The sequence below is a fragment of the Humitalea rosea genome, from assembly GCF_003253705.1.
Classification (GTDB): Bacteria; Pseudomonadota; Alphaproteobacteria; order Acetobacterales; family Acetobacteraceae; genus Humitalea; species Humitalea rosea.
In genome coordinates, this window is the sequence record NZ_QKYU01000018.1 from 1 (window position 1) to 54,403 (window position 54,403).

Here is a 54,403-nt window from a genome sequence, read left to right on the forward strand (position 1 = left end):
AAAACCATCCCGACACCGCCGCCGCGCCGTGATCCTGGCATGCCAGGATCACGGCGTCAGGCACTGCAGAAGCAGCATCTGAACGGTAGGGCAGCATGACCGCGATCAGCACAGGTGCGGAGGGTTTCCTGGGGCGCTACGCGGGCCTGACCGGCCGGTTGCCTGGTGCGACGCTCCCGGCGGTCGCTGCACTACGTGAAGCCGCGGCGGCAACCTTCCGTCGCACCGGCTTCCCGACGCGGCGGGCCGAGGCCTGGAAGTACACCGACCTCAACCCGGTCGCCCAATCGGCGTTTCATGAGCCGCTGACCGCGGTTGATGGCGCCGTGGCCCTGCCGCCGGAAACCGGCGCGATCCGCGCGGTCTTCGTCGATGGACGCTTCCGCGACGATCTCTCGGCCTTGCCCGCCTATGCCATGCCGCTGGCGCTGGACCCCGCCGCCGCGACCCGTGGGATCGCCGATGCGGTGCTGCCGATGGTCGCGCTGAACACCATGCTGTTCGAGGACGGGCTGGTCGTCGATCTCGCCGAAGGCGTCGATGGCGGCACGCTCGACCTGGTTTCGGCCAGCGACGCGCATCCCACGGCCTTCCATCCGCGCCATGTCATCCGGCTCGGTGCCGGCGCCTCGCTGCTGCTGATCGAGCGGAATGTCTCGGCTGCCGGCATCGCCTCGCTGCACAACCCGGTGTTCGAGATCGACCTCGGCGCCGGCGCGAAGCTCACGCATCTGCGGCTGAACACCGAGGCGCCGGAGGCCTTCCATGTCGCGACCATCGCCGTGCGCTGCGCCGCCGATGCGGTCTATGACAGCTTCGCCCTGAACCTCGGCGCCCGCATCACGCGGAACGAGATGCATGTGGCCCTGAACGGCACCGGCGCCGCCGCGCATCTGAACGGCGCGCAGCTTCTGGACGGCACGCGGGTTTGCGACACCTCGACCTACCTCGACCACGCCGCCCCGGGCTGCGCCAGCCGCCAGACCTACAAGTCGGTGCTGGCCGGCCGCTCCCGGGGCGTGTTCCAGGGCAAGATTTTGGTCCGCCAGATCGCCCAGAAGACCGATGGCTACCAGATGAACCAGGCCTTGCTGCTGAGCGACGAGGCGGAGATGGACGCCAAGCCGCAGCTCGAAATCTACGCCGATGACGTGAAATGCAGCCATGGCGCCACCATCGGCGCGCTGGATGAGGAAGCAATGTTCTTCCTCCGCTCGCGCGGCATTCCGATGACCGAGGCGCGTGCGCTGCTCGTGGAGGCTTTCGTGCAGGACGCCATCGCCCAGATGCCCGAAGAAGCGGCGCGCGACGCCGTGCGTGCCGTGCTCACCCGCGCCTGGAAGGTGGCCGCGTAATGGACGGCGTGCTTCGCCCCGGCTTCGATGTGACGCGCATCCGGCAGGATTTCCCGATCCTTTCGGCGCCCACGCCGCGTGGCAAGCCGCTGGTCTTCCTCGACTCCGGTGCCAGCGCCCAAAAACCGCGGCAGGTGATCGCGGCGATGACGCGCTGCATGGAGACCGCCTACGCGAACGTCCATCGCGGCGCCTATAATCTGTCGGAAGTCGCGACAGAATCCTTCGAGGCCGCGCGCGGCGCCGTCGCGAAATTCCTCAATGTCGCCGACAGCCGCGAGATCGTCTTCACCCGCAACAGCACCGAGGCCATCAACATGGTCGCCCATGGCCATGGCCGTGGCGTCATGCGCGCGGGCCAGGCGGTGGTGGTGTCGGAGATGGAGCATCATGCCAACCTCGTGCCCTGGCAGATGCTGCGGGATGCGGGGCGGGGGATCGAACTCCGCGTCTGCCGCGTCACCGATGCCGGTGAGCTGGACCTCGCGCATCTGGAAGACCTGCTGGCCGATGGCCGCGTCGGCCTCGTCGCGGTGACGCAGATGTCCAACGTGCTCGGCACGGTGGTTCCCGCCGAACGGGTGGTGGCACTGGCCCATGCCAAGGGTGCCTTGGTGCTGTTCGACGGCAGCCAGGCCGCGGTCCATCGCCGCCAGGATCTGACGGCGCTCGGTTGCGATTTCTATGTGTTCACCGGCCACAAGCTCTACGGGCCGACCGGCATCGGCGTGCTCTGGGGCCGGCTGGCGCTGCTGGAGGCGATGCCCCCACTCTACGGCGGCGGCGACATGATTTCCGAAGTCACGCTGGAACGCAGCCTCTGGGCCCCGGTTCCCGCCAAGCATGAGGCGGGAACCCCCGCGATCATCGAGGCTGTCGGCCTGCACGCCGCCATCGACTACGTGAACGCCATCGGCTTCGACGCGATCGAGGCGCATGAGCGCGAACTGACCGAACACGCCATGGCCAAGCTCTCGGCGGTTGAAGGCCTGTCCATCCTCGGCGCGGCACAGGATCGTGGCGGGGTCTTCGCCTTCAGCCTCGACAACGCCCATGCCCATGACCTCTCGACATTGCTGGACCGCGCCGGCATCGCGGTCCGCGCCGGCCGCCATTGCGCCGAGCCCCTGCACACCCGATTTGGATTGGACGGCACGTGCCGCGCTTCCTTCGGCATCTACACGACCATCGAGGAAGTGGATTTTCTGGCCGATGCCCTCGGCCATGCTCGAAAGTTTTTCGCCTGATGTTCGACGATCTGCGCGACCTGTACCAGGAAGTCATCCTCGACCACGGCCGCAAGCCGCGGAATTTCCGCCGGCTTGAGAACGCGACCCATCATGCCCGCGGCGATAATCCGCTCTGCGGCGACCGCATGGAGCTGTTCCTGGCGATGGAGGAGGATGGCAAGATCGCCGATGCCGCCTTTCAGGGCCGCGGCTGTGCCATCAGCATGGCCAGCGCCAGCCTGATGACGGAGACGGTGCGCGGCAAGACGCCGGCTCAGGCCCGCGCCCTCGGCAATGCCTTCCGCGGCCTGGCGATGACCGGCACCTGCCCGGACTGCGGCGCCGAACTCGCTGATGACATGGAGCGTCTCAGCCCCCTGTCCGGCGTGCATGAATTTCCGAGCCGGGTGAAATGCGCGACCCTGGCCTGGCATACGCTGAACAATGCGCTCGACGACAATCAGGAGGACGCGCGCAGTGAGTGAACAAGCCCCTGTCCACGGCGCCTGGACCCCCCAGGGCGAGGACCAGCCCAAGGTCTCCGAGGTCGCGATCATCGACATGATCAAGACCGTCTTCGACCCGGAGATCCCGGTCGACATCTACGAACTCGGCCTGATCTACGCGATCGAGATCGAGGATTCGGGCAATGTGAAGGTCGAGATGACCCTCACGACTCCCTCCTGCCCCTCTGCGCAGGAACTGCCGCAGCAGGTCGAGGAAGCCATCCGCATGGTCCCCGGCGTCAATGACGTCACCGTCGAAGTCGTCTGGGACCCGACCTGGGACCAGTCGCGCATGTCGGAAGACGCGCGCCTCGCCCTGAACATGTTTTGAGGGAGGCCACGTCATGAGCACGACCACCCAACCCCCCGTCCGCGTGAAGCGCGAACTCCCGCCCCTGATGCGGATCAGCGACGCCGCGGCCGAACGGCTGCGCGGCCTTTACAGCGGCGGCCAGTCCGGCAGGCTGCTGCGGATCGCGGTGAAGACCAAGGGCTGCTCTGGCCTGTCCTATGATCTCGGTTGGGTCGATGCGGCCCGCCCAGGTGACGAAGTTGTCACGGACCAGGGGCTGACCGTGCTGGTCGACAGCAAGGCGACGCTTTTCCTCATCGGGACCGTCATGGACTATGAAACCAAGGCCATGAGCGCAGGTTTCACCTTCGTAAACCCGAATGAAAAGGGCCGCTGCGGCTGCGGCGAGAGTTTCCACGTCTGACGGCTGGGGGCATTATCCCGGGGCCGGTCAACGATAGGGAAAATGTCCGATGTCTCTCTACACAGGCACCACCACCGCCGTCGGCGGCCGCAACGGGCACGTCGAGTCCAGCGATGGCGTGCTGAGCTTCGACCTCTCGATCCCCAAGGGCATGGGCGGCCCCGGCCGTGACGGCGGCGTTTCCATCGACAAGACCGATGCGGGCTTCCGACGTTCCACCACGCTGACCACCAGCCTTCCGGCGCTCGACCGCGCGGTGGCCGAGGCGCTGATGGCCGGGGCGCATCAGGTCTGCCCCTATTCGAAAGCGATCCGTGGCAACATGCCCGTCACCCTGGAGGTGGCGTAGCCTAGATGGCAGAGGGCGAAGCGGGGCTCGTCCCGCGCGCCGTATTCTTCCGGCTCTTCCCGTCGATCGCCTTGCCGATGTTCCTGGCGGCGATCGACCAGACCATCGTTGCCACCGCCCTGCCGGCCATCGCCGCCGATCTGGGGAATGTCGAACATGTCTCCTGGGTCGTCGTCGCCTATCTGATGGCGACCACCATCGCCGCCCCGATCTACGGGCGACTGGGCGATGCCTATGGCCGGCGCTCGATGCTGCTGGGGGCGCTCGGCGTTTTCCTGACCGGGTCGATCTGCTGCGCCATGGCGCCGAGCGTGGAGGCGCTGGCGGCCGCCCGCCTGTTGCAGGGCTTCGGCGGTGGCGGGCTGATGACGCTCTCCCAGGCGCTGGTGGGCGAGACGGTGCCGCCACGGCAGCGGGGGCGCTTCCAGGGCTACCTTGCGACCGTGTTTCTCTGCTCCTCCACCATGGGGCCGCTGCTGGGCGGGCTGCTGGCGCAGCACTTCGGCTGGCGCTCGGTCTTCCTGGTGAACCTGCCGCTGGTCGGGCTCGCGGCGCTGCTCGCGCTACGTCTCGCCAAACCCACCGCCCCTGGCGGGCGGCTCGGTGCGGTGCTCGACATGCCGGGGGTCGTGATCTTCGCCATGGCCGCGCCCTGCGTGCTGCTTGGCCTGGATGCTCTGCGCCAGCCGACCTCGGCCCATCTGGTGGCCGCGGCCATTCTGCTGCCGGCGGGCGCCCTCCTGGTCTGGCTGCTGTTGAAATGGGAGGCGCGGGCGGCGGCCCCCCTGCTGCCCATCGCCTTCATTCGCCGCCCGGAGATCTGGCGGGCGGATGCCATGGCGCTGTGCCATGGGGCGACCCTGATTTCCCTGGTGTCGTTCCTGCCGTTCTACCTGCAGGTGGTGCGCGGGGTGTCGCCGGCTGAATCCGGGTTGATCCTGCTGCCGCTGACCGGCGGCATCGCGATCGGCTCGGTCATCACCGGCCAGATCATGAGCCGGACCGGCGTCACCATGATGCTCTCCGGCATCGGCATGACCTTGCTGGCGGCGGGCCTGTTCTTGCTGGCGATCATGCTGCCGAATATCCCGACGCATTGGCTGCCGCTTTGGTTCGGCCTGCTTTCGCCCTTGCTCGGCACCGTGATGCCGGTGGTGCAGATCACCGTGCAATCGGCGGCCGGCAGGACGCAGCTTGGGGCGGCGTCCTCCTCGGTGCAGTTGTCACGTTCGCTGGGGGCGGCCTCGGGCGCCGCCATCACCGGCACGCTGCTCTTTGCCGCCGCCGCGGCGTTCGCGGGGCAGGGCGGGTTGGCAGCCGTGGTCACGCTGCTGGAATCCGGCTCGGCCGGGGCCGCGAGCATGAGCGAGTCCGCCGCGGCCCTGGCCCGCCTCGACCTGGGGATCGCCTTTCGCGTCGTGCTCGGGGTGATTGGGCTCTATGCGGCGACCTCGGCGCTCCTGGCCTGGAGCAATCCGCAACGCCGGGTCGTGTAGCGCGTTGTTGCGCTGCGCCCGCGCACGCGGGTGTGATCGGGTGGCGCGTGACGCGGCGTGTCACGCCACCGTTTGTCAGCGCATGATGTGGCCATTGGCAGCGGAGGAACGCATGAGTGATGCTGAGCGAGACCAAAAGATCGCTGAGCTGGAGCGTCTCCTGAACGACCCGTCTGTCCGCATGGACCCGGAGCGGATATGGGCTCTTCTGGCCGAGGTATCCGGCGGGCTCGGCGGGCCGAAGCAGGCGCCCGCCCCGCGTTAGGCGGCCCCTGACGCCCCCGGTAACCACAGCGCTTCACCCACGTTATCCTGTCCGAGACAGAGGTAATGTGCCGTGAAGAAAGCTTTTTTGGCCGTGGTAACGCTGCTCCTGCTGGGCGGCGCGGGCTTCACGCTTTTCGCTTGCAGCGAGAATGCGACGCTCCCCCTATCGGCGGGGATTGGCCCGGAGCCGCGGCTTCCGCCGCCGAACCCGACCTTGATCCCCACCGTGAACATTGCCCCCGCGGTAGGCTGGTCCGCAGGTGCGCATCCCATTGCGGCGCCGGGGCTGGGCGTCGTGGCCTTCGCCAGTGGGCTCGACCATCCCCGCAACGTCTATCCCCTGCCCAATGGCGACGTGCTGGTGGCCGAGAGCAACGCCCCGCCCAAGCCTGAGGACAGCCCCGGGCTGCGGGGCTTCATCATGCGCCGCATCATGGCGCGGGCCGGGGCCGGCGTGCCCAGTGCCGACCGCATCTCCCTCCTGCGGGATGCGGATGGCGATGGGGTGGCCGAGACGCGGACCGTCTTCTTGCAAGGACTGCATTCCCCCTTCGGCATGGCCCTGATCGGCGACGAGATCTTTGTCGCGGATACCGATGCGGTGCGCCGCTACCCCTACCAGACCGGCCAGACCAGCATCACCGATCCCGGCACGGTGCTGACCGACCTGCCGGCGGGACCGATCAACCATCACTGGACCAAGAACCTGGTGGCGAGCCCGGATGGGCGGTTCCTCTATGTGAGCATCGGCTCCAACAGCAACGTCGGCGAAAACGGGCTGCCCGCCGAGGAAGGTCGCGCCCAGATATGGGAAGTCGATGCCCGGACCGGCGAGCACCGCAGCTATGCCACCGGCTTGCGCAACCCCAATGGCCTGTCCTTCGCGCCGGGCCCAACGCCGGTGCTCTGGACCGCGGTCAACGAGCGGGATGAGATCGGCAGCGACTTGGTGCCCGATTTCATGACCTCGGTGCGCGATGGCGGCTTCTATGGCTGGCCGTTCAGCTACTACGGCCAGCATGTGGATGAGCGGGTCGCCCCCCAGCAGCCGGAGATGGTCGCGCGGGCGATCGTGCCGGATTACGCCTTGGGGGCGCATACCGCCTCCCTCGGGCTTGCGATCACGGCGCGCAGCGGGCTGCCCGCGCCCTTCGCCGCCGGGGCCTTTGTCGGGCAGCACGGGTCGTGGAACCGGCGGCCGCCGAGCGGCTACCGCGTCATCTTCATCCCCTTCGCCGAAGGGCGCCCGAACGGCGAGCCGATCGAGGTGCTGACAGGCTTCCTGAATGATCAGGGTCAGGCGCGGGGCCGCCCGGTCGGGGTGGCGCTGGATGGGCATGGCGGGCTGCTTGTCGCCGATGACGTCGGCAACATCATCTGGCGGGTTACCGAAGGGGCGCGGTGATCCTCACGCCTCGGCCCGGCGGGCGGCGATCAGGAATTCACGGTTGCCCTCCGGGCCCAGGATCGGGCTCGGTTCGATCCCCAGCACCGTCCAGCCAGGCAGGGCGCTCCACCAGTCGCGGACTCGCTGGCACACCTCCTCATGCACGGCGGGGTCGCGCACCACGCCCCCCTTGCCGACCTGGGAGGGGCCAGCCTCGAACTGCGGCTTGATCAGCGCGACCGCCCAGGCCCCTGGGCCGCAGAGGGCGAGCGGCGCCGCCAGCACTGTGCGTAGCCCGATGAAGCTGGCGTCGCAGACCAGCACCCCCGCCGGTTCCGGCACCTGCGTGGCATCGAGATAGCGGGCATTGACCCGTTCCATCACCGTGACCCGCGGGTCCTGCCGCAAGGTCCAGGCCAATTGCCCGTGCCCCACATCCACGGCCACCACATGCGCCGCCCCACGGGTCAACAACACATCGGTGAAGCCGCCGGTGGAGGCGCCGATGTCCAGGCAGGTCCGTCCGGTCGGGTCCAGCCCGAAATGGCTCAGCGCATGGTCGAGCTTCAGCCCGCCTCGGCTGACCCAAGGGTGGTCCTGCCCGCGTAGTTCAAGTGGCTGGTCGGCACGGAGCAGGTCGCCGGGCTTGTTGACCCGCGCCTCGCCGGAAAACACCTTGCCGGCGAGGATATAGGCCTGGGCGCGGGTGCGGCTTTCGGCGAGGCCGCGCTCCACAAGCGCCAGATCGGCCCGCAGACGGGCTGCGCTGGCCATGATGCTGAAACTCCTTCAGGCGCGGGCGGGACGGGCCTGGGCGTCGGACCCAAGGGCCGCAAGCCCCGCCGCGACGATCTGCGGGGCATTCAGCCCCGCCTCGTCATACTGCTTTCGCGGGCTGTCGTGGTCGATCAAACGATCGGGCAGGCACAGCGTGCGGATACGCAAGCCACGGTCCAGCAGCCCGGTCTTGGCCAGATGCTGCAACACCATGGCGCCGAAGCCGCCGGGGGCACCTTCCTCCAGGGTGATGAGCACCGCGTGTTCGCGCGCGAGGCGCTCGATCAGCGCGGTATCCAGCGGCTTGGCGAAGCGCGCATCGGCGACGGTGCAGGACAGGCCGCGCGCGGCGAAATCATCCGCCGCCAGCAGCGCTTCCGCGAGGCGGGTGCCGTAGGAGAGCAGGCAGATCGTGGTTCCCTCCCGCAAAATCCGGCCGCGGCCGATCTCCAGCGGCGTGCCGCGTTCGGGCAGGGCGAGGCCGGTGCTGTCCCCGCGCGGAAAACGCAGCCCGATCGGGCCCTCGTCGAAGGCGGCGGCGGTCGCGACCATATGGGTCAGCTCCACCTCATCCGCCGCGGCCATGAGCGTCATGCCCGGCAGGCAGCCGAGGAAGGCGATGTCATAGGCGCCGGCATGGGTCGCGCCATCGGCCCCCACCAGCCCGGCACGGTCCATGGCGAAGCGCACCGGCAGGGATTGCAGCGCCACGTCATGCACCACCTGGTCATAGGCGCGTTGGAGGAAGGTCGAGTAGATCGCGACGAAGGGCTTCATGCCCTCGGTCGCCATGCCGGCGGCGAAGGTCACCGCATGCTGCTCGGCGATGCCGACGTCGAAGCAGCGGGTCGGGAAGGCCTTGGCGAAGGCGTCGAGCCCGGTGCCGCCCGGCATCGCGGCGGTGATGGCGACAATGCGGTCATCGGCCGAGGCCTCGGTGATCAGCGCCTTGGCGAAGACCTTGGTATAGGCGGGCGGGCCCGGCGGGGCCTTTTGCTGCTCGCCGGTGATGACGTTGAATTTCTGGACGCCATGGTATTTGTCGGCGGAGGCCTCGGCCGGGGCATAGCCGCGGCCCTTCTGCGTCACCGCATGCAGCAGGATCGGCCGGGCATCCTCGGCATCCCGCAGGTTGCGCAGGATCGGCAGCAGATGGTCGAGTTCGTGCCCATCCACCGGGCCGACGTAATAGAAGCCGAGTTCCTCGAACAGCGTCCCGCCGGTCAGCAGCCCACGGGCATATTCATCGGCCCGCCGAGCGGCGCGCTCAAGCGGGGCTGGGAAGCGGCGGGCGACCTTGGCCATCACCTCACGTAGCGACAGGAAGGGGCGGGAGGAGATCAGCCGCGACAGATAGGCCGAGAGCGCGCCCACCGGGGGGGCGATGCTCATGTCATTGTCGTTGAGGATGACGATCAGCCGCGACTTCTGCGCCCCGGCATTGTTCATCGCCTCATAGGCCATGCCCGCGCTCATCGCGCCGTCGCCGATGACGGCGATGACATGGCGGTCGTCGCCCTTCAGGTCGCGGGCGACCGCCATGCCGAGGCCGGCCGAGATGCTGGTGCTGGAATGCGCGGCGCCGAAGGGGTCGTATTCGCTCTCCGACCGCCGGGTGAAGCCCGAGAGCCCACCGCCCTGGCGCAGGGTGCGGATGCGGTCGCGCCGCCCGGTCAGAATCTTGTGAGGATAGGCTTGGTGGCCGACATCCCAGATCAGGCGGTCATGCGGCGTGTCGAAGACGGCATGGATCGCGACCGTCAACTCGACCACGCCGAGCGAGGCGCCGAGGTGGCCACCGGTGGTGGAGACAACGTGGATGGTCTCCGCGCGCAGCTCATCGGCCAATTGCTTGAGCTGTTCGGCCGAGAAATTGCGAAGATCGGCTGGGACGTTCACGCGATCCAGCAGCGGGGTTACCGGGCGGGCGGTCATGACCGACGGCCAAGCACATATTGGGCTAGCATGCGTAAAATGTTGGCACGATCACCGAAACTGTCCAGATGCCGGGTGGCCTGCTCGATCAATCGTTCCGCCTGCGACCGCGCCCGTTCCGGCCCAAGAAGGGCCACCAAGGTCGCTTTTCCGGCCGCGGCATCCTTGGCGGTGCGCTTGCCGGTCTCCTCAGGCGTCGAGGTCAGGTCCAGCAGGTCGTCGGCGATCTGGAAGGCGGCGCCGACCTCGCGGCCATACAGCGCCAGGGCATGCCGCTGGGCGGCCGGGGCCTTGCCGAGGATGGCGCCCGCCTCGGCCGAGAATTCGATGAGGCGCCCGGTCTTCATCATCTGCAAACGCCCGACCTCGGCTTCGGTATGCGCCTGGGTCGCGGATTCCGAGAGAATATCCAGCATCTGCCCGCCGCACATGCCGCGCGCACCGGCGGCACGGGCGAGGCAGCGGACCAGTTCGCAGCGGACGGCGGGGTCGGCGTGGGTGTCTTCCTCGGAGAGGATCTGGAAGGCGAGGGCCTGGAGCGCATCGCCCGCCAGGATCGCCGTCGCCTCGTCGAAGGCGATGTGGCAGGTCGGCTTGCCGCGGCGCAAATCATCGTCATCCATCGCCGGCAGGTCGTCGTGGATCAGGGAATAGGCGTGCAGCATCTCGATCGCCGCCGCGACCCGCAGGGCGGATTCCCGCGCGACGGTGAATTGCCCGGCCCCTTCCAGCACCAGGAACCCGCGCATCCGCTTGCCGCCGCCGAGTGCGGCATGGCGCATGGCGGCAAAGAGGCGGGCCTCGTCGCCCTCCTCGATCGGCAGGAGCATGTCGAGCGCTCCCTCGATCTCCGCCCGTGCCAGGGCCAGCGCCGCATGCAGCTCCACCGGCTCCGCCTGGCCGCTCATTCCATGGGCCTCGTGCCCGCCGCCTGGCCATCGGGGCCGAGGGTGATGGCGAGCACCTTGGCCTCGGCTTCGGCCAGCAGCCGCTCGCAATGCCGGCGCAGCGCGTCGCCGCGCTCATAGGCGCCGATCGCCTCGGCCAAGGCGCCCTGGCCGGTTTCCAGGCGTTTCACGATGCCTTCAAGCTCGGCCAGGGCCGCTTCGAAGGACAGGTCGGCGATCTCGGCGGCATCGGCCATGCCAGGCGGCTCCCATCGGTCAGGCCACCATCAGCGCCCGGACATGGGCGGCGGTGGAGGCGGCTAGTGCGACGAGGTCGTAGCCGCCTTCCAACACGGAAACCACCCGCCCATCCCTGGCCAGGGCGCAGAGCTCGGTTGTGATCCAGGTGTAGTCGGCCTCCCGCAGCCGGCATTGGGCCAGCGGATCGGCGGCATGGGCGTCAAAACCGGCCGAGATGATGAGCAATTCCGGGTCGAACGCCACCAGCGCCGGCAGCAGCCGATCCCGCCAGACCGCGCGGAAATCCGCGCCATTGGCGCCCGGATGCAGCGGGCCATTGCAGATATTCCCCCGCGCGCCGGTCTCGGCCAGGCTGCCGGTGCCGGGATAGAGCGGCATCTGATGGGAGGAGGCGAGGAACAGCCCCTCCGCGTCCCAGAAGGCGGCCTGGGTGCCATTGCCATGATGCACGTCGAAATCCGCGACCGCGACGCGGGACAGCCCATGCGCCACCTGGGCGTGGCGGGCGGCGATGGCTGCGGTGCTGAACAGGCAGAACCCCATGGATTGATTGGGCTCGGCATGGTGCCCCGGCGGGCGGATGGCGCAGAAGGCGCGCAAGACCTCGCCGCGGCAGACGGCATCGACGCCGGCGATGGCGGCACCCGTGGCGCGCAGCGCGGCATCGACGCTGCCGGCGCTCATCATCGTGTCGCCATCCAGCGCGACACGCTCATCCCCCTGCGGCCGGATCGCCAGGATGGCATCCACATGCGCCTCGGGGTGGATGAGGAGCAGCTGCTCCCGGGTCGCCAGCGGCGCGTGGTCGCGCAGCAGGGTCGCGAATTCCTCGCCCTCCAATGCCGCCAGCACGGCGCGCAGCCGGTCCGGGCATTCCGGATGGCCCTCGCCCATGTCATGGCGCAGGCAGGCGTGATGGGTCAGGAGCAGGACGCTCATGGCGCCGCGTCACGCTTGCGCAGGGTGAAGCGCCAGGCGCCCTTATCCTGGCTGACCGAGACCAGCGCATGGCCGGTTTCGGCCGCGTAGGCGTGGAAATCGGCCACCGAGGCAGGGTCGGTCGCGATCACGGTCAGCCTCGCCCCGGCGGGCAGGCCCCGCAGCGCCTTGTTGGCCTTGAGAACCGGCAGCGGGCAGGTCAGGCCGCTGACGTCCAGCATCGTCTCGCTCATGCGGCGACTCCACCACCACGGGCCCGCTTCGGCAAGCTCAGCGAGTCGGGGCTTGCCGCGCGCGCCGCCGTCTTCCACCCTGGGGGGATGCGCATCGGTATCGACCTGGGTGGAACGAAGATAGAAATCGTGGCGCTGGACGCGACGGGCCAGCCCCGCCTGCGCCGGCGCATCCCAACCCCACATGATGACTATGCTGCCATCATCACCAGCGTGGCCGGGCTGGTGGAGGCCGCCGAGGCCGAGGCTGGCGAGACGGCCACCGTCGGCATCGGCATCCCCGGCAGCCCCTCGCCCGAGACCGGGCTGGTGCGCAATGCCAATACCCAGGCGCTGAACGGCCAGCCCTTCGGCGCCGACCTCTGCGCCCGGCTGGGGCGCGAGGTGCGGGTGGCCAATGATGCGAACTGCCTGGCGCTGTCGGAGGCCACGGATGGCGCCGGCGCGGGCTTTCCCACCGTCTTCGCGGTGATCCTTGGCACCGGCGTCGGCGGCGGCATCGTGGTCGGCGGCAAGGTGCTGGAGGGGTTGAACGGCATCGCCGGCGAATGGGGCCATACCCCGCTGCCCTGGATGACGGAGGAGGAATTCCCCGGTCCGATGTGCTGGTGCGGGCGGCGCGGCTGCCTCGAAACCTTCCTCTCCGGCCCGGCGTTGGCGGCGGATTCGGGCGCGACCACGGGCCGCGCGGTGGAGACCAGGGCGGCGGAAGGCGACCCGCGCGCCCAGGCGGCATTGGACCGCCACGCCCACCGCCTGGCCCGGGCGCTGGCGATGATCGCCAATATCCTGGACCCGCATTGCATCGTGCTGGCCGGCGGCGTGTCGAAGCTGCAGCACCTCTATGAGCAGGTGCCGGATCTGATGGCGCCGTGGATGTTCGGGGACCTCAAGCGCGTGGTGCTGCGCGAGGCGCTGCATGGCGACAGCTCCGGGGTGTTCGGTGCCGCCAGGCTCTGGGACTAGCCAGGATAGGGGGCGGGGCGTGACCAGCCTCTGCCGCGATTGTCTGCACCATGCCGAGGCCGCCTTCCGCAGCTGCCCGTCCTGCGGCAGCGGGCGGGTGGTGACCCATGCCGAGCTGCTGGCGCTCAGCATCGCCCATGTCGATTGCGACGCCTTCTTCGCCAGTGTCGAGAAGCGCGACGACCCGTCGCTGCGCGGCAAGCCCGTGCTGATCGGCGGCGGCCGGCGCGGGGTGGTGGCGGCGGCCTGCTATGTCGCGCGGACCCGTGGCGTGCGCTCGGCGATGCCGATGTTCAAGGCGCTGGAGGCCTGCCCGGATGCGGTGGTGATCAAGCCGAACATGGCGAAATACGCGACCTGCGCCCGCCAGCTCCGCGCGATGATGGAGGCGCTGACCCCCTTGGTGCAGCCGCTCTCGATCGATGAGGCGGTGCTGGATCTGTCCGGCACCGAGGCGCTGCACCGCGCCCCCCCGGCCGTGACCCTGGCCCGCTTCGCCCTGGCGGTGGAGCGCGAGGTGGGGGTGACCGTGTCGATCGGCCTGGCCAGCAACCGATTGCTGGCCAAGATCGCCGCGGGGCGGGACAAGCCGCGCGGCTTCGCGGTGATCGGGGCCGAGGCCCGCGCCCTGCTCGCCTCCGAGCCGGTGCGGCTGCTGCCCGGGATCGGGCCGGCCGCGGCCCAGCGGCTGGCGCGGGCGGGCATCGTGACCCTCGGCCAGCTCGGCTCGCTCGATGCCAAAGCGGCGCTGCGGTTCGGCGAGGACGGCCCCGCTTTGGCCGCCCGGGCGCGCGGGGAGGACAACCGCCCCGTGGACCCCGTGCGCGAGACCAAGTCGATCAGTGCCGAGACCACCTTCGACGCCGACCTTGCCACGGCGGAGGCGTTGGAGGCGCCGCTGTGGCGGCTGTGCGAGCGGCTCGCGCGGCGCCTCGCGGAGAAGGGATTTGCCGCCGGCGGGGTGGTGCTGAAACTCAAGACCGCCGATTTCGCGAGCCGTACCCGCGCGGCCCGCCTGCCCACGCCGAGCAGCGTGCCCGAGACCCTGTTCGCCGCCATCCGCCCGCTGCTGGCGCGGGAGGTGGACGGCACGGCCTTCCGGCTGATCGGGATCGGTGCGGCACCTCTGGTGCCGGCCCTCGGCGCCGATGCCGGCGATCTGGCCGACCCGGATGCGCCAAGGCGCGCCGCGCGCTGGAAGGCGGTCGAGGCGCTGCGGGCGAAATTCGGCGAAGGGGTTTTGGGGGCTGGGCGGGGCCTGCGGCCGAAGCGTTAGACCGAGGAGGCGATCGCTGGCAGGAAAGCCGGATCCCTCGCCGCCGGATGCGCCTGGTTGCGGAAGCGCAGCTCCCCGCCCTCGGCGGCGTCGGGCGGGGTCAGGCCGAACATCTCCATCCGGCTGCTACAGGAGATCGCCAGCACCGGCTTTGCCGCGCGGTCGGTCAGGAAGCGGCGGGCCGCACCTTCAAGCTCCAGGGTTTCGCGCAGCGCGCGCCATTCGCTGCGCTGCAGATCCTCCACGAACATCGCGAGGATGCCTGGCCGCAGCCCCGTCAGCCGGGCCGAGGCCGCGGCTGCCATGCGGCGGGCGACGGCCGAGGCGATCGCATTCTCCTGCCCCGCCCGCGCCGCCATGACGAAGACGCTGCCGCCCGAGGCATCGCCGGTCACCGCCAGATGCGCCTCATGCCCGAAACTCGCGCGCAGGGTGGAGGGCAGGCTGGGGTTCAGGCTCGCCTGGGCACCGGCCAGGATCAGCGGATCGAGCTTCATCACCGCATCGCCCGAGGCGTTCTGGCGCTTTTGGGCAGCCAGCATGGCCGATATCTGGGCGTGGAGCGCCGCCGTTCGCGTCGGCCCCTGCAACCCCTCCGGCAAGGTCATCTTCAACAGATACCGGCCGGGATGCGCGGCGAGCCAGGTCCGCAGGTCCGGGTTCACCATATCCACCAGCGCGCACCAGTCGCCACGATGCACCGGACGGCCTTCCTCGGCCGAGACCGTCTCGCAGACCACCTCCGCCTCCTGGCCGTCGCGGCGGATCAGCAGGTCATGCGGGCTGTCATCCGCCAGGCCCGCGAAATGCACCTCGAAGCCCCGGGCGCGCTGCATCGCGGCAACGCGCAGGGTGTGGAACAGGGGGATCAGCGTCGCCTCGCCCTCCAGCCCATCGCGCAGCAGCGCCACCAGACGGGCGCGGGGGGCGGGGGCGAGGTTGCCGGCCAGCCGCGCTGCCTCCCGTGCGAAGGCCAGGATCAGCCTCTCGCCGCGTGAGGCGCTGGCCGCGGCCGCCGGATCGGCCATGCGCGCCAGGGTCAGTTCCAGCGCATGGCGCTGCAAGGTGGCGCGGGCCGCCTGGGAATTGCTTGCGCCCATATCCGTCAGCGCCGCCACCCGGTTCGCCCAGCGCCGCCGCCCGCAGAGCGCCACGAAGGCGTTGATGTCGGTGGCGGCGGCACGCGGCTGGGCGATCGTCATGTCGGCTCCGGGGGGCAGGGAGGGTTCAGCGGCACATCTGAACGGCGATATCGGCGTTTTCCAGCACATGCCTAGTCACCCCGCCGAGGATCAACTGGCGCAGGCGGGAATGACTATAGGCACCCATCACCAGCAGATCGGCACCGAAATCCCGCGACGCGCCCAGCAGCCCGGCGCCCACTTCCCGGGTCTGCGGCGAGAAGGAGATCGTCTCCGCCTCGATCCCATGCCAGCGCAGATAGGTCTGGATGCCGGAGGCCTCGGGGCCACGGCGCTGGTATTCCGGGCCGTGCAGGATGGCGACGGCCTTGGCGCGATGCAGCCAGGGCAGCGCCTCGTTGATGCTGGTCGCACTCTGCGCGGTGCCGTTCCAGGCGACGCAGACGCGGTCCCCGATCACCGGCGGCGTCTCGCGCGGGGCCATCAGCACCGGGCGGCCGCTGTCGAACAGCACGGCATGCAGCGCGTCGGAGGAGGAGACATCCTCGCCCGCTTCGGGGTGCGGGACCACGACAAGGTCATAGAGCCGCGCCTGCTGGGCGACGATGTCCTCCTCGCGCCCGGCAATGGACTGGAAGGAGAGGGTGGCGCCCGGGGCCTTCATCGCGGCTTCGGCGGATTCCGCCAGGGTCACGTCGCGGCCGGCGACGAAGCGGGTCCAGAGGTCCTTCACGCGATCGGCGCGCTGGCCGCTCTCGCGTTCGGTCGCGGCCATCATCTCCTCGATCATCGCGCCGGAGAGGCCCTCGCCAGCCAGGGGCGCCACATCGCGCGCATCGATGCGCACATGGAGGCAATGGACATGGGCGTCGTAGATCTGCGCGACATGCAGGGCGGCGTTCAGCGCGGCCTCACCCGAGGCGGTGCCGGTCAAGGGCAGAAGCAGGCGGCGGTAGGCCATGGTGGCTGTCCCCTCGAATTGGGTGTGTGCGTCCGGCGATGGGATAGTAGCGCAGTATTACCGGCCGTGCGTCGCCCGTAAAATGTCCTGATCAAGCAGGTCCCGCGCCGCTGGCAAGGCATCCCCGCTGGCATCCAGCCGTGCCCATTCGATCGTTCCGGGGTCGGCCGCGGCGGAGCGCTCCAGCACGGCGACCGTGGCGTCCGAGGCATCGCCGTGCCGCCCGGCGACCCGCGCGCGCAGCACGTCGAGCGGCGCCTCCAGCCAGATCCCCCGGAAGCGCGCCGGGCTGGCCGCCGCCCCGACCTCGGCGCGGATCAGGGGGTCGAGGAACATCGCATCCAGGATCACGGCATGGCCCGCTGCGATCGCGGCCGCCAGCAGCGCCAACATCTCGGCATGGACCGCGGCGCTGGCGGCGGGGGTATAGGCGGAGTCGGGCAGGCTGGCCTCGGGCGCCACCCCGTGCAGCCGTTTGCGGATCTCATCGCTGCGCAGGATCACAGCACCCGGAGCGGGGCCGAGGTCCGGGGCCAGGGCACGGGCGAGGCGGGATTTGCCGGTGCCCTGCAGCCCGCCGATCGCCAGCACCGGGGCGGGGGCAGCGTGCAGGAAGGCCTCGGCCACGGCCAGCAGCGGCAGGCCGTCATGCCCTGCCGTGGCCTCGCACTGCGCCCGGATCAGCGCCCGGATCGCGAGCCAGACCGGCAGCGGGCCGAGCAGCCCGGCGTCGCCGCCGCGCCCGACATAGCGGTTCAGCACCCGGTTGGCGGCGGCGCGGCCGCAACGGCGGTCGAGGTCCATCAGCAGGAAGGCGAGGTCGTAGCCGGTGTCGATCTCGGCCAGGGCCTCGTCGAATTCCAGCGCGTCGAAGGGCGTCGGCCGGCCGTGCCAGAGCAGCAGGTTGCCCAGATGCAGATCGCCATGGCAGCGGCGGATATGCCCCTGCCGCGCGGCCAGGCACGGCCTCAGCCCCTGCAGCCGGGAGGTGAGGCTGGCGGCCAGTGCCTCGATGCGCACGGGGGGCAGGCCGGCGCCCAATGCGGCGCGGCGGTTGGAGGCCACCACGCCGAGCAGGCGCTCGATCTGGTCCACCCCAGGTACTTCTGGCAGCGCCGCATGCATGGCCAAGACGGCATCGGCCAGCGCGTCGAGCCGGGTCTCGTCCAACTCGCCACGCGCTGCCACGGCATCGAGGAAATCGCCGGGCGGAACGGGCGCCATCTCCAGCACCCATTCCTCGGCCGGCTCCGCGCCGAGCACCAATGCGCCATCCCGCCGCCCGATCGGCAGCACGCCGCGATAGAGACCGGGGGCGAAGGGCGCGTTCAGCTCGAACTCACGCCGCAGGAAGCGCCGCCGGTCGGCCAGGCCGGAAAAGTCCAGGAAGTCGAGCGCCACCGCCTTCTTCATCTTCAGCACGCGGTCGGGGCCGACATAGACGGCGGAGATATGCGTCTCGATCGGCCGCGCACCCGTCAGCCGCGCCAGCAGGGCGGCGGCCTCGGACTGCGCGGCCGGGATGGTCACGGGTACAGCATCTCGATCGCCCAGCCCGTGCCGGCACGGAAGAACACGCGCCGCTCATGCAGGCGGAAGGGCATGTCGCGCCAGAACTCGATCCGGGAGGGGATGCAGCGGAAGCCGCCCCAATGCGGTGGGCGGGGCACCTCCTCGCCGGGGAAGCGGGCATCGGCGGCCGCGACGCCCGCCTCCAGCTCGGCGCGGGAGCCGAGCGGGGTGGTCTGGCGCGAGGCCCAGGCGCCGATCCGCGAAAGCCGCGGGCGGGAGGCGTAATAGGCATCGGCCTCGGCATCGCTCACGCGTTCGATCGCGCCCTCGATGCGGATCTGGCGGCGCAGGCTCTTCCAGTGGAAGCACAGGGCGGCCCGAGGGTTCGCGGCCATCTCATGGCCCTTGCGGCCATTGTCATGGCTGAAAAAGACGAAGCCGCGCGGGTCGAGCCCCTTCAGCAGCAGGATGCGGACAGCGGGGGCGCCTTCCGGCGTCGCGGTTGCCACCGACATCGCATTTGGATCGTTCACCTCGGCTGCGGTGGCCTCAGCCATCCACTCTTCGAACAGGGCGAAAGGGTCTTCGGTTGTTGTCTGCATGGCGGGTAGCCTGATATTGGGCGGCGACGGGGCGGGGGCAGCTGCCCCTTGCCGCATGGGGTGGCGTGTGCCACCAGGACGCGACCCTCGCAACCGCTGGTATGCCTTTACATGAATGACGCTATTCCTACGCCGCTTTCAGTGGCTCCCGGCCTGGACGCGCCCCTGAAGGGCACGCTGATGGCGGGCAAGCGCGGGCTGGTGATGGGCGTGGCCAACAACCACTCCCTCGCCTGGGGCATCGCCGCCGCCTGCGCCGCGCAAGGCGCCGAAGTCGCCTTCACCTACCAGGGCGAGACGCTGGAGCGGCGCGTGCGCCCGCTCGCGGCCAGCATCGGCAGCGACGTGCTGCTGCCCTGTGACGTGACGGATGAGGCGAGCATGGATGCCGCCTTCGCCACCATCGGCGAGAAATGGGGCAAGCTGGACTTCCTGGTCCATGCCATCGGTTTCGCCGACAAGCAGTTCCTGCGCGGGCGCTACCTGGACACGCCGCGCGAGGCCTTCCTGCAGGCGCTCGACATCTCTTGCTATTCCTTCGTCGCGGTCGCGCAGCGCGCGGTGCCGCTAATGTCGCCCGGCGGGTCGCTGCTCACCCTGTCCTACATCGGGGCCGAGCGGGTCACGCCGCATTACAATGTGATGGGTGTCGCCAAGGCGGCGCTGGAGGCCTCGGTTCGCTACATGGCGGTCGATCTGGGCGGCGCCGGCATCCGGGTGAACGCGATCAGCGCCGGCCCGATCAAGACCCTGGCCGCCAGCGGGATCGGCGATTTCCGCTACATCCTGAAGTGGAACCAGTATAATTCCCCGTTGAAACGAAACGTGACCATCGAGGATGTCGGCGGCGCGGGTCTGTATCTGCTCTCGGATCTGGCCTCGGGCGTCACCGGCGAGGTGCATCATGTGGACAGCGGCTACCACGTCGTCGGCATGAAATCCGTGGACGCTCCGGATATCGCCACGGTCTAGCCGTGAGCCACAACAGCTTCGGCCACCTTTTCCGCGTCACCACCTGGGGCGAGAGCCATGGGCCCGCGATCGGCTGCGTCGTCGATGGCTGCCCGCCGGGGTTGGCACTGACTGAGGATGACATCCAGCCCTTCCTGGATCGCCGCCGTCCCGGACAGTCCAAATTCGTGACCCAGCGGCAGGAGCCGGACCGCGTCCGCATCCTGTCGGGCGTGTTCGGCGGGCTGACGACCGGCACGCCAATCGCCTTGCAGATCGAGAATGAGGACCAGCGCTCGCGCGATTACGGCGATATCGCGGACAGCTTCCGGCCAGGCCATGCCGACCTCACCTACCACCTGAAATACGGCGTGCGGGACCACCGCGGCGGCGGACGCTCCAGCGCGCGGGAAACCGCGATGCGCGTCGCCGCCGGGGCGATCGCGCGCAAGGTTTTGGGCACGGGCGTCTCCATCCGGGGCGCGCTGGTGCAGATCGGCGCCGAGGCGGTGGACCGCGCCGCCTGGGATTGGGCGGTGGTGGAGCAAAACCCCTTCTTCTGCCCCGATCCCGCGACCGCCTCGCGCTGGGAAGCCACGCTGACCGCCGCGCGCAAATCCGGCAGCAGCCTTGGCGCCATCATCGAGGTGCAGGCCACGGGCGTGCCCCCGGGCCTTGGCGCGCCGATCTATGGCAAGCTCGATGCCGAGATCGCGGGCGCGCTGATGTCGATCAATGCCGTGAAGGCGGTCGAGATCGGCGATGGTTTTGCGGCCGCGGCGCTGTCGGGCGAGAGCAATGCCGATGAGATGCGCATGGCGCCCGATGGCACCGTGCAATTCCTCTCCAACCATGCCGGCGGCATTCTGGGCGGCATCAGCACCGGCCAGCCGGTGGTGGCGCGCTTCGCCGTCAAGCCGACCAGCTCGATCCTGACGCCCCGGCTTTCGGTCGATCGGCATGGCCAGGACGTGGAAATCCTGACCAAGGGCCGCCACGACCCTTGCGTCGGCATCCGCGCGGTGCCGGTGGGGGAGGCGATGCTGGCCTGTGTCCTGGCGGATCATGTGCTGCGGCACCGGGCGCAGGTGCCGGATGCCCCGACCACGACGCGGCTGCCGCGGAACTAAACATCACGGCGGTGAATGACGCCGATGCCGGTTTCTGCATCGCAACGCCTGCCTTCGCATCCTATTTCGGCGGCATACCTTTTCTCACAAGGATGTCCGATCATGATTGACGTTCGACCCTTCGGCACACTCGGCGGCGCCGACCACGGCTGGCTCAAGGCCCGCCATCACTTCTCCTTCGCCAATTACAACGACCCCGAGCGCATGGGCTGGGGCCGCCTGCGCGTCTGGAACGATGACGAGATCGCCGCCGGCACCGGCTTCGACGCGCATCCCCACCGCGACATGGAGATCATCACCTTCGTCCGCGATGGCGCGATCACTCATAAGGACAACCTCGGCAACATGGGCCGGACGGCGGCGGGCGATGTGCAGATCATGTCGGCCGGGCGCGGCGTGACCCATGCCGAATACAACCTGGAATCCGAGACGACCCGGATCTTCCAGATCTGGATCACGCCGGACAAGCGCGGCGCCGAGCCTCGCTGGGGCGCCAAGGAATTCCCCAAGGCGACCGGTGATGGCGCGATCACGGTGCTCGCCTCGGGCCGGCCTGGCGATGCGGAGAGCGGCGCGCTGCCGATCAATGCCGATGCGGCGGTGATGGCGACGAAGCTGACCAAGGGGCAGACCGCGACGCTGAAGCTGGCGCCGGGCCGCGCCGCCTATCTGGTGCCGGCCAAGGGCTCGGTCACGGTCAATGGCGTCGCTGTCGCCACCCGCGACGGGGCGGCGATCCGCGACGAGGCCGAGGCCGTGATCACCGCGACCGAGGATGCCGAGGTCGTCATCGTCGAACTCCCCGTCTGACCGAAGGCGGGAGGGGGCGACCCCTCCCGGCCCTCAGGCCTCGGCGAGCGCCGCCACCAGGCGCTCGCCGACTGCGCCCGCCGAGGCGGGGTTCTGGCCGGTGATCAGCGTGCCGTCGCGCACCGCGAAGCTCTTGCCGGGCGCGCCCATCTCGTACCGGGCACCGAGCGACCGCAGGCGGTCCTCCAGCAGGAAGGGGACGACCTTGGTCAGCCCGACGGAGTCTTCCTCGGCATTGGTGAAGCCCGCGACGGTGCGGCCCGCGATCAGCGGCATCCCATCCGCCCGCTTGGCCGAAACCAGCCCGGCCGGCCCGTGGCAGACCGCCGCGACCGGCTTGCCGGCCGCATCGAAATCCGTGAGCAGCCGTGCCAGCGCCGCGTTATCCGCCAGATCCCACATCGGGCCATGCCCGCCGGGCAGGAAGATGGCGGCGAAATCCTCGGCATCGATCCCGTCCAGCGGCACCGAATGCTTCATCCGGTCGAGCAGCGCGTCATCGGCCAGGAAGCGGACGGTCGCCGCATCCTGGTCGGCCAGGCTCTTGGGGTCGAAGGGGATGTTCCCGCCATTGGGGGAGGCGATGGTCGCCTGATGCCCCGCCGCGATGAGGGCGTAATAGGGCTCGGCCAGCTCGCTGATCCACAGCCCGGTGGGTTTGCCGGTATCGCCCAGCCGGTCGTGATTGGTCGTGACGATCAGCACCTGAGCCATGGGGAGCCTCCGGAAACGGGCCGCGTCGCGGCCATCCTGGCAGCAACGCGGCCCGAGGAGACGGGTTGCGACTCAGGCGATGCGCACGACCAGCTTGCCGAAGTTGGCGCCCTTGAGCAGGCCGATGAAGGCCTCGGGGGCTGCGTTCAGCCCATCCACCACGTCTTCCCGCCAGACCAGCCCGGACTTCATATGGTCGAGCATCTCAGCCCGGAATTTCCCGTAGCGCGGCCAGCCGGTATCACTGACGATGAAGCCCTGGATGCGCAGACGCTTGCGGACCACGGCACCCAGGTTGGGCCCCGGCGGCGCTGCCGAGACATCCGCGCCGGGCGCCTCATTGTACTGGCTGATCATCCCGCACATCACCATGCGGCCGAAATCGCGCAGCCGGGGGAAGACCGCGGCCTGCACCGCGCCGCCCACATTCTCCCAATAGACATCCACCCCATCGGGGGCCGCTTCGTCCAGCGCCGCGCCGAGGTCCGGGCCGCGATGGTCGAGGCAGGCATCGAAGCCCAGCGTCTTGGTCACGAAGGCGCATTTCTCAGGCCCCCCCGCGATGCCGATCACCTTGGCGCCGCGCCGCTTGGCGATCTGCCCCACGACCTGGCCGACGGCGCCGGAGGCGGCGCTGACCACCACCGTCTCGCCCGGCTTCGGCTGGCCGATATCCTCAAGCCCGACCCAGGCGGTCAGTCCCGGCATCCCGAGCACGCCGAGGCTGGCCGAAAGGGGGGCCTCATCCTCATTGATCTTGATCAGCCGGCCGGCGGGGACCGAGGAATACTGCTGCCAGCCGAACCCCCCCATCACCGCATCGCCGGGGGCGAAGCGGGAATCGCGGCTTTCCACGACATGGCCGACGCAGGCGCCCTCCATCACCGCGCCGATGGCGACCGGCTTGGCATAGGATTTCGCATCCGACATCCGCCCGCGCATGTAGGGGTCGAGGCTGAGGTAGCGGTGCTGCACCAGCACCTCGCCCAGGCTGGGGGCGGGCATCGACCCGCGTTCGACGGTGAAATCCTCGGCCACGGGCGCCCCATTGGGGCGGCGGGCCAGCAGGACGCGAAGGTTGGTCACGCTCATCGGTGGGGTGTCCTCAGCGAAACAGGAGATTCGGCAGGGTCAGCGCCAAGGCAGGGACATAGGTCACGACCATCAGACAGGCAAAGATCACGGCGATGAAGACCACGAGATAGCGCATCATCTGGTCCACGCCGCAGCCCGCGACCTGGGCCGCGGCGAAGAGGTTCACGCCGAAGGGCGGCGTGATCATGCCCAAGGCCAGGTTGACCACCATGATGGTGCCGAAGTGGACGCCGTCGATGCCGAAGCGCCCGGCGGCATCGGCCAGGATCGGCGCCAGCACGATGATGGAGGCCGAGGTCTCGACGAACATCCCGATCACGAACAGGAACAGGTTCACGCCGAGCAGGAACAGCGCCGGGCTGTCAAAGATCTGCACCATCCAGGCCGCCGCCGCATCGGGCACGCCCTGGCGGTTGAGCAGATAGGCGAACATCGCCGCGCAGGCGATGATGAACATGATCACAGCACTGCTGATCACCGATTTGCGGAAGATCGGGTAGAGGTCGCGCACCCCGATCTCGCGGTGAAAGAACAGCCCGACCAGCAGCGCGTAGAAGACGGCGATGACGCTGGCCTCGGTCGGCGTGGTGACGCCGCCATAGATGCCGCCCAGCACCACCACCGGCATGAACAGCGCGAAGCCCGCCTGCTTCGTCGCGGCGCGGATGGCGAGGCGCCCGTCGCCATCCTGCTTGCCCCAGCCCTTGATACGGCACCAGATCAGCACGGTCGCGACCAGGGCGCCGCCGATGAACAGCCCGGGGCCGAAGCCCGCGAGGAAGAGTTCCGGGATCGAGGTCTGCGTCGTCACGCCGTAGAGGATCATCGGGATCGAGGGCGGGATGATCACCCCAAGCTCGGCCGCGGTCGCCTGCAGGGCCGCGGCAAAGGCCACCGGATAGCCATGGCGCACCAGCGCGGGGATCATGACGGTGCCGACCGCGAAAGTCGTCGCGACCGAACTGCCGCTGATCGCGGCGAAGATCATGCAGGTGACGACGCAGGTCGCGGGCAGCCCCCCCTGCACGCCGCCGACGATGGATTGCGCGAAGGCGACGAGGCGGCGGGAGATCCCGCCGATGTCCATCAGATTCCCGGCCAGGATGAAGAAGGGGATGGCGGCCAAAGGAAACTTGTCGAGCGCGACATAGATCTGCTGTGCGGCAACGATCAGCGGGAAGTTGGTCCAGCCCTGGATGCCGATGACGGCGGCGATGCCGATGGCGATGGCGACCGGGACGCTGGCCGCGAACAGCACCAGCATCACCGTGAGCATGACACCGCTCATACCGCGGCCTCCAGTTCTTCCGAGCGGCTATCGAGGAAATGTCCGAGCACGCCGATGATCGCGAAGCCCGCGCCGACCGGGATCGCGGCGTAGCCCCAGGAGATCGAGACCTCGAGCCCTGCCATTTCCTGGAACTGCACGCGCTGGGCCATGGTCCAGCCGAACCAGAACAGTACTCCCATCAGCGAGGCGCTGGCGGCGAGCGAAGCGGCTTCCAGCCCCGTGCGCAGGCGCGGGCCGGCCAGGCGGCGGGCGACGTCGATCGAGACCAGCGCGCCGGTCCGCAAGGCGACCGACAGCCCCAGCAGCCCCATCCAGATCAGCGCGGTGCGGACCAGCGCCTCGGACCAGATCGAGGGGGTCTCGGTCGCGAAGCGGGCGATCACCTGCCACATCCCGGCGAAGCAGGCGATGCCGAGGGCGGCGCAGGCGAGAAGCGTGGCGATGGTGATGGCAACGCCATCCAGCAGCAGGATCGCCTGCCGCAACCGCGACGCGGCAGGCCCCGGCCCGCGCGCCCAGAATGCGACGAGCACCAGCCCCACCGTTGCCATCCCGATGCCTTGGAGGACCAGCGTATTGCCCATCATCGACCCCTCAAACCGAAGAGGCGCGGGGGGTGGTCCCCCCGCGCCCCGCCTCTCCACCAGCCCTTCGGCCGATGCGGATGCCTACTGGCGGATGCCTACTGGAGGATGCCTACTGGAGGATGCCTACTGGGCGTGCCAGTCGCGGATGCGCCGCAGCAGGGCGCCGTCCAGCTCCCGCTCATAGACCGCGAAGGCCGGCGCGAGCGAGGCCTGGAAGGCCGCGGTGTCCACTTCCGTCGTCACGATCATGCCGCGGCGGCGCAGTTCGGCGACGCCATTGTTCACATCCTCCGTGACGCGGTCACGATTGGCGGTCGCGGCGGCCTTGGCGGCGGTCATGAAATGCGCGCGGTCGGCAGGCGTCATCCGCGCCAGCATCGCCGGGTTGCAGATCAGGATGGCCGGCGAATAGACGTGCCCGGTCAGCGTCAGATAGCGCTGCACCTGGTTCAGGTTGTTGGCGACGATCACCCCGATCGGGTTCTCCTGCCCGTCCACGGTGCCCTGCTGCAAAGCCGGCACCAACTCGGAGAAGGCCATCGGCGTCGGCAGCGCGCCGAGCGTGCTGAAGGCGCGCATATGCACCGGGTTTTCCATGGTGCGGACCTTCAGCCCCTGCACATCGGCGGGCACATGCACCTCGTGCCGGCTGTTGGTCAGGTGGCGGAATCCGTTCTCCATCCAGGCGACGCCGGCAAGGCCGCGCGAGGAGAAGCGGGCGAGCAGCCCCTGGCCGATCTCGCCGTCCAGCACGCCGCGGGCATGGGCGGTGTTGCGGAACAGGAAGGGCACGTCGAGCACGCGGACCTCGGACACGAAATTGCCGACCGGGCCAGTGGAGGTGACGGTGCAGTCGAGCGTGCCGATCTGCACGCTCTCGACCATCTCGCGCTCATTGTCGTTGCGCTGTTCGGTGACGCGGTAGCGGCCGCTGGTGAGGCGCTCGAAATTCTCCTTCAGTGCCGCGGCGCCGGCGCCGTAGTGGCTGTTCAGCGGCAGGGCGTGCTGGACGGTGATCTCGGTCTGCGCCAGCGCCGAGGTGGAGACAAAGGGGGCGGCGGCGAAGAGGGGGGCGCCCAGGGCTGCCACCCAAAGGCGTGACAAAGCGGTGCGGCGGGTCTGCGTCATCTCGTGTTTCCTCCTGGCGGCTTGGGGCCGGCCTTGTGGGCCGGACCCTATCGGCGCGCGGCGCGGGAGGCAAACCCTGGGCTATTCCTTGTCGCGCGCCTTGTCCCGCGCCGCCTCGCGCAGCCAGTCCTCGGTGGTCTTGGTCGGCGGGCGGGCGGGGCCGGCATAGGGATCGACGCCGCCGAGCGTCGCCTCGATGGCGCGGCAATCCTCGCACATCTCCAGCACCGCCATCCGCGCGGGATCGGCGAACATCCAATGCGCGGACAGCTTGGCCCGCACCCGGTCGATGCTGGCGCGGGTGCCGAAGGCCTTCTGGCAGCGCGTGCAGGTCGCCGGCGCTTCGGCCTTGACCACCCGGCGCTGCGCCGCCTCGGGGCGAAGATCGAGGCGGGGGGCCAGGGAAATCACCTTCTCCGGGCAGGTCGCGACGCAGAGCCCGCATTGCACGCAGGCATCCTCCAGGAAGGAGAGTTCCGGCGTCTCGGGATTGGCCGCGAAGGCACCGGTCGGACAGACCATGGTGCAGGCGAGGCAGAGGGTGCAGCCATCGGTCGCGACCTCGGCGCCGCCGAAGCCGGCGAGGGCCGGCAGCGGAATCGCGGCCAGGGGGGCGGCCGAAGCCTCTCGCAGCGCGCGCCATCCGGTCAGCGTCACCTCACGTGGCGCGCCCATCGGCAGGAAGCTCGCGGGGGCGAACCGCCAGGGGGTGCGCGGCATCGCCCGCAGCGCGTCACCGAGCGTGAAGGGGTCGTCGGTCTCGATCGCCGCCGCCCGGTCCTCGGCCAGGCCCAGCCCGGCGAGGATGGCATTGGCGGTGTCGATGTTGCGGAACAGCCCCTCGGTGCCATGCGGTCGCCGCCCCGGCAGCAGCGCCAGCATGCGCGTGGCGCCCCAGGCGAAGCCACCGGCGAAAAGCGAGAGGTCCGCCGCCGTCACCGCATTCATCTGCACCGGCAGGACATTGGCGGGCAGCCCCTGGCCCTGGCGCGCCAGCGCCTCGATCAGCGGGGTGCCGTGCTGCGCGTCATGCAGCAGCACCACGGGGGCCGCGCCGCCCGCCTCGCGATAGGTCAGCAGCAGCGTCCGCAGCCGCTGCGCCAAGGGGGCAGCAGGCGGCAGCGCATAGGTGATCGCACCGGTCGGGCAGACCGCGGCGCAGGCGCCGCAGCCGGCGCAGATCTCGGCGCTGACCAGCACGCTGTCGCGCCCGGGGGTGATGGCGCCGGTCGGGCAGAGGTCCAGGCAGCGGGTGCAGCCGGTGCGCTTGTTGCGCGCATGGGCGCAGATATCCGGGGCGATGCTGACGAAGCGCGGCTTCTCATAGGTGCCGATCAGCCCCGCGGCCTCGGCCACCACGCGCGCCACGGCGGCGGCATCGGCGGGATCGGCGCGGAGATACCCATCGCGTCCGGTGGGGAAGAGGGCAGGCGCTCCGGAAAAATCCACCACCAGGTCGCAGCGGCTGGTCGAGCGCGGGCGCAGCGGGCCCCATTCATAGGCGGCGCGGGAGGAGGCCTTGGGCATCGCCACGCCCTCGACCGCTACTTCGAAGCCGCCGAGCCAGCCGGTCGCACCGCTTGCACGGCCGCGCAGCACGGGGAAGGCGGCCTCACGCGCCGGCTGCACCGGCTCGGCGCCGGTCAGCAGCAAGGTCACGTCCAGCGTCGCGGCAAGCTGGGCCGCGGCGGCCAGGGCGATCTCGTCACGGCCCAGCACCAGCGCGACTCCGGCCGATTCCATCGGCACCAGCGGCACCTCGGGCATCGGCTCGGCGGCGGCGGCGAGCAACGCGGCCATCTTTGGGCCGGATTTGGCGGCTTCATCGGACCAGCCGGCCTGTTCGCGGATGTTGACGAAGCGCAGGCCCTGGGTGTGGCCCGCCGCCTCGGCCTCCTGGGTGAACAGCGGGGCCTCCTGGGTGCAGGCCACCGTCACCTCGCCCGTGCCGAGCACGGCCAGGAACCGGTCGAGCTGGGTGCGGCACAAATGCTCGGCTTCCTTCACCGCCGAACCGCGGCAGCCCCGCGCGATGGTGCGCCCATCCAGCGGCATGCTGTCCTCGCAGGTGCAGATGAAGGTGGTGGCATTGGCCATGCGCGCTATCGATCCCCGGTGGACCCCGTGTTGGAGCGGCGTCCGCCACACAATATACGTTCGCGCACACGGAACGGGGAGGGCGCGCCAGGTGCTGCGCGACGGATTGCCGGAACTGCCGAGCCTCTTCACCCCGATCCCCTTGCGGGAAGCGGGGGATGCGATGGCGCGCGCGATCGCGATGGCGCCCGGCCATGGCGCCGGAACCCTGGCCTGGGTGCGGGCGATGTCGCGGATCGAGGCGGCGGTGGTGCTGGAGCCAGAACAGCCGCTGGGTGCCGCGCGGCTGGTGCTGTTCGCGGCCATCTCGGCCCTGGCCGATGCCGTGGTGGCGCTGGGTCCGCCCGAGATCCCGGTCTCGCTGCGCTGGCCCGCGACCCTGATTGTGAATGGGGGCGAGGTCGGGCTGGCGCGGCTTGCCTCCCCGCCCGGTGCTGCGGCCGATGTGCCGCCGGACTGGCTGGTAGTCGGGGTCGAGGCCCGCTTCGTCAACGCGCCCGGCCTGGAGCCCGGCTTTGCCCCCACCCGCAGCAGCCTGGAGGCCGAGGGCTGGGACGAGACCGATCCCGCCGAGATCACCGCCGCCTGGGCGCGGCATCTGATGGCGGGGCTGGCCGAATGGGAGCGGGACGGGCCGCAGCGGGTCGCCGAGCGCTACCTCGCTCGTTTGGAACACGACCCGGAGACCGAGGGCGCCCGCCGCGCGCTCGACACCGGGACCGCTGAACTGCTCTGGGAGCGGGATGGCGCGCGCCACCGCAGGGCCTGGGTATGAGCCGGCTGCTGCCGCGCACCTTGCGGCTCGACCCCTCCGATTCGGTGGTGTTCGAGCATGCGGCCGCACCCGGCGAATGGGCGGTCGCCGGCGGCTTCGCCTTCTGGGACGAGGACCCGGCGAGCATGACCGGAAAGCGCCGCCAGGCATTCCGCTCCGGGTTTTTGGGATTGGGCAGCTTCGGCTGGTCCACGCTGGTCGAGGTGGCGCCCGTGACCGAGGCCGAGGCCGAGGCGGCCTTGGAGGCGCTGGCCGGGCATATCCTCACCGCCTATGGCGCCCCCGATGCGGCCACGGCGCGTGCCGCGGCGGCGGAGGAGGTCGCCTTCGCCGCCTCCCTTTGCGCCGGCCATGAGCCCGGCACCGTGCTGGCCCTGGCCCGGACCATCGAGGACGGGGCCCAGCGCGAGGCCTTCCGCACCCTGCACAAACGCTCCGCCCCGCGCGGCGACTTCGGCGCGCTGCCGGTCTTCGGCATCGTCGAGGTGACCGAGGATGAAACGCCGCTCGACATGTCGGACCTGATGCCGCGATGAGCCTCACGACCTTCCTGCCCGCGCCCGGCGAGTTCTGGCTCGCCTCCGGCCATGCCCTGTGCGATCGCACGCCGGAGGGGTTGCTGGTCGCGACCCCGGACCTGTGGCGCGCCTTCCTGGCCAGGCCCGAGCTGCTGCCGCCGGAGGAGGCCTGCGACGCGGAACGGGCGCTGCATGCGCGGATGATGGAGGACCCCCTCGGCACGATCGAGACCGGCGCTTTGGCCGACCCGGATGCCGCCGAGAATTGGCAGGTCTTCAGGGGGTTCCGTGACCGGGTGATGGCGCAGCCGACCTTGGAGGCCGCCTGGTGCGCGCTCTATCGCGGGGGTGTCGCGGGGGTGCCACCGCTGTTCCTGCAGATGCTGACCCATCTCGTCACCCGCGCCGCGATGGATGGGGTGGGCGACCCCTATGCGCTGCGCGCCGCCGAATGCCTGTTCCGCCCGCAGCGCGCCGCCATCACCCAGGGCGCGACCTTGCTCGCGGATGAGGAAGTGCTGGCCAGCCGCGCCGCGGATGCCGATCTCGGCCCGCTCGGGCGATTGCTGACCGAGGCGGGGGCGACCCCGCGCGAGGCGGAGTTCGACGTGCTGAACGATGTCGGTGGCCCGCATTACGCGCCGCGGTCGGATGCGCATGATTTCGCGCTGGACATTGCCGAGGACCGCCCCGGCCAGCATGGGCTGGCCCGGGCGCTGGAACGCTTCTGCGCGCATGTTCTTGGCGTGCGGGCAAAAATCCGCCCGGTGCCGGTGATCGAGGACCGCAACTGGTCCTGGCATGTCGGGCTGGATGTCGAGGCGATGGCGATCGCCAATGACCTCTGGCACGGCAAGAAGGTCGCGCAGGCGCGTCTGGCGCGCATCCTGTGGCTGGGCGTGCTGGAATTCGAGGATGCCTCGCAGGCGGTGGCCAGGCTGCGCGGCAAGCCGGTGTATGTGGCGCTGGCCATGGATGCCTCCCAGGTGGTGCGGATGAAGCCCCAGAACCTGCTGACCGGCCTGCCGCTGGCGCCGCCGTCATGATCGACCACCCCGACGCGCTGCGGATTCCCCTGGGCGTGCTGGTCGAGCGCCGGCCGGGCGTCACCAAATGGGCCGATGAGGTCTGGCGCGTGGTCGAGGTGCTGGACGACCCGCCCGACATCCCCGCCTGGACCCTGCTGCGGGAGAACGAGGGCCGCAGCCTGTTCTTCGCCGGGGTGTCCGAGGCGGTGCTGCACCCGACCGACACCGACAATTTCAAGCACAACATCGACGCCGCCTCGCCCAGCGCCTGGGTGGTGCTGCGTGCCGCCCCGACGCCACCGGGGCTGGTCGTGCAACTCGTTACCGTCGATGCCGGGGAGGCCGAGAGCCTGGCCTGCGCCGGTGACGACCTGCTGGAGCAGGTGCCGATGCCGCCCGGGCTGCTGAACGCGGTCCGCGCCTATGTCGTGCAGCACCATCGCGAACGCGGCTTCTGGAAGCGCCGGCGCGATGGCGGCGGCGACTGGCGCCAGAAGCGCGAGGAGGCGGACGAGTGACCTCCGACCCCGAAGGCTTCCTCTCCCGCTGGTCGCGCCGCAAGCGCGGCGGCGCGCTGCCGGCCGAGGATGTGGCGCCGGTGGAGGTCCCGCCGGTGGAGGAGGAGACGCTGCCGTTTCCCGCCACCGTCACGCCGATCGCGGCGGAGGTGGCGTCACCCGAGCCGGAACCGGCCCCGTCGCCCGCCCTGCCTCCGCCGGAGTTGCCGTCCATCGACAGCCTGGTCGCCGAGAGCGACATCTCGGCCTTCCTCCGCCCGGGCGTTCCCTCAGGGCTCAGGCATGCGGCGATGCGGCGGATGTGGTCGCTGGACACCGCGATCCGGGACTTCATCGGCCCGGCGGATTACGCCTGGGACTACAATGCGGTGGACGGCGTGCCCGGCGGCACGACCTCGCTCGTGACCAATGATCTGCGCAGCATGCTGGCCCAGGCGATCGGCCGGACCGAGGTGCAGCTCGATGCCGAGGATGCGGCTGCGCAAGGGGACGACTCGCCACTGGCCGAGCCCTCCCTGCTGCCCCAGGCCCCGGTGGAGTACCTGGCCGGGGCGGTGCAGCCCGAACAGGAGGCGGACATCCCCGCCTTCATCCCGCCCGAGATCATCGCCGAGGCCCGCCCCCAGCTTGCTTTGTTTTCCCCCGCTGCACCCGTGCCGGAGACGCCGAATCCGCGCCGGCGGCATGGCGGCGCGCTGCCCGTGTAGGGGGTACAGTTGCGAGCCGCTCGCAATAAAAGCCTGACATTCCAAGTTCTTGCACTTCGCCAGACAGCATGCACATATCGTTGATCAAACTGTAGATTGACGTAGGGAGAGGCATCGGTCCGACATGGGCGAGTCAGCCAAAAGCAACGGTATGGCCGAGGCGGGGGACGAAGGCCGGGCACGGCTGTTCGCCCTGCTCGGGCGCCTATGCGTCGCTGCCCCGGATGCCGGGTTGCTGACCGCGCTCCGCGGCCTTGAGGGCGATGCCACCCCGATCGGGCAGGCCGTGGCCGCCCTGGCGCGTGCCGCCGCCGCGACCGACCCGGACCGCAGCAGCCGCGAATATTTCGACCTCTTCATCGGCGTCGGCCGCGGCGAGGTCCTGCCCTTCGGCTCCTATTACATCACCGGTTTCCTGCATGACCGGCCGCTGGCCGATCTGCGCGCCGACCTGCGTCGCTTCGGGCTGGAACGCGCCGTCGGCGTCGCCGAACCCGAGGATCATCTGGGCTTCCTCTGCGAAACCTATGCTGGGCTGCTGGCCGGAGAATTCCCCGGGGGCGCGCTTGCCGCCGAACGGATCTTCGCGCGGCACATGGCGCCCTGGGTCGGGCGCTGCTTCGCCGACATCGAACGTGCCGAAGTGGCGCGCTTTTACCGTGCCGTGGGGGCCCTCGGGCGCACGGCGATCGAGATCGAACAGGCAGCGGCAGCGCTGCCGGCATGAGGAACCTTCACCATGGCCGATGACACGACCTCCGAACGGCGCGGCTTCCTCAAGACCCTTGGGATTGGCGCGGCCGCGGCCGCGAGCACTGCCGCGGCGGCCCAGGCCGCCAACCTCCCGGGCTATGATCGCGCCGACGCGGTGTCCGCCGGCGTGCCGGTCGCCAAGGAAAACCGGGACGACCGGCTGAAGGCCCGGTATCGCGAGACCGAGCACGTCGCGACCTATTATCGCACCAACCGCTACTGAGGCCGGACCCATGCTGATCAAACGCTCCGATCGCACCGCTGCCCGGCAGCGCCTCGCGAATGCCTATGAGGGCCTGTCCTCCGGCGGGCTCGATCGCCGCTCCTTCCTCAAGCAGGCCGGCGTCGCCGGCGGCGTGCTGGCCGGCCTCGGCGCCATCCCGCTCTCCACCGTGCGTCAGGCCCATGCCGGGCCGACCAATTTCGCGCTGCCGATCACGCGGGTGAAGAACATCTGCACCCATTGCTCGGTGGGCTGCACGGTGATCGCCGAAGTGCAGAACGGCGTCTGGGTCGGGCAGGAGCCCGCCTACGAAAGCCCGATCAACCGCGGCACCCATTGCGCCAAGGGCGCCTCGGTCCGCGAACTGGTCCATGGCGACCGCCGCATCAAATACCCGATGAAGCTGGTCGGCGGGCAGTGGCAGCGCATGAGCTGGGACGCGGCGCTGGCCGAGGTCGGCGACAAGCTGATGGCGATCCGCCAGAAGAGCGGGCCGGACAGCGTGTTCTGGCTCGGCAGCGCCAAGTTCAGCAATGAGGGTGCCTATCTCTATCGCAAGATGGCGGCGTTCTGGGGGACCAATTCGGTCGATCACCAGGCGCGCATCTGCCATTCGACCACTGTCGCGGGTGTGGCCAACACCTGGGGCTATGGCGCGATGACGAACTCCTACAACGACATCCGCAATGCCAAGACCATGATCATCATGGGCGGCAATCCGGCGGAAGCGCATCCGGTGTCCTTGCAGCATCTGCTCGCGGGCAAGGAGCAGCAGAACGCCAACATGATCGTCATCGACCCGCGGTTCACGCGGACGGCGGCGCATGCGACCGAATTCGTGCGGATCCGGCCGGGCACCGACATCCCCATCATCTGGGGCCTGCTCTACCACATCTTCGCCAATGGCTGGGAAGACAAGGAGTTCATCAACCAGCGGGTCTACGGCATGGATGACATCCGTGCCGAGACCGCCAAATGGACCCCGGCCGAGGTCGAGCGCGTCGCCGGCGTGCCCGAGGCGCAGATGAAGAGTGTCGCGCAGACCTTCGCGACCCAGAAGCCTTCGACGCTCATCTGGTGCATGGGTGCCACGCAGAAGACCGTCGGCACCGCGAATGTGCGCGCCTTCTGCATCCTGCTGCTCGCCACCGGCAATGTCGGCGCGGCGGGGACGGGTGCCAACATCTTCCGCGGCCATTGCAATGTGCAGGGGGCGACAGACTTCGGGCTCGATGTCACTTCGCTGCCCGGCTACTACGGGCTGGACGCCAATGCCTGGCGGCACTGGTCGCGCGTCTGGGATGTGACCTACGAAAGCATGGTCGCGCGCTTCGACAGCCCGGCGATGATGGAGATGCCGGGCATCCCGACCACGCGGTATTTCGATGCGGTGCAGATGCCGGGCCTCGGCGCCCGCCCGGCCGGCAGCGAGAACTATGTGCAGCAGCGGGATTCGCTGAAGGGGATGGTGGTCTTCGGCCATGGCGGCAACACCGTCACGCGCATGCCCGAAGCGGTGAAGGGGCTGGAGGCGCTGGATCTGCTGGTCGTCGCCGACCCGCATCCGACGACCTTCGCCGCCCTCTCGAACCGGCGCGACAACACCTATCTGCTGCCGATCTGCTCGCAGTTCGAAACCTCAGGCAGCCGCACCGCCTCCAACCGTTCGCTCCAATGGGGCGAGAAGGTCGTGGAGCCGGTCTTCGAATCCAAGAGCGACTATGAGGCGATGTACCGCCTCTCCGCCGCCATCGACGCGGCCGCTGAGAAGCGCAGCATGACCTTCCGCATGCAGGCGGAGGTGTTCAAGCTGTTCGAGATCAAGAACAACGCGCCGACCTCCGAAAGCATCCTGCGCGAGATCAACCGCGGCTGCTGGAGCACGGGCTACACTGGCCAGTCGCCGGAGCGCCTGCGCCAGCACATGGCGAACCAGGACAAGTTCGACCTGGTCACCCTGCGCGGCGCCGCAGGCTCCGAGGTCGCGAACGAGGTCTATGGCCTGCCCTGGCCCTGCTGGGGCACGCCCGAGCAGAAGCACCCCGGCACGCATCTGCTCTACAACACCAGCCTGCATGTGAAGGATGGCGGCGGCACCTTCCGCGCCCGCTTCGGCGTCGAACGGAACGGCGAGACGCTGCTGGCCCAGGGCTCCTGGACCAAGGGCTCGGACATCGAGGATGGCTACCCCGAATTCACCACCGCGGTGCTCCAGCGCCTTGGCTGGTTCGATGATCTGACCGCCGAGGAGAAGGCGCAGATCGCGCGCCAGGGCGGCAGCGCCTCCTGGGCGACCGATCTTTCGGGCGGCGTCACCCGCGTCGCGCTGGAACACGGCTGCATCCCCTATGGCAACGGCAAGGCCCGGGCGAATGCCTGGAACCTGCCCGACCCGGTGCCGGTGCATCGCGAGCCGATCTACACCCCGCGCAACGACCTGATCGCGCAATACCCGACGCTGCCCGACCGGCGCGGCTTCCGCCTGCCGCATCTGGGGCAGTCGGTGCAGGCGCGCAGCCCGCAGGTCGCGGCCAACTTCCCGTTGATCCTCACCTCCGGCCGCCTGGTCGAATATGAGGGCGGCGGCGAGGAGACCCGGTCCAACCGCTGGCTGGCCGAGTTGCAGCAGGACATGTTCATCGAGATCAGCACCGCCGACGCCGCATCCCGCAACATCAAGGACGGTGCCTGGGTGCAGGTTGCCGGGCCGGAAATGCCGCAGGGGCGCTGGATCCGCGTGAAGGCGCTGGTCACCGACCGTGTCGGCACCGGGGTCGCCTTCATGCCCTTCCACTTCGCCGGCTACTTCATGGGGGAGGACCAGCGGAGCAAGTATCCGCCGGGCACCGATCCCATCGTGCTCGGCGAAAGTGCGAATACGGTCACGACCTATGGCTATGACCCGGTGACCTTCATGCAGGAAACCAAGGTCACGATCTGCCAAATCCGCGCTGCGGTCTGAGGGAGCTTACCAACATGGCTCGCATGAAATTCCTCTGCGACGCGGATCGCTGCATCGAATGCAACGCCTGCGTCACCGCCTGCAAGAACGAGAACGAGGTGCCCTGGGGCATCAACCGCCGCCGCGTCGTCACCATCAATGATGGCCGGCCGGGGGAGCGTTCGATCTCGATGGCCTGCATGCATTGCACCGACGCGCCCTGTGCGGCGGTCTGCCCGACCTCGTGCTTCTACACGACCGCGGATGCGATCGTGCTGCACGACAAGGATCTGTGCATCGGCTGCGGCTACTGCTTCTACGCCTGCCCATTCGGCGCGCCGCAGTATCCGCGCGTCGGCAACTTCGGTGGCCGTGGCAAGATGGACAAATGCACCTACTGCGCCGGCGGCCCGCAGGCCGACAATAGCCAGGCGGAATACATCCAGTACGGCGCCAACCGTATCGCCGAGGGCAAGCTGCCGCTCTGCGCCGAGATGTGCTCGACCAAGGCGTTGCTCGCCGGCGATGGCGACATCATCGCCAGCATCTACCGCGAACGGGTGCAGAAGCGCGGCTATGGCTCCGGGGCCTGGGGGTGGCGCACCGCCTACCGCCAGGATGTGAGCGTCTGATGCGCGCGCCCCTCAGGTTCGTCCTTGCCGCGATGCTGATGCTCGCGGCCGGACCCGTGCTGGTGGTCCCCGTGCTGGTGCTCCCCGTGCTGGCCCAGCCGGTGACCGATGCCGCGCGCGGCAACATCAGCGCCTCGGAGATGGAACTCCAGGCGACCTTGCGTGGGGACATCATCCGCGGCCGCATCACCATCCCCGACAGCCGCGCCGCCAATCTCATCCAGCCCGAAGGGCGCGAGTGGCGGGAATTCCACAACGTCACCCTGGGCTGGATTGGCGGGATCGCCGTGCTCGGCATGCTGGCGCTGCTGGTGATCTTCTACCTCGCGCGCGGGAAGATCCGGATGGAGGGCGGGCCGTCCGGCCGCACCATCCAGCGCTTCAACTGGTTCGAGCGCGCCAACCATTGGATGACGGCCTCGACCTTCATCATCCTGGCCCTGTCGGGGCTGAACATCACCTTCGGCCGCTACCTGCTGCTGCCGCTGTTCGGCCCCGAGATCTTCGCCGAGGCGACCCAGCTGGGGAAGATCGCGCATAACTATCTGTCCTTCCCCTTCGCGCTCGGCATCGTCGTGATGTTCCTGCTGTGGATACGGGACAACATCCCGAACGCGCTGGATGTCGCCTGGCTGCGGGCCGGCGGCGGCATCATCGGCCATGGGCATCCCCCGGCCGACCGCTTCAACGCCGGCCAGAAGATGATCTTCTGGATCACGGTGCTGGGCGGCGGGCTGGTCGCGGCATCGGGCTATTTGCTGATCTTCCCGTTTTTCTTCACCGGGATGCAGGGCATGCAACTGGCGCTCATCGTTCATGGCATCCTGGCGGTGCTGATGATCGCGGCGATGCTCGGGCACATCTACATCGGCACCATCGGCATGGAAGGCGCCTTCGATGCGATGGGCACCGGGCAGGTGGACTACAATTGGGCCCGGGCGCATCACTCCCTCTGGGTCGAGAAGGAAGTGGTCCGTGCCCGCAGCACCATTGACGGCACGGCCAAGCCTGCCGGCGCCGATTGACCGGACCGGCCCCGGCAGCGCCGGGGCCGTCCTTCCCACGAAGGCAGAGTGATGCGCCTGATCGGCCTTGCCGGCTGGAGCGGGGCGGGCAAGACCACGCTCCTCTCCCGCCTTATTCCCGAACTCGGCCGGCAAGGGGTGGGTGTCTCCACCCTCAAGCATGCCCACCACGCCTTTGACGTGGACCAGCCCGGCAAGGACAGCCACATCCACCGGCAGGCGGGCGCGCGGCAGGTACTGGTGTCCTCGGTCAACCGCTGGGCGCTGATGACCGAGCATCGCGGCGCGCCGGAGCCCTCGGTCGATAGCCTGCTGGCGCGTCTGGACCCGGTCGATCTGGTCATCATCGAGGGCTTCAAGCGCGGCGCCCATCCGAAGATCGAGGTGTTCCGGGCCGCCAATGGCAAGCCCTGGCAGTATCCCGACGACCCGATGATCCGCGCCATCGCGGCCGATACCAGGCCCGAGGTGGGACTGCCCTTCGCCGAACTTGATGATGTCGCGGCCATTGCCGCACTGGTTCTGGAGCATGCGGTGCCATGGCCCAGCTGACCGATGACTGCTTCGCCTTCGGCGGCCCGCTGCTGACGGTGGACCAGGCGGCGGCGCTGATCGCCGAGCGCGTGCCGCCCTTGGCAGAGGCCGAAAGCCTGCCGCTGGCCGAGGCCCTGGGCCGCGTGCTGGCAGTGTCCCTGGTCGCGCCCAACCCGCTGCCCCCCTTCGGCAACAGCGCCGTCGATGGCTATGCCTTCGCCCATGCCGCCTTGATCCCAGGCCAGCCGACGCGCCTGCCGGTGGTGGCCCGCATCGCGGCAGGCCAGGTTGCCGAGGCGCTGCCGCCCGGGACCGCCGCACGCGTCTTCACCGGGGCGCCGATGCCGCCCGGCGCCGATACCGTCGTGATGCAGGAGGATGCCGCCCTCAACGGCACGGGCGTGCTGGTGCCGCCTGGGCTGAAGCCCGGCGCCAATGCCCGCGCCGCCGGCGAGGATGTGCCGCTCGGTGCCACGGCCCTTCTCGCCGGGCGGCGGCTCGGCCCGGCCGAGGTTGCCCTGGCGGCCGCCCTCGGCTTCGCGCGCCTGCCGGTGACGCGCAGGGTGCGGGTCGGGGTCTTCTCCACCGGCGATGAGCTGGCCGAACCGGGGACGGTGCTTGGCCCCGCCAGCACCTATGACAGCAACCGATTTATGCTGTTGGCGCTGCTGGCGCGGCTGCCGGTCGAGGCGCAGGACCTCGGCATCCTGCCCGACCGCGCCGAGGCGACGGTCGCCGCCCTGACCGCCGCGGCTGGCGCCTTCGACCTGCTGCTGACCACCGGCGGCGTCAGCGCCGGGGAGGAAGACCACGTCCGCGCCGCGATCGAGGGCGCAGGCACGCTCGTCTTCTGGCGCCTCGCCGTGAAGCCCGGCCGCCCCGCCGCCATGGGCGTGGTGGCCGGCACGCCTGTCGTTGGGCTGCCGGGCAATCCGGTCGCGGCCATCGTCACCTTCCTGCATCTGGCGCGGCCTTTGGTCCTGCGCCTCGCGGCGGCGGCGCCCAGGCCGCTGCTGCGGCTGCCGGCGGTGGCGGATTTCGCCTATCGCAAGAAGGAAGGGCGGCGCGAATACGTGCGCGTCGCGTTGCGCGAGGATGGCGCGCGGCTCATTGCCAGCCGCTTCGCGCGCGACGGGGCGGGGCTGCTGACCTCGCTCACCGAATCGGATGGCTTTGCCGAACTGCCGGAGGAGGCGACCGCCGTCGCCCCGGGCGATGTCCTGAAGATCCTGCCCTTCGCCGCATTGTTCTGAGGCTGCCGCCCATGTTCACCGCCGATGACCACGCCGCCGCCCGCGCCATCGTCGCGCGCGCGATGCCGCCGACACCGCAATACGACTGGCCGTTGCTGGCCTCGCGCCTGGGTGTCGAGGTCTGGGTCAAGCATGAGAACCACACCCCCACCGGCGCCTTCAAGGTGCGGGGCGGGCTGGTCTATCTGGATCGCCTGGTGCGCGAACGGCCGCAGGTCGCGGGGCTGATTTCCGCCACGCGCGGCAACCATGGCCAGAGCCTCGCCTACGCCGGTGCCCGCCATGGCGTGCCGGTGACAATCGTGGTGCCGCGCGGCAATTCCGTCGAGAAGAATGCGGCCATGCAGGCCCAGGGCGCGCGGCTGATCGAGCATGGCGAGGATTTCGAGGCCGCGCGCCTGGAAGCCGGGCGGCTGGCCGAGCAAGGCGGGCTGGAGATGGTCCCCTCCTTCCATCGCGACCTGGTGCTCGGGGTTTCGACCTATGCGACGGAGCTGCTGACCGCGGTGCCGGATCTGCACACGCTCTATGTCCCGATCGGCCAGGGCTCGGGCTGCTGCGGCTGCATCGCGGCGCGGGACCATCTGGGGTTGAAGACCGAGATCGTCGGGGTCCAATCCGTGGGCGCGCCCGCCTATGCGCTGTCCCTGGCCGCCGGGCGGGTCGTCTCCACCGCCGCCGCCGATACGCTGGCCGATGGCATGGCCACGCGGGTGCCGGACCCGGATGCCTTCGAGATGATCCGCAAGGGCGTGGCCCGCATCGTCCAGGTGGCGGATGCCGAGGTCGCGACCGCCATCCGCACCTATTGGACCGATACCCACAACCTTGCCGAGGGCGCCGGCGCCGCCCCGCTGGCGGCGCTGATGCAGGAGCGTGCGGCGATGGCCGGGCGCCGCGTCGGCGTCATCCTCTGCGGCGGCAATATCGACCTCGCGCTGTTCCGCGACTGGGTGATGGCCTCAGGGTAGCAGCCGCGCCATGCTGGCCAGCCGGTGCTTCAGCACCTTCCCCGCGCCGCTGGCGGGCAGGCTCTCCAGCCGTATCCAGCGCGTCGGGCGCTTGTAGGGGGCGAGCTTCTGGGCGGTGTGGGCGACAAGGCTTGCCTCATCCACCTCGCCCTGGGCGGTGTAGAAGGCGACGACCTCCTCGTTGCCCTCCGCCGCCGGGCGGCCGACCACGGCGACCTGGACGATCGCGGGATGGGTCGCGATGGCGCCCTCCACCTCGGCGGGGTGCACGTTGAAGCCGCTGCGGATGATGAGTTCGCGCGACCGTCCGATCAGCCAGAGCCGCCCCTGCTCGTCGATCCGCCCCAGGTCGCCGGTGCGCAGGAAGCCATCCTCGGTGAAGGCGGCGGCCGTCGCCGCCGGGTCGCGGTAGTAGCCGAGCATGATGCCGGGGCCGCGCGCCTCGATCTCCCCATCCGCCGCGATGCGGGCCTCCACGCCGGCCATGATCGGGCCGGTGGAGAGGTCGTCCTGCGGCACCCGCGTCTGGCTGATGGTCGGCCCGGCCTCGGTCAGCCCGTAGCCATTGTGCGGCAGCAGGCCGAAGACCCGGCGCAGCCCATGCTGTACCGCCGGGTCCATCGGCGAGCCGCCGCTCGACAGCACCCGCAGCCGGGGCGCGAAGGGCAGCCGGCCCTCGGCGCGGACATGGGCCAGCAGCCGCGCGAAGATGGCGGGCACGCCCTGGATGACCGAGACACCATCCTCGATCGCCGCCAGCATCGCGGCGGGATCGAAGCGCGGGACGAGGCGCAGGCTCGCCCCCGCCACCAGCCCGCCCAGCAGCATGTTGGCGAGGCCGAAGACGTGGCTCATCGGCAGCACGCCATACATCACGTCATCGGCGCGCCAGCCGCGCACCCGCACCCCCATCTCCGCCATGAAGAGCAGCGAGCGATGCGACAGCATCACCCCCTTGGGCCGGCCCGTGGTGCCGGAGGTGTAGATCAGCGCCGCGCATTGCAGCGCGGGGTCGTCATGGACCGGCTCGGGCACCGAATCGGCCTCCACCGCCGAAACCATGACCCCGGCCATGCTGCCCCAAGGCGTCGCCTCCCCGGCATGGGCGGCGGCGGCGGGGCTGCAGGCGGTGCAATAGAGGCTGACCCGCACCCCGGCATGGTCGTGGATGCCCGCGACCTCGGCGGGCGTCAGCCGGGCATTGGCCGGGATCGCCCAGGCGTCGATGCGCCCGCAGGCCAGCAGCAGCACGGCCATCGCCGGCTCGTTTTCGCCCAGGATCAGCACCCGATCGCCGCCCCGCACGCCGAGCGCACGCAGATCCTGGGCGGCCGCCTCCACCGCACGGGACAACTCCGGCCAGGTCAGGCTGGCGGTATCGCCGATCAGTGCATCTTCATCGCGGCCGGCATGCGGGGCGATGACGTCGGCGCATCGGCGTGGCAGGGCCGCGAGCAGGGCCGCGATCTCCTCCGATTGCATCATCGCCTGGGATCCTCCTCAGGGCACGGTCGCGGAGGCCCGGAACCCTGTCCAGCCCTTTGCGCGCGCAAGGGAGGGGCTTGGCGGGCCGCCCGTGCCGACGCAGGCTAGGGGCAATCGCCACGCAGACCAGCCGCGGCGCAAGAATGGCCCGAGGACGTCCCATGCTCCATCTCAGCCTACCCGCCCGATTTCAGCTCCCCTGCGGGACGCGCCGCGCATGACCCGCGCCCTGCTGTTCGACGTCTTCGGGACGGTCGTGGACTGGCGCAACGGCGTGGCGCGCGAGGCGGCGCCGATCCTGGCCGCCCTCGGCCGGGGCGATATCGATCCCCATGCCTTCGCCGATGCCTGGCGCGCGGGATACCAGCCGGCGATGGAGGAGGTCCGCAGCGGGCGGCGCCCCTTCACCCGGCTCGACGTGCTGCACCGGGAGAATCTGGAGACGCTGCTGGCGCGCCATGGCATCGTCGATGTGCCCGAGCCGGTGATGATCACGCTGAACACCGCCTGGCATCGGCTCGACCCCTGGCCGGATGTGGTGGCGGGGCTGACGCGGCTGAGGACCCGCTTCATCCTGGCACCCCTGTCCAACGGCAACATCGCGCTGATGCTGAACATGGCCAAGCGCGCCGGGTTGCCCTGGGATGCCATCCTGGGCTCGGAGGTCTCCCAGGCCTTCAAGCCGACGCCCCAGGCCTATCTGCGCACCGCTGAGGTGCTGGGCCTGTCGCCCGGCGAATGCATGCTGGTCGCCGCGCACAACAAGGATCTGGCGGCGGCGCGGGCCTGCGGCTTCGGCACCGCCTTCGTCGCGCGGCCGACCGAGAAGGGGCCCGGCCAGACGATCGACCTGCGCGCCGAACAGGAGTGGGACCAGGTCGCGACGGATTTCGGCGCGCTGGCGACCGCGCTCGGCTGCTGATCAGCCGAGCGGCTTCTCCATCACCACTCGTTCGAAGCCGTCCTGGGTGACGTAGCCCGTTTCGGCATAGCCGAGACGGGCGTAGAGCCGCCGGTTCGCCGCCATCAGCACGTGGGTGTAGAGCCGCAGCCGAGCATGCCCGCGGGTCCGCGCCTCGGCCTCGGCGAAGGCGATCAGCCGCCGGCCGAGGCCCTGGCCGGTCAGATCGGGCAGCACCGCGACGGTATCCAGCCAGAGGTCGCCGTCCTTTTCCTCCAGCACCAGCACGCCGGCGAGCCCGCCGTCTCCTGGCAGCACCCAGCACTGCCCGGCCGCGATCCGGGCGACGGGATCATCCGCCATCGGCCCGGGGATGCGGCCGATGACGGCGATCCAGGGGGTGAAGGCGGCGGCGATCACCGTGGTGCAGGCGGCGGCTTCGTCGGGGCGGGCGCGGCGGATCGGCGGGCTCACGCTGGGGGCATTCTTGTCGCCATCGGAAATTCGTCGTCTCGTGCCATCGGCCTCCTCGTTTCGCAACACTCACGGCGCAGAGGCACGCCAAGGGAGGCATCGCCGCATGACCTGGTCGATCATTGCACGAGACCCCGCGACCGGTGCCTTCGCCGTCGCCATCGCCACGGCCAATCTGGCGGTGGGCGCCTCCTGCCCCTACCTCCGCGCCGGGGTGGGCGCGGTGTCGACCCAGTCGATGACCAACCGCTACCTCGGCCCGGCCGTGCTGGACGGGCTGGCGCGGGGGCTCGCCCCGGCGGCGGCGATCGAGGGGGCGCTGTCAGGCGACGAGGGGCGGCACCTGCGCCAGGTCCACGCCATCGACCGGCACGGCCGCACCGCCGCCTGGACCGGGCGGAACTGCGTCGATTGGGCAGGCGACCATCGTGGCCATGACTTCAGCGTCGCGGGAAACATGCTGTCGGGGCCGGCGACGCTCGCCGACACGGTCGCGGCCTTCGCCACCATGGACGGGCTGCCGCTGCCGGAACGGCTGGTCGCGGCGATGCTGGCGGGGGAGGCGGCGGGCGGGGACCGGCGCGGGCGGCAATCCGCGGCGCTGGTGCTGACGACGACCGAGGATTTTCCTGACATCGACCTGCGCGTCGATGACCATACCGGCCCGGTCGAGGAGTTGCAGCGTCTGCTGGGTGTCTGGCGCGTGCAGCGGGAGCCGGGGATGGAGCGGTCGCCGAGCAAGGCAAGACCGTCGGGCGTCACCGATCTGGACGAGTTGGAGGCGGATTGGATCCGGAAGGGCCTACCCCTCCGCTTCAAGCGATAGGGGCCACCCCGAAGGGCGGCCCCAGTCGTACTGCTCAGGCGTCGGCGACGCTGGCGGCTTCGGGGCCCTTCTTGCCCTGAACGACGCGGACGGTGACCACCTGGCCTTCGGCCAGGGAGGCCACGCCGCTACGCTCAAGCGCCGTCGCATGGACAAAGACATCCTTGCCGCCGCTTTCCGGCGTCACGAAGCCAAAGCCCTTCTCGGCGCTGTACCACTTCACGGTGGCGCGCATGTCCTCGCCACCGGTCGGCGGCGGGCCGCCACGGAATTCCTGGCGCGGGGCACGCGGGGGGGCGGCCGGCGCGAAGCCGGGTTCCGCATCCGCAATGTCCAGAACCTCAGTGACCTGCAGACCCTTTTGACCAGGGCCGACGCGAACGGTCAGCTTGGCACCGGGATTCACGGCCTTGGCGCCGGCCCGTTCCAGGGCACTGGCATGCAGGAAGGCATCGCCCCCGCCACCATCGACCTCGACGAAGCCAAAGCCCTTTTCGGGGTTAAACCACTTCACCACCGCCTTGACCTCGGGGCCCGTCGCAAAAGGCGACGGACGCCGTGGCGCTCCGGCATCGGCGAAGGACGGGGTCGGCGGGGTCCACACGCCCCCATCGGAGAAGTTGTCGTCATCGAAGCCGCCCCTACCGCGGGGTCTGCGGGAACGCCCGCCTCCAGTGCTCGCCATGTCCTTGCCTTGCCTATGTCCCTAAGGGTGTCCGCGGCCGATCGGGTCAACCGGCCCTTTGTCTGTCGCATGTCCGGCCAGACGCCAAACATGTGCAAGGCCGATATACGGCCTCGGGGGGGGTCCGCAACAGCACATCACGTCTCGAGCAGCATTTCGGCTGATTCTTCCGACGCTTGTCGCGCTATTTGCACGATGATCAACGCGCCCAGCTCGGTTTGCGCTTTTGCTGGAAGGCGAGGATGCCCTCCTTGGCCTCCGGCCCGGTGGCGCAGGCGCTGAAGGCTGCCGCACCGGCTTCGGCATAGCCCGCGGGGGCGACCGGCCCCAGCGCCGCCAGCAGCCGCTTGGTCTCCGCCAGCGCCAGGGGCGAGCCTTGCAGGATCTCGGCGATGCTGGCCGCGACGGCGGCGTCCAGCGCCGCGGCATCGGCCACCACCTGATGCACCAGCCCCACCGCGGCGGCCTCTGGCGCCGTCAGGGTCCGGCCCTCCAGCACCATGCGCGTCGCGGCGGCGCGGCCCATGCGGCGGACCATCCAGGGCAGGATCTGCGCCGGCACCAGCCCGCGCCGGGTTTCGGGTGCCGCGAAGCGGGCATCGGCCGAGGCGATGGCGATATCCGCGCCGCAGACGAAGCCGAGGCCGCCCGCATGGGCGCTGCCCTCGATCCGCGCGATCACCACCTGCGGCAGGGCGGAGAGGGCGGCGAAGCGCTCGCCCGTCCGCCGGTTGCGGGCAAGCTGGGCGGCGAGCCGCGTTGCGGCATCCCCGCTCGCGTCCCCGACCTCGCCGAGGTCCAGCCCCGCGCAGAAATGCCCGCCCGCCCCGGTCAGCACCAGCACCCGGGCCGTGGGGTCGGCAGCCAGATCGGCCAGCAGCGCATCCAGCGCCGCGACCAGCGCGGCGCTCATGGCATTGCGCCGCGCCGGGCGGTTCAGCGTCGCGGTGACGACGGCGCCCTCGCGGCTGACAAGCACCTCGCTCATGCGGCGATTCCCAGGATCTGGCGCGCTTCGGCCGGTGTCGCCACCTCCGAGCCCAGGGCTCGGATGATCACCGCGGCGCGGTCCACCAGCGAGGCATTGCCCGGCGCGAGCTGGCCTCGGGCGAGGTAGAGGTTGTCCTCCAGCCCGACCCGCACGTGGCCGCCGAGGATGGTCGCCTGGGCCACCATGGGGAATTGCTGGCGGCTGATGCCGAAACCGGACCAGAGCGCGTCCTTGGGCAGCACGCCGAGGATGGCGAGCATCGCCTGCGTGGTTGCCGGCGCGCCCCAGGGGATGCCGGTGCAGAGCTGGAACCAGGGGGTGCCGGCAAAGCAGCCCTTCTCGGCCATGGAGGCGGCGAGCCAGGCGTGGCCGAGGTCGAACACCTCCAACTCCGGCTTCACGCCAGCGTCGCGGATCATCTTCGCCATGCGTTCCAGATGGCCGGGGACGTTGACGAAGGCATGCGCGCCGAAATTCATCGTCGCGATGTCGAGCGAGCAGATGTCCGGCAGAAGCTCCAGCACATGCTCCACGCGATTCTCGGGGGTGGCCATGGTGGTGCCGGGGCCGACGCGGCTCATGTCCTCGTCGTTCGGCGTGTAGCGGGCGCCGGAGCCGGTGGTCAGGTTGATCAGCACCTCAGTGCCGGCCTCGCGGATGCGGGCCACCGTCTCGCGGTACAGGCCGAGTTCGCGCGAGGGCTTACCCGTCACCGGGTCGCGCACGTGGATATGCACGATGGCCGCGCCTGCGGCATGGGCGGCGAGGGCCTCGGCGGCGATCTGGGCCGGGGTGATTGGCACATGCGGGCTGGCGCCGGTGCTGTCGGCGCCGCCGGTCAGGGCGGCGGTGATGATGACGGGACGGCTCATCCTTCGGGGACCTTTCTTGCTTGGTTCAGCGCCACAGTGTGCCCATGGCTTCCGCCCCGCGCACATAGGCGGCGGGTCGCGAATCGCTCCGTCACCGCTGGGCGGGGAGCGGCCGCATCGCCTTCGGCGGCGGTGCGCGCGAAGGGGATGAAGCTGCCCTCGCGGTCGCAGGGTTCGCGGGCCAGGGCAACGGCACGGCTCGCATCGGCACGGCTCGCATCGGCCCGGTACAGGTTCCCGCCGGTATAGATGCCGAGCGGCACGGCGATATTCGGCAGCCGCACCCCCGCACGCTCATTGCCATCGGCATCCACCGCCGGCACCAGCCGGAGGGGGCCATGTGGCCGGTGGTCCAAAGGACAATCCGTTGCATGCGCCCCCCTTTCGCGAAGTCCCGCGAAGGATGCGCGGGGCGCCGTTACACGTCCAGCGCGCGGGCCCCGGCGTCAGCCGGCGCGGCGGACCTCTTTCACCGGCGGCAGCTCAACCTCGATCGCCAAGGTGGACAGATCCGCGCCGCGCTCGGTCGAGATCTTCACCTTGGACGGATCGACGTTCACGTAGCGCAGCACGACCTCCATCAGGTCCTTCTGCATACGCGGCAGGAAATCATCGCCATTGCGGCGATTGCCGCCGGTCGCGACGATCATCGTCAACCGGTCGCGCGCGATATCGGCCGAGGCGGGCTCGGCCTTGCCGCGAAAGAAGTTGAGCCAGCTCATGCCGCCCTCCCACCGAACAGCCGCCCGAAGATGCCCTTCTTTTCGGCTTCGACGAAGCGCATCGGCTTGTCTTCGCCAAGGAAGCGGGAGACGGCATCGGCATAGGCCTGCGCCGCCGAGGTCTCCGCATCCAGGATCACCGGCGTGCCGGCATTGGAAGCCTTCAGCACCGCCTCGCTCTCCGGGATCACGCCCAGCAGCGGCACGGCGAGAATCGCCTGCACATCCTCAAGCTTCAGCATCTCGCCCTTGGCGACGCGGATGGGGTCGTAGCGGGTGACCAGCAGATGCTCGCGCACCGGCTCGCGGTTGTCTTCCGCGCGCTTGGACTTGGACTGGATGACGCCAAGGATGCGGTCGCTGTCACGCACGGAGGAGACTTCGGGGTTCGTCACCACGATCGCGCTGTCGGCGAAATAGAGCGCGAGCAGCGCGCCTTTCTCGATGCCGGCGGGGCTGTCGCAGATGATGTAGTCGAATTCCTTCGACAGCTCCTCGATGATCTTGGCCACGCCTTCCTTGTTCAGCGCGTCCTTGTCCCGCGTCTGGCTGGCGGGGAGGATGGCCAGGGTCTCGACCCGCTTGTCGCGGATCAGCGCCTGGTTCAGCCGGGCCTCGCCCTGGATGACGTTCACGATGTCGAAGACGACACGGCGCTCGACCCCCATGATCAGGTCAAGGTTCCTGAGGCCGACGTCAAAATCGATGACGACGACCTTCTTGCCGCGCTGCGCGAGGCCGGTGGAAAACGCGGCCGAGGACGTCGTCTTGCCAACGCCGCCCTTGCCCGATGTGACGGTCACGACCTGCGCCATGCCCAAGCCCTCCTGTTTTTGAATGTCAGCCGATGCGGTCGAAGCGCATGGTCTCACCGACCAGACGCACCTGGACCGCGCGCCCCATGGGGGCATCGCCATAGCCGTCGCGGACCGCGTAGTAGCCCGCGATCGAAACCAGTTCCGGATCGAATTGCAGCGCGAAGACCCGCGCCTGCATGTTGTCCGAGCCGCCCGCGATCGCCCGGCCGCGCAGCGCGCCGTAGACGTGCAGGCTGCCGTCGGCGATCACCTCGGCCCCCGGGTTCACCGTGCCGTTGATGACGAGGTCCGCCCCCTGCGCCCAGATGCGCTGCCCGGCGCGGACCGGCTGGTCCACGAACATGGTCGGACGCGCGGGGGTGATGCTCGACTCGGGCGGGGGCGCCACAGGAGCTGGCTCGGCCACCACCGGGACGGCGATCGGCGGGGCTGTGTCGTGCCCGGCGCCACGAAGGGGGGCGAGGCCGGCACTCTGTGCCGCCGCCCGCATCTCGGCGCTGCCACCGCTGGTGCCGATCGGCAGGATGGCGTGCTCCCGCAGGCCCGCGACCAGGGCGGCGAAATCCACCTCATCAGGCCGCACCGCCAGATCATCCAGCCCGATCACCACCGGCGCATGGCGCAGCATGCCCGGGGCGCGGCGGAACTGATCGCCGATCGCCGGCACCACCACCTCCACCCGCGGGTCAAGCAGGCGGAGCACCAGAAGGTTGAAATTCGCCCCGCGCAGGCGGAAGGGTTCGATACGGGCAGGCGGGGCGGCGGCAGACATGCGGATTCGCGGAGGCTCCGTGGGCTTGCGTAAACCAGGACCGTAGCAGCGCCCCGCGCCGCAGCGAAGCCCTTACCCGCCATGGATGCCGGCACCACGCACGACTGTGCTCCATTTGGCGACTTCGGCCGTCAAATAGGCCGCCGCGGCTGCCGCCGAGCTGTCCGGTAAGGGCTCGACCCCGGATACGACCAGACGCTGTGCCACCGCAGGGTCGGCCAGGGCCTTCCGCGTCGCCGATTCCAGTGCCGCGCGAATCGGGGCAGGGATGCCGGAACACAGATCGCCTGCTTGGCCGAGACCGTGAGGAAGCACAGCTCCTCCGGGGGCTTGGCGGGTTGCCGTCTGCCGATATGGTGGCGGCGTCGCCGGGGGATGCCGTCTTGACCGCGTTTGTCTTGCAGGAGCCATTCCGCGCGATGTTCTCCGCCCCCTTCTATGCCGCCCCTCTGCTGTCGGGCGCGGCTGAGCCCGTCTTCCCTCGCCAAGCCTTCGAGTGGCTCGAGGCTTCGATGCTGGCTGCCGGGGCGGTCGCCGGCGCCCTTGGCTACGAGGCCTGCATCATCGACTGAGGAGTTTCTTCGCATGGCCCAGACCGCCACGACCCGTGACGACTACCGCTTCTTCCTGGAAATCCCGACCCGCTGGGCGGACAACGACATGTTCGCGCATGTGAACAATGTCGTATATTATTCCTACTTCGATACGGTCGTCGCCCGCTTCCTGCTCGGCTCCGGCGCGATCGATTTCGCGACCACGGAGATCGTGGGTGTGGTGGTCGAGACGCAATGCCGGTACCTGGCCCCGCTCGCCTTCCCCGATCTGGTGACGGCGGGGCTGCGGGTGGAGCGGATCGGCACCTCCTCCGTCCGCTACGGCATCGGGATTTTCCGGAATGAGGCGACCTCGGCCAGTGCCGAGGGGCATTTCGTCCATGTCTATGTGGACAAGGCGACGATGAAGCAGCCGACGCCGCTGCCGGCCCGCTTCAGGGACTTGCTGGCCCCCTTGCTCGTCGAGTGATACGCCCCGCCTGCCATGATGATTCCCGTGACCAACCGCATCAGCCTGGATGAGAGCGAACTGCACGAGGATTTTCTGCGCGCGTCGGGTGCCGGGGGGCAGAACGTCAACAAGGTCGAGACCGCGGTCCAACTGCGCTTCGACGTGCGGAACTCACCGAACCTGCCCGAGGCGGTGCGCGAGCGGCTCGAACGCCTCTCCGGCCGTCGCCTGACCAAGGATGGCGTGCTCATCATCTCCGCCCAGCGTCACCGCACGCGGGAGCGGAACCGGGATGATGCGCTGGAGCGGCTGATCGCCCTGATCCGCGAGGCCGCGACGCCACCGCCGCCGATCCGGCGCCCGACCCGGCCCACGCGGGGATCGAAGGAGCGGCGGCTGGAGGGCAAATCCATCCGCGCCGATGTCAAAAAGGGCCGCGGCCGCCCGTCAGAGTGAGATGCGGCCGAGGATCTGGCCGTTGCGCGTCTCATCCGCCTGGCACAGCGCCACGATCTCGGGCGCCACATCGGCGGGCTGGGCCAGGGTGGAGGGGTCCTCGCCCGGCATCGCGATCTTCCGCATCTGGGTCGCGACGATACCGGGATCGTAGAGGTTCACGCGCGTCGTGGAGGAGGCGACCTCCTCCGCCCAGGTCTTCACCAGATGCTCCATCCCCGCCTTGGTCGCGCCATAGGCGCCCCAATAGGCTTTGGGCCGGGCCACACGCCCGCTGGTGATGAACACAGCGCGGCCGGCGGGTGCGGCCCGCAGCGGCGGATCGCAGGTGCGGATCAGGCGCCAGGAGGCGGTGAGGTTCACCCCCACCACATCGGCCCAGTCGCGCGGCTGGATATGGGCCACGGGCGTCAGCGCGCCGAGCGCCCCCGCCGCATGGATCAGGATATCCAGCCGTCCGAAGCGTGCGACGATGGAGGGGCCGAGCATGTCGATCTTCTCGACATCCTTGACCAGGTCCATCGGCAGCAAGGTCGCGGAGGATCCGGCGGCGCGAATGGCGTCATCCGTCTCCTCCAAGCCGCCCTGCGTGCGCGCGACCAGCACAAGCTGGGCCCCGGCCCGCGCCAGTTCGACCGCAACGGCCGCCCCGATCCCGCGTGACGCGCCGGTGACGAGCGCGACCTGGCCCAGCAGTGGGCGGCTCACTCGGCGACAGCCGGAAGCATGGACAGCGGCGCGGTGCGGTTCTCGAGGTTGTCGGTCACCGGGATGGCGTAGTCGCCGGTGAAACAGGCGTCGCAATAGGCGGGCTTCTTCTCGTCGCGCCCAGGCTTGCCGAGGGCGCGATACAGCCCGTCCAGCGAGATGAAGGCCAGGCTGTCCACGCCGATGATCCGCGCCATTTCCGCGACGTCATGGTTGGCGGCCATCAGCTGCGAACGTTCCGGCGTGTCGATGCCGTAGAAGCAGGAATGGGTCGTCGGCGGGCTGCTGATCCGCATATGGACCTCGACCGCGCCGGCATGGCGGACCATCTCCACGATCTTGCGGCTGGTGGTGCCGCGCACGATGGAATCATCGACGAGGATGACGCGCTTGCCTTCCAGCATGGCGCGATTGGCCGAGTGCTTCAGCTTCACGCCCAGGTGGCGGATGTGGTCGGTCGGCTCGATGAAGGTGCGGCCGACATAGTGGTTGCGGATGATGCCAAGCTCGAAGGGGATCCCCGCCTCAAGGGAAAAGCCCATCGCCGCCGGGACACCGCTGTCCGGCACCGGAACCACGAGGTCGGCTTCCACCGGCGACTCGCGCGCGAGTTCGGCGCCGATCTGCTTGCGGGTGGTGTAGACGGGCGTGCCCTCGACCACCGAATCCGGCCGCGCGAAATAGATGTACTCGAAGATGCAGAAACGCTCGGGGACGGCGGCGAAGGGCTTGATGCTGGTCACGCCGCGGTCGTCGATCGTCACGATCTCACCCGGCTCCACGTCGCGTACGAAATCCGCGCCGACGATGTCGAGCGCGCAGGTCTCGCTGGCCATGACCCAGGAGGCGCCTTCACCGGTGCCGAGGCGGCCCAGCACCAGGGGCCGCACCCCGCGCGGATCGCGCGCGCCGATCAGCGCGCCATCATGCAGCGCCACGAGCGAATAGGCGCCCTGCACCTGCTTCATGGCGTCGATCAGCCGGTCGATGACCGTATCGTAGAGGCTGATGGCGATGAGGTGGATGAAGACCTCCGAATCGGTGGTCGATTGGAAGATGCAGCCGCGCCGCACCAGCTCCCGCTTCAGCTTCACCGCATTGGTCAGGTTGCCGTTATGCGCCACGGCGAAGCCGCCGAAGACGAAATCGGCATAGAGCGGCTGCACGTTGCGCAGCGCCGTCTCGCCGGTGGTGGCGTAGCGGTTGTGGCCGACCGCTGCCCGGCCGGGCAGGCCCGCCATGGTCTTGGCATCGGAGAAATTGTCGCCGACCAGCCCACGCCCCTTATGGGTATGGAAGCGGCCGCGATCGAGCGAGACGATGCCCGCGGCCTCCTGACCTCGATGCTGCAGCGCGTGCAGGCCGAGGGCGGTCAGGGCGGCGGCATCCGTCGCTCCCCAGACGCCGAAAACGCCGCATTCCTCATGGAAATGATCGTCGTCCAGAGGATTCGTGGTCATGGGCATCGGGAGAAAACCTTTGCACGCGCATAGAACGAACCACCGGATCGGGGACGATCCGGGGGCTGCCTTGCGGCTGTCATGTGCGGCTTCTGGCAGCCGGCCGCAACAGGTCCTCTTGCGTCGGCACCCGCCGACCCGGCAGGTCTGGCAGGCGTGGACGGTATTCCACCGGCATCTGGTCCGCGATCCACGCCGCGCCATCGGCCACATGCGGCAAGGCCCGCGCCTCGCGGACCGCCTCGGGCCAGCGATCGGTCGCGGGGACGAACAGCCCGGCCACGATATAGGCAAGGATGGCGAGGAAGGCCCCGCGCGCCAGTCCGAACAGCACGCCCAGGCTGCGATCCACGCCCCCCAGCGCCGAGCGCTGGATATGGCCCGAGATCCAGGCGATCAGCAGCTTGAGGAAGACCAGGGTGATCAGGAACACGGCGCCGACGGCCACCACCTCAGCGACCCAGCGCGGCTCGATGAACGGCAGCAGGAAGGCGACCGAGAGCGGCTTGGTCAGGAAGGCAAGTGCGATTGCCCCGACCCAGGCGGCAACGCCCAGGGTCTCGGCCACGAAGCCGCGGAAGAACGAGATGAGCGCCGAAAGAGCGAGCACCACGAGCAGAGCGATATCGACCCAGGTCATGCGCCAAGCCCTATAGCGGGCCGATGGGCCGCCGTCACGCCCGCGACTTGGCTTTCGCCTTCGGATCGATGAAGCCGGCGACCAGATCGGCGAGGTGGCCGATCTCCCGCACCGTGACGCCCTCCGGCGCCTGGGGGGTGCGGCCGCCGCGGGCGACGCGGCGGGGCAGCACGGCCGCGGTGAAGCCGAGCTTGGCCGCCTCCCGCAGCCGCGCCTCGGCCTGGGAGACCTGGCGGACCTCGCCGGACAGCCCGACCTCGCCGAAATAGACCGCGCCGGAGCTGGTCGGCCGGTCGGTCGCGGCGCTGACCAGGGCGGCGGCGACGGCCAGATCGGCGGCGGGCTCATTCACCCGCAACCCGCCGGCGATGTTCAGATAGACGTCGTTCTGGCCGAGCGAGACCCCACAGCGGCTTTCCAGCACCGCCATCAGCATCGACAGCCGCGCCGAGTCCCAGCCCACCACCTGCCTGCGCGGGGTGCCGCCGCCGGGGGTGGGGGAGAGCAGCGCCTGCACCTCCATCAGCACTGGCCGCGTGCCCTCCAGCCCCGCGAAGACCGCCGAGCCCGCGATATTGCCGCGCCGTTCGGCCAGGAACAGGGCGGAGGGATTCGGCACCTCGACCAGGCCTTCCTCGGTCATCTCGAAGACGCCGATTTCATCGGTGGCACCGAAGCGGTTTTTCACCGCGCGCAGGATGCGGAACTGGTGGCCGCGATCGCCTTCGAAATAGAGCGTGGCATCGACCATGTGCTCCAGCACCCGGGGGCCGGCCAAGGCGCCCTCCTTCGTCACATGCCCGACCAGCACCAGCGCGAAGCCGCGCGATTTGGCGAGGCGGATCAACTCGGCGGCGCAGGCGCGGACCTGGCCGACGGTGCCGGGGGCGCTATCCAGCGCATCGGTCCAGACGGTCTGGATGGAATCGATCACCACCAACGTGGCGTCGGCCTCATCCTCCAGGCTGGCGGCGATGTCGCGCAGGGCCGAGGCGGCAGCCAAAGCCAGCGGCGCATCGGCGAGGCCGAGGCGCAGGGCGCGCAGGCGGATCTGCTCCACCGCCTCCTCGCCCGAGATGTAGAGCACCCGCCCGCCGGCGACCGAGACCCG

Annotated in this window: 61 protein-coding genes (1 of these 61 cut by a window edge); 32 read left to right on the forward strand and 29 right to left on the reverse strand. The window is 69.8% G+C overall.

Annotated elements, in window-relative coordinates; translation table 11 throughout:
* The first annotated feature begins 95 nt into the window (after window positions 1–95).
* The 9 genes from sufD (at window position 96) to C8P66_RS15465 (ending at window position 7,323) form a co-directional block, all read left to right on the forward strand.
* Window positions 96–1,355 (forward strand): Fe-S cluster assembly protein SufD, encoded by a 1,260-nt coding sequence (gene sufD / locus C8P66_RS15425; protein ID WP_111399178.1) that lies wholly within the window; start codon window positions 96–98, stop codon window positions 1,353–1,355.
* Complete coding sequence (locus C8P66_RS15430; RefSeq protein ID WP_111399179.1) at window positions 1,355–2,602, forward strand: aminotransferase class V-fold PLP-dependent enzyme; 1,248 nt, start codon at window positions 1,355–1,357, stop codon at window positions 2,600–2,602. Before sufD ends, C8P66_RS15430 begins: the two co-directional genes overlap by 1 nt.
* Window positions 2,602–3,069: a Fe-S cluster assembly sulfur transfer protein SufU gene (sufU, locus tag C8P66_RS15435; RefSeq protein ID WP_111399180.1), complete on the forward strand. Its 468-nt coding sequence runs from the start codon at window positions 2,602–2,604 to the stop codon at window positions 3,067–3,069. The genes C8P66_RS15430 and sufU overlap by 1 nt, the downstream gene beginning before the upstream one ends.
* On the forward strand, window positions 3,029–3,421 hold the full coding sequence (locus C8P66_RS15440) for an SUF system Fe-S cluster assembly protein (RefSeq protein WP_111399181.1): 393 nt from the start codon (window positions 3,029–3,031) through the stop codon (window positions 3,419–3,421). Before sufU ends, C8P66_RS15440 begins: the two co-directional genes overlap by 41 nt.
* 13 nt (window positions 3,422–3,434) lie before the next feature.
* Window positions 3,435–3,806 carry a HesB/IscA family protein gene (locus tag C8P66_RS15445; RefSeq protein WP_111399182.1) on the forward strand — a complete coding sequence of 124 codons (372 nt, stop codon included), beginning with the start codon at window positions 3,435–3,437 and terminating at the stop codon, window positions 3,804–3,806.
* Between the two features lie 49 nt (window positions 3,807–3,855).
* Window positions 3,856–4,155 (forward strand): OsmC family protein, encoded by a 300-nt coding sequence (locus C8P66_RS15450; protein WP_111399183.1) that lies wholly within the window; start codon window positions 3,856–3,858, stop codon window positions 4,153–4,155.
* Between the two features lie 5 nt (window positions 4,156–4,160).
* Window positions 4,161–5,651: an MFS transporter gene (locus C8P66_RS15455; RefSeq protein WP_111399184.1), complete on the forward strand. Its 1,491-nt coding sequence runs from the start codon at window positions 4,161–4,163 to the stop codon at window positions 5,649–5,651.
* A gap of 112 nt (window positions 5,652–5,763) precedes the next feature.
* Entirely contained in the window at window positions 5,764–5,916 is a 153-nt protein-coding gene (locus C8P66_RS15460; protein WP_111399185.1) for a peptide chain release factor 1, read from the forward strand.
* A gap of 228 nt (window positions 5,917–6,144) precedes the next feature.
* Entirely contained in the window at window positions 6,145–7,323 is a 1,179-nt protein-coding gene (locus tag C8P66_RS15465; RefSeq protein WP_456303645.1) for a PQQ-dependent sugar dehydrogenase, read from the forward strand.
* A 3-nt stretch (window positions 7,324–7,326) separates the two neighbouring features.
* Here C8P66_RS15465 and C8P66_RS15470 read toward each other — a convergent pair whose 3' ends face one another.
* From C8P66_RS15470 to C8P66_RS15495, 6 genes are read right to left on the reverse strand one after another with little or no spacing between them, the layout of a single operon-like run.
* Window positions 7,327–8,079: a TlyA family RNA methyltransferase gene (locus C8P66_RS15470; RefSeq protein ID WP_111399187.1), complete on the reverse strand. Its 753-nt coding sequence runs from the start codon at window positions 8,077–8,079 to the stop codon at window positions 7,327–7,329.
* 15 nt (window positions 8,080–8,094) lie between these two features.
* On the reverse strand, window positions 8,095–10,017 hold the full coding sequence (gene dxs / locus C8P66_RS15475; RefSeq protein ID WP_111399188.1) for a 1-deoxy-D-xylulose-5-phosphate synthase: 1,923 nt from the start codon (window positions 10,015–10,017) through the stop codon (window positions 8,095–8,097).
* Window positions 10,014–10,925 carry a polyprenyl synthetase family protein gene (locus C8P66_RS15480; protein WP_111399189.1) on the reverse strand — a complete coding sequence of 304 codons (912 nt, stop codon included), beginning with the start codon at window positions 10,923–10,925 and terminating at the stop codon, window positions 10,014–10,016. Before C8P66_RS15480 ends, dxs begins: the two co-directional genes overlap by 4 nt.
* Window positions 10,922–11,161: an exodeoxyribonuclease VII small subunit gene (locus C8P66_RS15485; RefSeq protein WP_111399190.1), complete on the reverse strand. Its 240-nt coding sequence runs from the start codon at window positions 11,159–11,161 to the stop codon at window positions 10,922–10,924. Before C8P66_RS15485 ends, C8P66_RS15480 begins: the two co-directional genes overlap by 4 nt.
* 19 nt (window positions 11,162–11,180) lie before the next feature.
* A complete protein-coding gene (locus C8P66_RS15490; protein ID WP_111399191.1) occupies window positions 11,181–12,104 on the reverse strand; it encodes a histone deacetylase family protein in 924 nt (307 codons plus the stop codon).
* Window positions 12,101–12,337, reverse strand: coding sequence for a sulfurtransferase TusA family protein (locus tag C8P66_RS15495; RefSeq protein WP_111399192.1), 237 nt, complete (start codon window positions 12,335–12,337; stop codon window positions 12,101–12,103). Before C8P66_RS15495 ends, C8P66_RS15490 begins: the two co-directional genes overlap by 4 nt.
* Before the next feature lie 87 nt (window positions 12,338–12,424).
* Between C8P66_RS15495 and C8P66_RS15500 the strand changes: the two genes are divergently transcribed.
* Together C8P66_RS15500 and C8P66_RS15505 are read left to right on the forward strand one after the other, a co-directional pair.
* Entirely contained in the window at window positions 12,425–13,303 is an 879-nt protein-coding gene (locus C8P66_RS15500) for an ROK family protein (protein WP_111399193.1), read from the forward strand.
* Window positions 13,304–13,322: 19 nt separating this feature from the next.
* Window positions 13,323–14,579, forward strand: a complete 1,257-nt coding sequence (locus tag C8P66_RS15505; protein ID WP_111399194.1) for a DNA polymerase IV — start codon at window positions 13,323–13,325, stop codon at window positions 14,577–14,579.
* Here C8P66_RS15505 and C8P66_RS15510 read toward each other — a convergent pair.
* From C8P66_RS15510 to pdxH, 4 genes are read right to left on the reverse strand one after another with little or no spacing between them, the layout of a single operon-like run.
* Window positions 14,576–15,781 carry a hypothetical protein gene (locus C8P66_RS15510; protein WP_111399195.1) on the reverse strand — a complete coding sequence of 402 codons (1,206 nt, stop codon included), beginning with the start codon at window positions 15,779–15,781 and terminating at the stop codon, window positions 14,576–14,578. The genes C8P66_RS15505 and C8P66_RS15510 overlap by 4 nt on opposite strands.
* A 25-nt stretch (window positions 15,782–15,806) precedes the next feature.
* Window positions 15,807–16,682, reverse strand: coding sequence for a universal stress protein (locus C8P66_RS15515; protein WP_111399196.1), 876 nt, complete (start codon window positions 16,680–16,682; stop codon window positions 15,807–15,809).
* A 57-nt stretch (window positions 16,683–16,739) separates the two neighbouring features.
* Window positions 16,740–18,212 carry a bifunctional aminoglycoside phosphotransferase/ATP-binding protein gene (locus tag C8P66_RS15520; protein WP_111399197.1) on the reverse strand — a complete coding sequence of 491 codons (1,473 nt, stop codon included), beginning with the start codon at window positions 18,210–18,212 and terminating at the stop codon, window positions 16,740–16,742.
* Window positions 18,209–18,796, reverse strand: coding sequence for a pyridoxamine 5'-phosphate oxidase (gene pdxH, locus C8P66_RS15525; RefSeq protein ID WP_111399198.1), 588 nt, complete (start codon window positions 18,794–18,796; stop codon window positions 18,209–18,211). The genes C8P66_RS15520 and pdxH overlap by 4 nt, the downstream gene beginning before the upstream one ends.
* A gap of 180 nt (window positions 18,797–18,976) precedes the next feature.
* Here pdxH and fabI point away from each other — a divergent pair, with 180 nt between their 5' ends.
* The 3 genes from fabI (at window position 18,977) to C8P66_RS15540 (ending at window position 21,687) form a co-directional block, all read left to right on the forward strand.
* A complete protein-coding gene (fabI, locus tag C8P66_RS15530) occupies window positions 18,977–19,768 on the forward strand; it encodes an enoyl-ACP reductase FabI (protein ID WP_245903590.1) in 792 nt (263 codons plus the stop codon).
* Between the two features lie 2 nt (window positions 19,769–19,770).
* Window positions 19,771–20,877, forward strand: a complete 1,107-nt coding sequence (gene aroC, locus C8P66_RS15535) for a chorismate synthase (protein ID WP_111399200.1) — start codon at window positions 19,771–19,773, stop codon at window positions 20,875–20,877.
* 102 nt (window positions 20,878–20,979) lie between these two features.
* Window positions 20,980–21,687 carry a pirin family protein gene (locus C8P66_RS15540; protein WP_111399201.1) on the forward strand — a complete coding sequence of 236 codons (708 nt, stop codon included), beginning with the start codon at window positions 20,980–20,982 and terminating at the stop codon, window positions 21,685–21,687.
* A 33-nt stretch (window positions 21,688–21,720) separates the two neighbouring features.
* On the opposite strand, the gene C8P66_RS15545 is transcribed toward C8P66_RS15540, so the two are convergent.
* The 6 genes from C8P66_RS15545 to C8P66_RS15570 all read right to left on the reverse strand — a co-directional run bounded on the left by C8P66_RS15545 (window position 21,721) and on the right by C8P66_RS15570 (window position 28,599).
* Window positions 21,721–22,401 carry a type 1 glutamine amidotransferase domain-containing protein gene (locus C8P66_RS15545; protein WP_111399202.1) on the reverse strand — a complete coding sequence of 227 codons (681 nt, stop codon included), beginning with the start codon at window positions 22,399–22,401 and terminating at the stop codon, window positions 21,721–21,723.
* Window positions 22,402–22,473: 72 nt separating this feature from the next.
* Entirely contained in the window at window positions 22,474–23,493 is a 1,020-nt protein-coding gene (locus C8P66_RS15550) for an NADP-dependent oxidoreductase (protein ID WP_111399203.1), read from the reverse strand.
* Between the two features lie 13 nt (window positions 23,494–23,506).
* Complete coding sequence (locus C8P66_RS15555; protein ID WP_111399204.1) at window positions 23,507–24,784, reverse strand: TRAP transporter large permease; 1,278 nt, start codon at window positions 24,782–24,784, stop codon at window positions 23,507–23,509.
* Entirely contained in the window at window positions 24,781–25,374 is a 594-nt protein-coding gene (locus C8P66_RS15560) for a TRAP transporter small permease (RefSeq protein ID WP_245903573.1), read from the reverse strand. The genes C8P66_RS15555 and C8P66_RS15560 overlap by 4 nt, the downstream gene beginning before the upstream one ends.
* Before the next feature lie 123 nt (window positions 25,375–25,497).
* Window positions 25,498–26,502 (reverse strand): DctP family TRAP transporter solute-binding subunit, encoded by a 1,005-nt coding sequence (locus C8P66_RS15565; RefSeq protein WP_111399205.1) that lies wholly within the window; start codon window positions 26,500–26,502, stop codon window positions 25,498–25,500.
* 81 nt (window positions 26,503–26,583) lie between these two features.
* Window positions 26,584–28,599, reverse strand: coding sequence for a 4Fe-4S dicluster domain-containing protein (locus C8P66_RS15570; protein ID WP_211314166.1), 2,016 nt, complete (start codon window positions 28,597–28,599; stop codon window positions 26,584–26,586).
* Window positions 28,600–28,690: 91 nt separating this feature from the next.
* Between C8P66_RS15570 and C8P66_RS15575 the strand changes: the two genes are divergently transcribed.
* The 13 genes from C8P66_RS15575 (at window position 28,691) to C8P66_RS15635 (ending at window position 40,477) form a co-directional block, all read left to right on the forward strand.
* Window positions 28,691–29,374, forward strand: a complete 684-nt coding sequence (locus tag C8P66_RS15575; RefSeq protein ID WP_245903575.1) for a biotin/lipoate--protein ligase family protein — start codon at window positions 28,691–28,693, stop codon at window positions 29,372–29,374.
* On the forward strand, window positions 29,371–29,910 hold the full coding sequence (locus C8P66_RS15580; RefSeq protein WP_111399206.1) for a DUF6505 family protein: 540 nt from the start codon (window positions 29,371–29,373) through the stop codon (window positions 29,908–29,910). Before C8P66_RS15575 ends, C8P66_RS15580 begins: the two co-directional genes overlap by 4 nt.
* The gene (locus tag C8P66_RS15585; protein ID WP_111399207.1) at window positions 29,907–30,938 is read left to right on the forward strand and encodes a DUF6352 family protein; all 1,032 of its coding nucleotides are present in this window, start codon (window positions 29,907–29,909) and stop codon (window positions 30,936–30,938) included. The genes C8P66_RS15580 and C8P66_RS15585 overlap by 4 nt, the downstream gene beginning before the upstream one ends.
* The gene (locus tag C8P66_RS15590; RefSeq protein ID WP_111399208.1) at window positions 30,935–31,438 is read left to right on the forward strand and encodes a DUF3305 domain-containing protein; all 504 of its coding nucleotides are present in this window, start codon (window positions 30,935–30,937) and stop codon (window positions 31,436–31,438) included. Before C8P66_RS15585 ends, C8P66_RS15590 begins: the two co-directional genes overlap by 4 nt.
* The gene (locus C8P66_RS15595; protein WP_111399209.1) at window positions 31,435–32,145 is read left to right on the forward strand and encodes a DUF3306 domain-containing protein; all 711 of its coding nucleotides are present in this window, start codon (window positions 31,435–31,437) and stop codon (window positions 32,143–32,145) included. The genes C8P66_RS15590 and C8P66_RS15595 overlap by 4 nt, the downstream gene beginning before the upstream one ends.
* Window positions 32,146–32,269: 124 nt before the next feature.
* On the forward strand, window positions 32,270–32,872 hold the full coding sequence (locus C8P66_RS15600) for a TorD/DmsD family molecular chaperone (protein WP_111399210.1): 603 nt from the start codon (window positions 32,270–32,272) through the stop codon (window positions 32,870–32,872).
* A 12-nt stretch (window positions 32,873–32,884) separates the two neighbouring features.
* Window positions 32,885–33,121, forward strand: coding sequence for a twin-arginine translocation signal domain-containing protein (locus C8P66_RS15605; RefSeq protein WP_111399211.1), 237 nt, complete (start codon window positions 32,885–32,887; stop codon window positions 33,119–33,121).
* A 10-nt stretch (window positions 33,122–33,131) separates the two neighbouring features.
* Window positions 33,132–36,083: a formate dehydrogenase subunit alpha gene (locus tag C8P66_RS15610; RefSeq protein WP_111399212.1), complete on the forward strand. Its 2,952-nt coding sequence runs from the start codon at window positions 33,132–33,134 to the stop codon at window positions 36,081–36,083.
* Between the two features lie 14 nt (window positions 36,084–36,097).
* The gene (gene fdh3B / locus C8P66_RS15615; RefSeq protein WP_111399213.1) at window positions 36,098–36,694 is read left to right on the forward strand and encodes a formate dehydrogenase FDH3 subunit beta; all 597 of its coding nucleotides are present in this window, start codon (window positions 36,098–36,100) and stop codon (window positions 36,692–36,694) included.
* A complete protein-coding gene (locus C8P66_RS15620; protein ID WP_245903577.1) occupies window positions 36,694–37,719 on the forward strand; it encodes a formate dehydrogenase subunit gamma in 1,026 nt (341 codons plus the stop codon). Before fdh3B ends, C8P66_RS15620 begins: the two co-directional genes overlap by 1 nt.
* Window positions 37,720–37,770: 51 nt before the next feature.
* A complete protein-coding gene (gene mobB, locus C8P66_RS15625; RefSeq protein WP_111399214.1) occupies window positions 37,771–38,271 on the forward strand; it encodes a molybdopterin-guanine dinucleotide biosynthesis protein B in 501 nt (166 codons plus the stop codon).
* On the forward strand, window positions 38,259–39,506 hold the full coding sequence (locus C8P66_RS15630; RefSeq protein ID WP_111399215.1) for a molybdopterin molybdotransferase MoeA: 1,248 nt from the start codon (window positions 38,259–38,261) through the stop codon (window positions 39,504–39,506). The genes mobB and C8P66_RS15630 overlap by 13 nt, the downstream gene beginning before the upstream one ends.
* Window positions 39,507–39,517: 11 nt before the next feature.
* Window positions 39,518–40,477, forward strand: coding sequence for a threonine dehydratase (locus tag C8P66_RS15635; protein WP_111399216.1), 960 nt, complete (start codon window positions 39,518–39,520; stop codon window positions 40,475–40,477).
* Here C8P66_RS15635 and C8P66_RS15640 read toward each other — a convergent pair.
* Window positions 40,469–41,962 (reverse strand): class I adenylate-forming enzyme family protein, encoded by a 1,494-nt coding sequence (locus C8P66_RS15640; protein ID WP_111399217.1) that lies wholly within the window; start codon window positions 41,960–41,962, stop codon window positions 40,469–40,471. The genes C8P66_RS15635 and C8P66_RS15640 overlap by 9 nt on opposite strands.
* 217 nt (window positions 41,963–42,179) lie before the next feature.
* Here C8P66_RS15640 and C8P66_RS15645 point away from each other — a divergent pair, with 217 nt between their 5' ends.
* On the forward strand, window positions 42,180–42,884 hold the full coding sequence (locus C8P66_RS15645) for a haloacid dehalogenase type II (RefSeq protein WP_111399218.1): 705 nt from the start codon (window positions 42,180–42,182) through the stop codon (window positions 42,882–42,884).
* Here C8P66_RS15645 and C8P66_RS15650 read toward each other — a convergent pair whose 3' ends face one another.
* Window positions 42,885–43,337 (reverse strand): GNAT family N-acetyltransferase, encoded by a 453-nt coding sequence (locus C8P66_RS15650; protein WP_245903578.1) that lies wholly within the window; start codon window positions 43,335–43,337, stop codon window positions 42,885–42,887.
* A 106-nt stretch (window positions 43,338–43,443) separates the two neighbouring features.
* Between C8P66_RS15650 and C8P66_RS15655 the strand changes: the two genes are divergently transcribed.
* The gene (locus C8P66_RS15655; protein WP_111399219.1) at window positions 43,444–44,163 is read left to right on the forward strand and encodes a DUF1028 domain-containing protein; all 720 of its coding nucleotides are present in this window, start codon (window positions 43,444–43,446) and stop codon (window positions 44,161–44,163) included.
* A 34-nt stretch (window positions 44,164–44,197) separates the two neighbouring features.
* Here C8P66_RS15655 and C8P66_RS24735 read toward each other — a convergent pair whose 3' ends face one another.
* From C8P66_RS24735 to minC, 7 genes are all read right to left on the reverse strand, one after another.
* Entirely contained in the window at window positions 44,198–44,677 is a 480-nt protein-coding gene (locus C8P66_RS24735) for a cold-shock protein (RefSeq protein WP_281271354.1), read from the reverse strand.
* A gap of 370 nt (window positions 44,678–45,047) precedes the next feature.
* A complete protein-coding gene (locus C8P66_RS15665) occupies window positions 45,048–45,836 on the reverse strand; it encodes an enoyl-CoA hydratase/isomerase family protein (RefSeq protein ID WP_111399221.1) in 789 nt (262 codons plus the stop codon).
* A complete protein-coding gene (locus tag C8P66_RS15670) occupies window positions 45,833–46,711 on the reverse strand; it encodes a BKACE family enzyme (RefSeq protein WP_111399222.1) in 879 nt (292 codons plus the stop codon). The genes C8P66_RS15665 and C8P66_RS15670 overlap by 4 nt, the downstream gene beginning before the upstream one ends.
* Entirely contained in the window at window positions 46,708–47,067 is a 360-nt protein-coding gene (locus tag C8P66_RS15675) for an alpha/beta hydrolase domain-containing protein (protein WP_111399223.1), read from the reverse strand. Before C8P66_RS15675 ends, C8P66_RS15670 begins: the two co-directional genes overlap by 4 nt.
* 90 nt (window positions 47,068–47,157) lie before the next feature.
* Window positions 47,158–47,433: a cell division topological specificity factor MinE gene (gene minE, locus C8P66_RS15680; RefSeq protein ID WP_111399224.1), complete on the reverse strand. Its 276-nt coding sequence runs from the start codon at window positions 47,431–47,433 to the stop codon at window positions 47,158–47,160.
* Complete coding sequence (gene minD, locus C8P66_RS15685) at window positions 47,430–48,248, reverse strand: septum site-determining protein MinD (RefSeq protein WP_111399225.1); 819 nt, start codon at window positions 48,246–48,248, stop codon at window positions 47,430–47,432. The genes minE and minD overlap by 4 nt, the downstream gene beginning before the upstream one ends.
* Window positions 48,249–48,273: 25 nt before the next feature.
* The gene (gene minC / locus C8P66_RS15690; RefSeq protein ID WP_111399226.1) at window positions 48,274–49,023 is read right to left on the reverse strand and encodes a septum site-determining protein MinC; all 750 of its coding nucleotides are present in this window, start codon (window positions 49,021–49,023) and stop codon (window positions 48,274–48,276) included.
* A 383-nt stretch (window positions 49,024–49,406) separates the two neighbouring features.
* Between minC and C8P66_RS15695 the strand changes: the two genes are divergently transcribed.
* Genes C8P66_RS15695 through arfB form a run of 3 tightly spaced genes read left to right on the forward strand, consistent with a single transcriptional unit; the run spans window position 49,407 to window position 50,484 of the window.
* On the forward strand, window positions 49,407–49,595 hold the full coding sequence (locus C8P66_RS15695; protein ID WP_146422889.1) for a hypothetical protein: 189 nt from the start codon (window positions 49,407–49,409) through the stop codon (window positions 49,593–49,595).
* A gap of 13 nt (window positions 49,596–49,608) precedes the next feature.
* The gene (locus C8P66_RS15700; RefSeq protein WP_111399228.1) at window positions 49,609–50,046 is read left to right on the forward strand and encodes an acyl-CoA thioesterase; all 438 of its coding nucleotides are present in this window, start codon (window positions 49,609–49,611) and stop codon (window positions 50,044–50,046) included.
* Window positions 50,047–50,061: 15 nt separating this feature from the next.
* Window positions 50,062–50,484, forward strand: a complete 423-nt coding sequence (arfB, locus tag C8P66_RS15705; RefSeq protein ID WP_456303646.1) for an alternative ribosome rescue aminoacyl-tRNA hydrolase ArfB — start codon at window positions 50,062–50,064, stop codon at window positions 50,482–50,484.
* Here the strand turns inward: arfB and C8P66_RS15710 are convergent.
* The 4 genes from C8P66_RS15710 to radA all read right to left on the reverse strand — a co-directional run.
* On the reverse strand, window positions 50,476–51,192 hold the full coding sequence (locus tag C8P66_RS15710) for an SDR family NAD(P)-dependent oxidoreductase (protein WP_111399229.1): 717 nt from the start codon (window positions 51,190–51,192) through the stop codon (window positions 50,476–50,478). The two genes, arfB and C8P66_RS15710, sit on opposite strands and share 9 nt — an antisense overlap.
* Window positions 51,189–52,658, reverse strand: a complete 1,470-nt coding sequence (gene purF, locus C8P66_RS15715; RefSeq protein ID WP_111399230.1) for an amidophosphoribosyltransferase — start codon at window positions 52,656–52,658, stop codon at window positions 51,189–51,191. Before purF ends, C8P66_RS15710 begins: the two co-directional genes overlap by 4 nt.
* Before the next feature lie 73 nt (window positions 52,659–52,731).
* Window positions 52,732–53,292 (reverse strand): CvpA family protein, encoded by a 561-nt coding sequence (locus C8P66_RS15720; RefSeq protein ID WP_111399231.1) that lies wholly within the window; start codon window positions 53,290–53,292, stop codon window positions 52,732–52,734.
* A gap of 34 nt (window positions 53,293–53,326) precedes the next feature.
* Window positions 53,327–54,403, reverse strand: the 3' portion of a protein-coding gene (gene radA / locus C8P66_RS15725) for a DNA repair protein RadA (protein WP_111399232.1). The gene runs 333 nt beyond the window's last position; only the last 1,077 of its 1,410 coding nucleotides appear in the window; its start codon lies off the right edge, out of view — the gene reads right to left on this strand; the stop codon is at window positions 53,327–53,329.

Coding starts and splice junctions, on each gene's coding strand:
- sufD (WP_111399178.1), top strand. CDS start 96: ATGACCGCGATCAGCACAGGTGCGGAGGGTTTCCTGGGGCGCTACGCG.
- C8P66_RS15430 (WP_111399179.1), top strand. CDS start 1,355: ATGGACGGCGTGCTTCGCCCCGGCTTCGATGTGACGCGCATCCGGCAG.
- sufU (WP_111399180.1), top strand. CDS start 2,602: ATGTTCGACGATCTGCGCGACCTGTACCAGGAAGTCATCCTCGACCAC.
- C8P66_RS15440 (WP_111399181.1), top strand. CDS start 3,029: ATGCGCTCGACGACAATCAGGAGGACGCGCGCAGTGAGTGAACAAGCC.
- C8P66_RS15445 (WP_111399182.1), top strand. CDS start 3,435: ATGAGCACGACCACCCAACCCCCCGTCCGCGTGAAGCGCGAACTCCCG.
- C8P66_RS15450 (WP_111399183.1), top strand. CDS start 3,856: ATGTCTCTCTACACAGGCACCACCACCGCCGTCGGCGGCCGCAACGGG.
- C8P66_RS15455 (WP_111399184.1), top strand. CDS start 4,161: ATGGCAGAGGGCGAAGCGGGGCTCGTCCCGCGCGCCGTATTCTTCCGG.
- C8P66_RS15460 (WP_111399185.1), top strand. CDS start 5,764: ATGAGTGATGCTGAGCGAGACCAAAAGATCGCTGAGCTGGAGCGTCTC.
- C8P66_RS15470 (WP_111399187.1), bottom strand. CDS start 8,079: ATGGCCAGCGCAGCCCGTCTGCGGGCCGATCTGGCGCTTGTGGAGCGC.
- dxs (WP_111399188.1), bottom strand. CDS start 10,017: ATGACCGCCCGCCCGGTAACCCCGCTGCTGGATCGCGTGAACGTCCCA.
- C8P66_RS15480 (WP_111399189.1), bottom strand. CDS start 10,925: ATGAGCGGCCAGGCGGAGCCGGTGGAGCTGCATGCGGCGCTGGCCCTG.
- C8P66_RS15485 (WP_111399190.1), bottom strand. CDS start 11,161: ATGGCCGATGCCGCCGAGATCGCCGACCTGTCCTTCGAAGCGGCCCTG.
- C8P66_RS15490 (WP_111399191.1), bottom strand. CDS start 12,104: ATGAGCGTCCTGCTCCTGACCCATCACGCCTGCCTGCGCCATGACATG.
- C8P66_RS15495 (WP_111399192.1), bottom strand. CDS start 12,337: ATGAGCGAGACGATGCTGGACGTCAGCGGCCTGACCTGCCCGCTGCCG.
- C8P66_RS15500 (WP_111399193.1), top strand. CDS start 12,425: ATGCGCATCGGTATCGACCTGGGTGGAACGAAGATAGAAATCGTGGCG.
- C8P66_RS15510 (WP_111399195.1), bottom strand. CDS start 15,781: ATGACGATCGCCCAGCCGCGTGCCGCCGCCACCGACATCAACGCCTTC.
- C8P66_RS15515 (WP_111399196.1), bottom strand. CDS start 16,682: ATGGCCTACCGCCGCCTGCTTCTGCCCTTGACCGGCACCGCCTCGGGT.
- pdxH (WP_111399198.1), bottom strand. CDS start 18,796: ATGCAGACAACAACCGAAGACCCTTTCGCCCTGTTCGAAGAGTGGATG.
- fabI (WP_245903590.1), top strand. CDS start 18,977: ATGGCGGGCAAGCGCGGGCTGGTGATGGGCGTGGCCAACAACCACTCC.
- C8P66_RS15540 (WP_111399201.1), top strand. CDS start 20,980: ATGATTGACGTTCGACCCTTCGGCACACTCGGCGGCGCCGACCACGGC.
- C8P66_RS15545 (WP_111399202.1), bottom strand. CDS start 22,401: ATGGCTCAGGTGCTGATCGTCACGACCAATCACGACCGGCTGGGCGAT.
- C8P66_RS15550 (WP_111399203.1), bottom strand. CDS start 23,493: ATGAGCGTGACCAACCTTCGCGTCCTGCTGGCCCGCCGCCCCAATGGG.
- C8P66_RS15555 (WP_111399204.1), bottom strand. CDS start 24,784: ATGAGCGGTGTCATGCTCACGGTGATGCTGGTGCTGTTCGCGGCCAGC.
- C8P66_RS15560 (WP_245903573.1), bottom strand. CDS start 25,374: ATGATGGGCAATACGCTGGTCCTCCAAGGCATCGGGATGGCAACGGTG.
- C8P66_RS15565 (WP_111399205.1), bottom strand. CDS start 26,502: ATGACGCAGACCCGCCGCACCGCTTTGTCACGCCTTTGGGTGGCAGCC.
- C8P66_RS15570 (WP_211314166.1), bottom strand. CDS start 28,599: ATGGCCAATGCCACCACCTTCATCTGCACCTGCGAGGACAGCATGCCG.
- C8P66_RS15580 (WP_111399206.1), top strand. CDS start 29,371: ATGAGCCGGCTGCTGCCGCGCACCTTGCGGCTCGACCCCTCCGATTCG.
- C8P66_RS15585 (WP_111399207.1), top strand. CDS start 29,907: ATGAGCCTCACGACCTTCCTGCCCGCGCCCGGCGAGTTCTGGCTCGCC.
- C8P66_RS15590 (WP_111399208.1), top strand. CDS start 30,935: ATGATCGACCACCCCGACGCGCTGCGGATTCCCCTGGGCGTGCTGGTC.
- C8P66_RS15600 (WP_111399210.1), top strand. CDS start 32,270: ATGGGCGAGTCAGCCAAAAGCAACGGTATGGCCGAGGCGGGGGACGAA.
- C8P66_RS15605 (WP_111399211.1), top strand. CDS start 32,885: ATGGCCGATGACACGACCTCCGAACGGCGCGGCTTCCTCAAGACCCTT.
- C8P66_RS15610 (WP_111399212.1), top strand. CDS start 33,132: ATGCTGATCAAACGCTCCGATCGCACCGCTGCCCGGCAGCGCCTCGCG.
- fdh3B (WP_111399213.1), top strand. CDS start 36,098: ATGGCTCGCATGAAATTCCTCTGCGACGCGGATCGCTGCATCGAATGC.
- C8P66_RS15620 (WP_245903577.1), top strand. CDS start 36,694: ATGCGCGCGCCCCTCAGGTTCGTCCTTGCCGCGATGCTGATGCTCGCG.
- mobB (WP_111399214.1), top strand. CDS start 37,771: ATGCGCCTGATCGGCCTTGCCGGCTGGAGCGGGGCGGGCAAGACCACG.
- C8P66_RS15630 (WP_111399215.1), top strand. CDS start 38,259: ATGGCCCAGCTGACCGATGACTGCTTCGCCTTCGGCGGCCCGCTGCTG.
- C8P66_RS15635 (WP_111399216.1), top strand. CDS start 39,518: ATGTTCACCGCCGATGACCACGCCGCCGCCCGCGCCATCGTCGCGCGC.
- C8P66_RS15640 (WP_111399217.1), bottom strand. CDS start 41,962: ATGATGCAATCGGAGGAGATCGCGGCCCTGCTCGCGGCCCTGCCACGC.
- C8P66_RS15645 (WP_111399218.1), top strand. CDS start 42,180: ATGACCCGCGCCCTGCTGTTCGACGTCTTCGGGACGGTCGTGGACTGG.
- C8P66_RS15655 (WP_111399219.1), top strand. CDS start 43,444: ATGACCTGGTCGATCATTGCACGAGACCCCGCGACCGGTGCCTTCGCC.
- C8P66_RS15665 (WP_111399221.1), bottom strand. CDS start 45,836: ATGAGCGAGGTGCTTGTCAGCCGCGAGGGCGCCGTCGTCACCGCGACG.
- C8P66_RS15670 (WP_111399222.1), bottom strand. CDS start 46,711: ATGAGCCGTCCCGTCATCATCACCGCCGCCCTGACCGGCGGCGCCGAC.
- minE (WP_111399224.1), bottom strand. CDS start 47,433: ATGAGCTGGCTCAACTTCTTTCGCGGCAAGGCCGAGCCCGCCTCGGCC.
- minD (WP_111399225.1), bottom strand. CDS start 48,248: ATGGCGCAGGTCGTGACCGTCACATCGGGCAAGGGCGGCGTTGGCAAG.
- minC (WP_111399226.1), bottom strand. CDS start 49,023: ATGTCTGCCGCCGCCCCGCCTGCCCGTATCGAACCCTTCCGCCTGCGC.
- C8P66_RS15700 (WP_111399228.1), top strand. CDS start 49,609: ATGGCCCAGACCGCCACGACCCGTGACGACTACCGCTTCTTCCTGGAA.
- arfB (WP_456303646.1), top strand. CDS start 50,062: ATGATGATTCCCGTGACCAACCGCATCAGCCTGGATGAGAGCGAACTG.
- purF (WP_111399230.1), bottom strand. CDS start 52,658: ATGCCCATGACCACGAATCCTCTGGACGACGATCATTTCCATGAGGAA.
- C8P66_RS15720 (WP_111399231.1), bottom strand. CDS start 53,292: ATGACCTGGGTCGATATCGCTCTGCTCGTGGTGCTCGCTCTTTCGGCG.